The organism is Allobosea sp. CS1GBMeth4 (assembly GCF_900185715.1).
Classification (GTDB): Bacteria; Pseudomonadota; Alphaproteobacteria; order Rhizobiales; family Beijerinckiaceae; genus Allobosea.
The window spans coordinates 1-55710 of record NZ_FYAS01000028.1 but is presented as its reverse complement, the minus strand read 5'-3'; the positions used below and the strand labels follow the sequence as shown (position 1 = coordinate 55710).

53 protein-coding genes, 3 tRNA genes and 4 pseudogenes (1 of these 60 only partly in view) are annotated in these 55710 nt (G+C 68.3%); 41 read left to right on the top strand and 19 right to left on the bottom strand.

Annotation, left to right across the window (positions count from 1 at the left end; all coding sequences use genetic code 11):
- Together CS1GBM4_RS17070 and CS1GBM4_RS17065 are read left to right on the top strand one after the other, a co-directional pair.
- Positions 1–270 carry the 3' portion of a YkgJ family cysteine cluster protein gene (locus CS1GBM4_RS17070; protein ID WP_186419936.1) on the top strand. Its footprint begins 309 nt before the window's first position, so only the last 270 of its 579 coding nucleotides appear in the window; its start codon lies beyond the left edge, outside the window; its stop codon occupies positions 268–270.
- A 151-nt stretch (positions 271–421) separates the two neighbouring features.
- Positions 422–506: transfer RNA gene (locus CS1GBM4_RS17065), tRNA-Tyr, on the top strand.
- Between the two features lie 71 nt (positions 507–577).
- Here CS1GBM4_RS17065 and CS1GBM4_RS17060 read toward each other — a convergent pair.
- Positions 578–1090 (bottom strand): DUF1697 domain-containing protein, encoded by a 513-nt coding sequence (locus CS1GBM4_RS17060; protein ID WP_186419935.1) that lies wholly within the window; start codon positions 1088–1090, stop codon positions 578–580.
- Between the two features lie 158 nt (positions 1091–1248).
- On the opposite strand from CS1GBM4_RS17060, the gene CS1GBM4_RS17055 reads away from it, so the two are divergent.
- From CS1GBM4_RS17055 to argC, 13 genes are all read left to right on the top strand, one after another.
- Positions 1249–1386, top strand: coding sequence for a hypothetical protein (locus tag CS1GBM4_RS17055; RefSeq protein ID WP_186419934.1), 138 nt, complete (start codon positions 1249–1251; stop codon positions 1384–1386).
- A 96-nt stretch (positions 1387–1482) separates the two neighbouring features.
- A tRNA-Gly gene (locus CS1GBM4_RS17050) sits at positions 1483–1556 on the top strand.
- A gap of 323 nt (positions 1557–1879) precedes the next feature.
- Complete coding sequence (locus CS1GBM4_RS17045) at positions 1880–2173, top strand: hypothetical protein (protein ID WP_244607272.1); 294 nt, start codon at positions 1880–1882, stop codon at positions 2171–2173.
- Between the two features lie 265 nt (positions 2174–2438).
- Positions 2439–2645 carry a hypothetical protein gene (locus CS1GBM4_RS17040; protein ID WP_186419933.1) on the top strand — a complete coding sequence of 69 codons (207 nt, stop codon included), beginning with the start codon at positions 2439–2441 and terminating at the stop codon, positions 2643–2645.
- Positions 2646–2771: 126 nt separating this feature from the next.
- Positions 2772–2939, top strand: coding sequence for a hypothetical protein (locus tag CS1GBM4_RS17035; protein WP_186419932.1), 168 nt, complete (start codon positions 2772–2774; stop codon positions 2937–2939).
- A gap of 273 nt (positions 2940–3212) precedes the next feature.
- Positions 3213–3527, top strand: a complete 315-nt coding sequence (locus CS1GBM4_RS17030; protein ID WP_186419931.1) for an NIPSNAP family protein — start codon at positions 3213–3215, stop codon at positions 3525–3527.
- A 19-nt stretch (positions 3528–3546) separates the two neighbouring features.
- On the top strand, positions 3547–5403 hold the full coding sequence (locus tag CS1GBM4_RS17025; RefSeq protein WP_186419930.1) for a TRAP transporter large permease subunit: 1857 nt from the start codon (positions 3547–3549) through the stop codon (positions 5401–5403).
- Positions 5400–6383, top strand: a complete 984-nt coding sequence (locus CS1GBM4_RS17020; RefSeq protein WP_186419929.1) for a TRAP transporter substrate-binding protein — start codon at positions 5400–5402, stop codon at positions 6381–6383. The genes CS1GBM4_RS17025 and CS1GBM4_RS17020 overlap by 4 nt, the downstream gene beginning before the upstream one ends.
- Positions 6384–6434: 51 nt before the next feature.
- Positions 6435–7190 carry an SDR family oxidoreductase gene (locus CS1GBM4_RS17015; protein ID WP_186419928.1) on the top strand — a complete coding sequence of 252 codons (756 nt, stop codon included), beginning with the start codon at positions 6435–6437 and terminating at the stop codon, positions 7188–7190.
- Positions 7191–7302: 112 nt separating this feature from the next.
- Complete coding sequence (locus tag CS1GBM4_RS17010; protein WP_186419927.1) at positions 7303–7581, top strand: hypothetical protein; 279 nt, start codon at positions 7303–7305, stop codon at positions 7579–7581.
- Between the two features lie 22 nt (positions 7582–7603).
- Complete coding sequence (gene speB / locus CS1GBM4_RS17005; RefSeq protein ID WP_186419926.1) at positions 7604–8560, top strand: agmatinase; 957 nt, start codon at positions 7604–7606, stop codon at positions 8558–8560.
- Between the two features lie 93 nt (positions 8561–8653).
- Positions 8654–9169 carry an AAA family ATPase gene (locus CS1GBM4_RS17000; protein ID WP_186419925.1) on the top strand — a complete coding sequence of 172 codons (516 nt, stop codon included), beginning with the start codon at positions 8654–8656 and terminating at the stop codon, positions 9167–9169.
- A 202-nt stretch (positions 9170–9371) separates the two neighbouring features.
- Positions 9372–10304, top strand: a complete 933-nt coding sequence (gene argC, locus CS1GBM4_RS16995; protein ID WP_186419924.1) for an N-acetyl-gamma-glutamyl-phosphate reductase — start codon at positions 9372–9374, stop codon at positions 10302–10304.
- A gap of 410 nt (positions 10305–10714) precedes the next feature.
- On the opposite strand, the gene CS1GBM4_RS16990 is transcribed toward argC, so the two are convergent.
- Positions 10715–11563, bottom strand: a complete 849-nt coding sequence (locus tag CS1GBM4_RS16990) for a fumarylacetoacetate hydrolase family protein (protein WP_186419923.1) — start codon at positions 11561–11563, stop codon at positions 10715–10717.
- Between the two features lie 464 nt (positions 11564–12027).
- Here CS1GBM4_RS16990 and CS1GBM4_RS16985 point away from each other — a divergent pair, with 464 nt between their 5' ends.
- Positions 12028–13347 (top strand): outer membrane protein transport protein, encoded by a 1320-nt coding sequence (locus CS1GBM4_RS16985; protein WP_186419922.1) that lies wholly within the window; start codon positions 12028–12030, stop codon positions 13345–13347.
- A 126-nt stretch (positions 13348–13473) separates the two neighbouring features.
- Here the strand turns inward: CS1GBM4_RS16985 and phaC are convergent, their stop codons facing one another.
- The gene (gene phaC / locus CS1GBM4_RS16980; RefSeq protein ID WP_244607276.1) at positions 13474–15222 is read right to left on the bottom strand and encodes a class I poly(R)-hydroxyalkanoic acid synthase; all 1749 of its coding nucleotides are present in this window, start codon (positions 15220–15222) and stop codon (positions 13474–13476) included.
- A 195-nt stretch (positions 15223–15417) separates the two neighbouring features.
- Here phaC and CS1GBM4_RS16975 point away from each other — a divergent pair, with 195 nt between their 5' ends.
- The 5 genes from CS1GBM4_RS16975 to glpX all read left to right on the top strand — a co-directional run bounded on the left by CS1GBM4_RS16975 (position 15418) and on the right by glpX (position 20549).
- Entirely contained in the window at positions 15418–15768 is a 351-nt protein-coding gene (locus tag CS1GBM4_RS16975; protein ID WP_186419920.1) for a hypothetical protein, read from the top strand.
- A gap of 353 nt (positions 15769–16121) precedes the next feature.
- Positions 16122–17342 carry an LL-diaminopimelate aminotransferase gene (locus CS1GBM4_RS16970; RefSeq protein ID WP_186419919.1) on the top strand — a complete coding sequence of 407 codons (1221 nt, stop codon included), beginning with the start codon at positions 16122–16124 and terminating at the stop codon, positions 17340–17342.
- Positions 17343–17536: 194 nt separating this feature from the next.
- Positions 17537–17968 carry a hypothetical protein gene (locus CS1GBM4_RS16965; protein ID WP_186419918.1) on the top strand — a complete coding sequence of 144 codons (432 nt, stop codon included), beginning with the start codon at positions 17537–17539 and terminating at the stop codon, positions 17966–17968.
- Positions 17969–18113: 145 nt separating this feature from the next.
- Positions 18114–19454: a homoserine dehydrogenase gene (locus CS1GBM4_RS16960; RefSeq protein WP_186419944.1), complete on the top strand. Its 1341-nt coding sequence runs from the start codon at positions 18114–18116 to the stop codon at positions 19452–19454.
- A gap of 96 nt (positions 19455–19550) precedes the next feature.
- Positions 19551–20549 (top strand): class II fructose-bisphosphatase, encoded by a 999-nt coding sequence (gene glpX, locus CS1GBM4_RS16955; RefSeq protein ID WP_186419917.1) that lies wholly within the window; start codon positions 19551–19553, stop codon positions 20547–20549.
- A 27-nt stretch (positions 20550–20576) separates the two neighbouring features.
- Here glpX and CS1GBM4_RS16950 read toward each other — a convergent pair whose 3' ends face one another.
- Positions 20577–21266, bottom strand: a complete 690-nt coding sequence (locus CS1GBM4_RS16950) for a TetR/AcrR family transcriptional regulator (RefSeq protein WP_186419916.1) — start codon at positions 21264–21266, stop codon at positions 20577–20579.
- 155 nt (positions 21267–21421) lie between these two features.
- Here CS1GBM4_RS16950 and CS1GBM4_RS16945 point away from each other — a divergent pair, with 155 nt between their 5' ends.
- Genes CS1GBM4_RS16945 through CS1GBM4_RS16935 form a run of 3 tightly spaced genes read left to right on the top strand, consistent with a single transcriptional unit; the run spans position 21422 to position 24345 of the window.
- A complete protein-coding gene (locus tag CS1GBM4_RS16945) occupies positions 21422–22420 on the top strand; it encodes an efflux RND transporter periplasmic adaptor subunit (protein WP_244607271.1) in 999 nt (332 codons plus the stop codon).
- Positions 22421–22423: 3 nt separating this feature from the next.
- A complete protein-coding gene (locus CS1GBM4_RS16940) occupies positions 22424–23671 on the top strand; it encodes an ABC transporter permease (protein ID WP_186419914.1) in 1248 nt (415 codons plus the stop codon).
- Entirely contained in the window at positions 23668–24345 is a 678-nt protein-coding gene (locus tag CS1GBM4_RS16935) for an ABC transporter ATP-binding protein (RefSeq protein WP_186419913.1), read from the top strand. Before CS1GBM4_RS16940 ends, CS1GBM4_RS16935 begins: the two co-directional genes overlap by 4 nt.
- Positions 24346–24355: 10 nt before the next feature.
- Here CS1GBM4_RS16935 and CS1GBM4_RS16930 read toward each other — a convergent pair whose 3' ends face one another.
- Complete coding sequence (locus CS1GBM4_RS16930) at positions 24356–25069, bottom strand: RlmE family RNA methyltransferase (RefSeq protein ID WP_186419943.1); 714 nt, start codon at positions 25067–25069, stop codon at positions 24356–24358.
- Complete coding sequence (locus tag CS1GBM4_RS16925; protein ID WP_244607275.1) at positions 25066–26094, bottom strand: Ppx/GppA phosphatase family protein; 1029 nt, start codon at positions 26092–26094, stop codon at positions 25066–25068. The genes CS1GBM4_RS16930 and CS1GBM4_RS16925 overlap by 4 nt, the downstream gene beginning before the upstream one ends.
- Positions 26095–26395: 301 nt before the next feature.
- Here CS1GBM4_RS16925 and glpK point away from each other — a divergent pair, with 301 nt between their 5' ends.
- From glpK to CS1GBM4_RS16910, 3 genes are all read left to right on the top strand, one after another.
- Positions 26396–27898: a glycerol kinase GlpK gene (gene glpK, locus CS1GBM4_RS16920; protein ID WP_186419911.1), complete on the top strand. Its 1503-nt coding sequence runs from the start codon at positions 26396–26398 to the stop codon at positions 27896–27898.
- A gap of 169 nt (positions 27899–28067) precedes the next feature.
- Positions 28068–28141, top strand: a tRNA-Gln gene (locus CS1GBM4_RS16915).
- Between the two features lie 94 nt (positions 28142–28235).
- A complete protein-coding gene (locus tag CS1GBM4_RS16910) occupies positions 28236–28871 on the top strand; it encodes a DUF6538 domain-containing protein (protein ID WP_186419910.1) in 636 nt (211 codons plus the stop codon).
- Between the two features lie 15 nt (positions 28872–28886).
- Here CS1GBM4_RS16910 and CS1GBM4_RS16905 read toward each other — a convergent pair whose 3' ends face one another.
- Positions 28887–30068, bottom strand: coding sequence for an MFS transporter (locus tag CS1GBM4_RS16905; RefSeq protein ID WP_210201591.1), 1182 nt, complete (start codon positions 30066–30068; stop codon positions 28887–28889).
- Entirely contained in the window at positions 30065–30430 is a 366-nt protein-coding gene (locus CS1GBM4_RS16900) for a RidA family protein (protein WP_186419909.1), read from the bottom strand. Before CS1GBM4_RS16900 ends, CS1GBM4_RS16905 begins: the two co-directional genes overlap by 4 nt.
- A gap of 97 nt (positions 30431–30527) precedes the next feature.
- Here CS1GBM4_RS16900 and CS1GBM4_RS16895 point away from each other — a divergent pair, with 97 nt between their 5' ends.
- From CS1GBM4_RS16895 to CS1GBM4_RS16875, 5 genes and pseudogenes are all read left to right on the top strand, one after another.
- Positions 30528–31370 carry a helix-turn-helix domain-containing protein gene (locus CS1GBM4_RS16895; RefSeq protein ID WP_210201590.1) on the top strand — a complete coding sequence of 281 codons (843 nt, stop codon included), beginning with the start codon at positions 30528–30530 and terminating at the stop codon, positions 31368–31370.
- A 753-nt stretch (positions 31371–32123) separates the two neighbouring features.
- Positions 32124–32429, top strand: a complete 306-nt coding sequence (locus CS1GBM4_RS16890) for a hypothetical protein (protein WP_186419908.1) — start codon at positions 32124–32126, stop codon at positions 32427–32429.
- A gap of 503 nt (positions 32430–32932) precedes the next feature.
- Complete coding sequence (locus tag CS1GBM4_RS16885; RefSeq protein ID WP_186419907.1) at positions 32933–34423, top strand: multicopper oxidase domain-containing protein; 1491 nt, start codon at positions 32933–32935, stop codon at positions 34421–34423.
- A gap of 140 nt (positions 34424–34563) precedes the next feature.
- Entirely contained in the window at positions 34564–35154 is a 591-nt protein-coding gene (locus tag CS1GBM4_RS16880) for a Spy/CpxP family protein refolding chaperone (RefSeq protein WP_186419906.1), read from the top strand.
- Positions 35155–35368: 214 nt separating this feature from the next.
- A pseudogene (locus CS1GBM4_RS16875) lies at positions 35369–35702 on the top strand (DUF2933 domain-containing protein).
- Between the two features lie 16 nt (positions 35703–35718).
- On the opposite strand, the gene CS1GBM4_RS16870 reads toward CS1GBM4_RS16875, so the two are convergent.
- The 7 genes from CS1GBM4_RS16870 to CS1GBM4_RS16840 form a co-directional block, all read right to left on the bottom strand.
- Entirely contained in the window at positions 35719–36828 is a 1110-nt protein-coding gene (locus CS1GBM4_RS16870) for an SGNH/GDSL hydrolase family protein (RefSeq protein ID WP_186419904.1), read from the bottom strand.
- Positions 36829–37063: 235 nt separating this feature from the next.
- The gene (locus CS1GBM4_RS16865; RefSeq protein ID WP_186419903.1) at positions 37064–37606 is read right to left on the bottom strand and encodes a flavin reductase family protein; all 543 of its coding nucleotides are present in this window, start codon (positions 37604–37606) and stop codon (positions 37064–37066) included.
- A gap of 144 nt (positions 37607–37750) precedes the next feature.
- The gene (locus CS1GBM4_RS16860) at positions 37751–39013 is read right to left on the bottom strand and encodes an LLM class flavin-dependent oxidoreductase (protein ID WP_186419902.1); all 1263 of its coding nucleotides are present in this window, start codon (positions 39011–39013) and stop codon (positions 37751–37753) included.
- Positions 39014–39043: 30 nt separating this feature from the next.
- Complete coding sequence (locus CS1GBM4_RS16855; protein ID WP_186419901.1) at positions 39044–40015, bottom strand: LLM class flavin-dependent oxidoreductase; 972 nt, start codon at positions 40013–40015, stop codon at positions 39044–39046.
- Positions 40016–40034: 19 nt separating this feature from the next.
- Positions 40035–40661 carry a GNAT family N-acetyltransferase gene (locus CS1GBM4_RS16850; RefSeq protein WP_186419900.1) on the bottom strand — a complete coding sequence of 209 codons (627 nt, stop codon included), beginning with the start codon at positions 40659–40661 and terminating at the stop codon, positions 40035–40037.
- A gap of 384 nt (positions 40662–41045) precedes the next feature.
- Entirely contained in the window at positions 41046–41396 is a 351-nt protein-coding gene (locus CS1GBM4_RS16845) for a DUF3088 domain-containing protein (protein ID WP_186419899.1), read from the bottom strand.
- Between the two features lie 65 nt (positions 41397–41461).
- Positions 41462–42595 (bottom strand): LysR substrate-binding domain-containing protein, encoded by a 1134-nt coding sequence (locus CS1GBM4_RS16840; protein ID WP_348522331.1) that lies wholly within the window; start codon positions 42593–42595, stop codon positions 41462–41464.
- A 218-nt stretch (positions 42596–42813) separates the two neighbouring features.
- On the opposite strand from CS1GBM4_RS16840, the gene CS1GBM4_RS16835 reads away from it, so the two are divergent.
- From CS1GBM4_RS16835 to solA, 9 genes are all read left to right on the top strand, one after another.
- Positions 42814–43785: an MsnO8 family LLM class oxidoreductase gene (locus CS1GBM4_RS16835; RefSeq protein WP_186419898.1), complete on the top strand. Its 972-nt coding sequence runs from the start codon at positions 42814–42816 to the stop codon at positions 43783–43785.
- Between the two features lie 31 nt (positions 43786–43816).
- A complete protein-coding gene (locus CS1GBM4_RS16830; protein ID WP_186419897.1) occupies positions 43817–45169 on the top strand; it encodes an LLM class flavin-dependent oxidoreductase in 1353 nt (450 codons plus the stop codon).
- Positions 45166–46344, top strand: coding sequence for an amidohydrolase (locus CS1GBM4_RS16825; RefSeq protein WP_186419896.1), 1179 nt, complete (start codon positions 45166–45168; stop codon positions 46342–46344). Before CS1GBM4_RS16830 ends, CS1GBM4_RS16825 begins: the two co-directional genes overlap by 4 nt.
- Positions 46345–46359: 15 nt before the next feature.
- Positions 46360–46887: a GNAT family N-acetyltransferase gene (locus CS1GBM4_RS16820; RefSeq protein ID WP_186419895.1), complete on the top strand. Its 528-nt coding sequence runs from the start codon at positions 46360–46362 to the stop codon at positions 46885–46887.
- A gap of 28 nt (positions 46888–46915) precedes the next feature.
- Positions 46916–48685: an amino acid ABC transporter permease/ATP-binding protein gene (locus CS1GBM4_RS24790; RefSeq protein ID WP_186419894.1), complete on the top strand. Its 1770-nt coding sequence runs from the start codon at positions 46916–46918 to the stop codon at positions 48683–48685.
- A 43-nt stretch (positions 48686–48728) separates the two neighbouring features.
- On the top strand, positions 48729–49670 hold the full coding sequence (locus CS1GBM4_RS16810) for an ABC transporter substrate-binding protein (protein ID WP_186419893.1): 942 nt from the start codon (positions 48729–48731) through the stop codon (positions 49668–49670).
- A 103-nt stretch (positions 49671–49773) separates the two neighbouring features.
- On the top strand, positions 49774–50697 hold the full coding sequence (locus CS1GBM4_RS16805; RefSeq protein ID WP_186419892.1) for an ABC transporter substrate-binding protein: 924 nt from the start codon (positions 49774–49776) through the stop codon (positions 50695–50697).
- Between the two features lie 7 nt (positions 50698–50704).
- Positions 50705–51724, top strand: coding sequence for an LLM class flavin-dependent oxidoreductase (locus CS1GBM4_RS16800; protein ID WP_244607270.1), 1020 nt, complete (start codon positions 50705–50707; stop codon positions 51722–51724).
- 39 nt (positions 51725–51763) lie between these two features.
- Positions 51764–52957, top strand: a complete 1194-nt coding sequence (gene solA, locus CS1GBM4_RS16795) for an N-methyl-L-tryptophan oxidase (protein WP_186419890.1) — start codon at positions 51764–51766, stop codon at positions 52955–52957.
- Here solA and CS1GBM4_RS16790 read toward each other — a convergent pair.
- The 4 genes and pseudogenes from CS1GBM4_RS16790 to CS1GBM4_RS16770 form a co-directional block, all read right to left on the bottom strand.
- A complete protein-coding gene (locus tag CS1GBM4_RS16790; RefSeq protein WP_244607269.1) occupies positions 52954–53550 on the bottom strand; it encodes a pyridoxal-phosphate dependent enzyme in 597 nt (198 codons plus the stop codon). The genes solA and CS1GBM4_RS16790 overlap by 4 nt on opposite strands.
- A gap of 112 nt (positions 53551–53662) precedes the next feature.
- Positions 53663–54064, bottom strand: a pseudogene (locus CS1GBM4_RS24645) (ABC transporter permease subunit); the annotation flags it as partial.
- Between the two features lie 760 nt (positions 54065–54824).
- A pseudogene (locus tag CS1GBM4_RS16775) lies at positions 54825–55052 on the bottom strand (integrase core domain-containing protein); the annotation flags it as partial.
- An 88-nt stretch (positions 55053–55140) separates the two neighbouring features.
- Positions 55141–55710 (bottom strand): annotated as a pseudogene (locus tag CS1GBM4_RS16770) (hypothetical protein); the annotation flags it as partial.

The window sequence follows — 55710 nt, the reverse complement described above, 5'->3', positions numbered from 1 at the left end:
AATCCGTTCGCGCGTTTCTGCGTCGTCGCCCGCCCCGTCGCCGGCACGCGGGCGCTGCGCAGCCCGCTGGTCAAGCAGGCCGTCGCCATGTTCGCCCGCCAGGGCATGCTTCCGGTCTGGACGCATCGCCACGGCGTGCGCACCCTGGTCTATCCCCCGCCGGATCTCGCCGACGCGATCCAGCGGCCGGGCACCACGCCGTTCCGGGGGCTCGTTCCGGCCGCATTGGCCTGGCGCCGGCGCCAGGGCGCTGCCTGGCCGGGCGAGTGAAGCGGCGCCCCGTTGCGATTGCTCGTCGCCGGCCGGTTTTAGGCGTTGACAGGCGGCTGCCCTCTCCCCATAAGTCCGCCCGCGCCTGCCGCCCTTCACAAAAGTGAAACAGGCGGCTGCGGCCGGCCTTCGGGCCAGCCTGCGGCAAGGCGGGGGAATGTCCCGAGCGGCAAAGGGGGCGGACTGTAAATCCGCTGGCTATGCCTTCGTAGGTTCGAGTCCTACTTCCCCCACCACCTTGCTCCTCCCGGCGCGGAGGTCACGTGATCGGCCGGCTTTGGTGCCGCGGCGCGCGAAAACGGGCCGCTCAGAGCGCCGCCACCATCTCCGTCAGCCTGGCGACCGTGTTGATGTTCCGCCCGGTACCCTGCGCGGCGGCCGGGATCCTGAGCTTCGACCGGCCCATGCCCGCGCCGTAGGCGACATAGATTTCGCGCGTGCCGAGGCGCAGCTCCTCGTCGTCGCGGCCACGGACATGGTCGAGCGCATCGGCCGGCGGCGGCACATCGAGGAAGATGGCGAGCGTCCGGTTCGGCGGATGGTCCGGGAAGGGATTGTGCCGCAGCACCGCGGCCATCTCGCCGGCGGTCCGCACGATCACGCCGACCGGCTTGCCGGCATAGTCGCGCAGCCGGCTTTCCAGCGCCGCCTTCACCTGCTCGGCGCCGGCCTGCGTGCCGAACACGACATTGCCGCTCGCAATGTAGGTTTCGACGCGCTCGAAGCCCTCGGCCTCGCACATCGCCTTCAGATCCGACATTGCGAGCTTGCCGGTACCACCGACATTCACCGCTCGCAGCAGGGCGACATAGCCGGGCATCTCGTCCTCGCTCCTCGATCGGCGGAGGCTATTCCGGAAAGCGCGGCCGGAACAGAGCCCGCCCGTGGGGCAGGTGGGGGCTCGAATTTCCCTCTCGCGCCCCCAAATGGGGGCAGCCGGCCGGCGCCGCTTCGCTAGGCTTGCCTCGGGGAAGGATCATGGGGATCGCGCTTTTCAGCACTGCCGTGGCTGCGGCCGGCGCCCTCGCCTTCGGGACGCTGGCGGGCGGGGCGGCACTCGGCCTGTTCACCGGCGCGGCCATCTGGCTCGGCAAGCTGGCCTTGAGCGACGGTTGAGGCCGCCTCTCGGGCGCCACCTCACTAGGCGCGCTCGCTTTCCGCGCCATGACGGGTTGACACCTGCCGGCCGGATGCGGAATTTGGCGGCCCGGCGCGGGTGTAGCTCAATGGTAGAGCAGCAGCCTTCCAAGCTGAATACGAGGGTTCGATTCCCTTCACCCGCTCCAGTCATCTCGAACAGCTGACGTTTCCGCTCCGGCTTTCCCGGGCCCGATCGGCTTGGAACGCCGGCCTTCATCCTGATCCGGATCCTGTCGCGCCCGCCGGCTTGTAGCGCCGCCGGCCGCGGCCCCCTGCCCGCCGGCTCCTTGATTCGCCCGTGCGCCGCGGGGCAGGGCGGGCCCGCTCCCCTCGCCGGCGTCCCGGCATGCGGCGGCGGAGCCAGGCTGCCGGGATTATGACCATTTCGGGGTTTTCGGCGGTGACGCGGAACCCTGCTGTCTCCCTCCGGGTTTTGTTGCCGAGCCGGCAAATCAATCAGGAGAACACCATGAAGACGCTCGCCTTGGCAGCTCTGCTCGCCGCGCTGCCCGCTTTCGCCATGGCGCAGACCCCGCAGCCCTCGCCGCGCAGCGGCACGGGCGGCACCATCACGACCGACACCGGGCGCGCCGCCGCCCCGAACGCACCCGGGCAGCAGATGCAATCGAAGGGCAGCGTATCCGGGGAGCCGGGCGCTTCCGGCTATGCGCCGGGCCACAAGATGCAGGCCCGCGGCAGCATGAAGGGCAAGCCCGGAGCCTCCGGCTACGCGCCGGGACAGAAGAAGACCACGCAGCGCTGAAAGCCCGACGGAGCGCGAACCGGCCCGGTCTGCCGAAAGGCGATCGGGCCGCTTTCGTTGCAGCCGCCTCGTGCGCGGCGCCGCTGGGGCCGGGCCGCGGTCCTTGCGAGGGCATGCTGCGAAAAAGTGGCAACGGCTTTTCGCAGCGAGCATGCTTTAAACTCTTAGAATCGATCACGTTATCTGCATCGGGACGATTCCGTCCAAAGGCAGCGTGATCTAGGCTCGCGGGCATGAATCGGCTCGGATCGCCCGGAGACATCACATGCCCAAGCTCTGCAAATTCACCTCGCCCAGCGACGGCAAGCCGGTCTACGTCAATCCCGAGCAGGTCTGCGTCGTCTACACCTTCAAGGGCCAGCCGCCCGATACCATCATCGCCTTCCGCAAGGACTTCCAGCTCGGCGTCCGGGAAAGCCTGGAGGAGACCGTCCGCATCCTAGAGGACGCGGCGGGCGACGAAGCGCGCTGACGATTCGGGCCGGGCGCCTCCCCATCGCGGCCGGATTGTCGCCCCAAAGCAGCCATCCGGCGCTTTCATCCTCGCCCTATGAGGATCATCGCCGCATCTGCTCTCACCCTGGCTCTCGGTGCTTGCGTGAGCACGCCGGACCCGATCGTCGAGGATCGCTCGCGCTGCGACGCCTATGGCTTCCAGCGTGGCACCGACGCCTACGCCAACTGCGTGATGACGCAGGACCGCGACCGCGAGCGCCGCTATGAGCGGCGGGTCGAGCGGCGATCGTATCAGGCCGAAGAGGAATAGCCGGTCACCGCCGGCGGCTGGCTGCCGGCCTCCGCAAAAAACAAAATGCTGCGCCTGCTCGCCAGGATTGCGGCGCGTCCTTCGACGCGCACCGCGCCAGGGAGATCGTTCCTGTCGTCGCGCGTCGCCGGATCGGCGCGAAACCTGCCGCCATGCGCGGCTTGCAGCCCGTGCCGGAGCCGCACCGGTTGGGCTTTGCCGCGAACCCCGCTATCTCATCGCTCGGCCGCAGCCCGGCCTCGCCGTTTCGCCGACAAGGGGACTGGCAGAGCGATGATCCTCGACGAGCGCACCTACGCCATCAAGCCCGCGCATGTGCGCGACTATCTCGATCTCTACGTCGCCGAGGGGATGGACCTGCAGATCTCCCATCTCGGCCATCTGATCGGCTGGTTCACCACCGATACGGGCGTGGTCAACGAGGTCGTCCACATGTGGCGCTTCGAGGATGCCGGCGATCGCGAGCGCCGGCGCGCCGCGATGGAGGCTGACCCGCGCTGGCAGGCCTTTCGCGCCAAGGCGGCGCCCTATGTGCTCGAGATGCGCAGCCGGATTCTCAGGCCGACGCATTTCTCGCCGCTGCGCTAGACCGGTGCGGGGCGCCGCCATGGCCGCTGCGCCGACCCGGCCCTCCGTCCGGCCGCGAGGCGAGCGCGGATTCGCGCTGCTCGTCACCGGCCTCGAATGGTTCGGCGCGGCGATCCTCGCCCTGCTCTTCCTCGTGGTCATCGCCGCCGTCATCCGCCGCTATCTCGCCGGTGGCGGCCTCGTCTGGTCGGACGAGCTCGCGATCTGGCTCAATGTCGCGCTGGTCGCCGTCGGCGCGCCGCTCGCGGCGACGAGCACGCTCGCCATGCGGCTCGATGTCGTTGTCAACCTGCTGCCGGGGCCGGGCCGGCGGGTCGCCGCGGTGCTGGCCGAGGCGATCGCCGTTCATGGCGCGCTGGTGCTGGCCCTCGGCGGCGCCGGCGTCGCGGCGCTGGTCGGCGGCACCTCGACCGTGCTCGGCCTGCCGGAGAGCCTGCGCTTCGCCATGTTCGCGCTCGGCGGCGGGCTGACGCTCGTCGTCGTGCTCTGGCGCGCCGCACTCGCGCAGTCCTGGCCTACGGCGCTCGCCGCGCTCGTGCTCGGCGCCGGACTCTATGCCCTTGCCCAGAGCGCGACGGGGCTCTTCGTCGAAACGCCCAGCCTGGTCGCCGGGCTCGCCGCCGGGGCAGGGCTCCTGCTCGGCGCGCCGCTGCCTTTCGCGCTCATCGCCGGCGTCTCGCTCTCCGGCGCCTTCGGCGGCCTCTTGCCGGAGCCGGCCATCGTCCAGAACACGGTGGCCGGCGTCTCGAAATTCCTGCTGCTGGCGATCCCCTTCTTCCTGCTCGCCGGCGAACTCCTGACCGCGGGCGGTCTCGCCGAGCGGCTGGTGCGCTTCGCCGCGGCCCTGGTCGGGCATCTGCGGGCCGGGCTGGCGCAGACCGCGCTGGTCGCCAGCGTGCTGTTCTCGGGCGCCTCCGGCTCCTCGGTCGCCAATGCTGCCTTCGGCGCCAAGGTGATGGCGCCGGCCCTTGTCGCGCGCGGCTATCCGCCGGCCAATGCCGCAGCGATCGTCGCCGGCGTCGCCATGCTCGACAACATCATCCCGCCCTCGATCGCCTTCCTGATCCTGGCGGCGGCGACGAATCTCTCGGTCGGCTCGCTCCTGGTCGGCGGCTTCGTCGCGGGGGCGGTGCTGACGGCGGCGCTCGCCATCGGCATCCATCTCAGCGTCCGCGAGGTCGTCGAATCCGCGCCGCGCGCCAGCAATGCCGAGCGGGCGCGGGCCTTCCTCGGGGCGCTGCCGGCGATCGGGCTCGGCATCGTCGTCGTGGTCGGGATCCGCTTCGGCGTCGTCACGGTGACGGAGGCTTCCGCGCTCGCCGTCGCCTATGCGCTCGTCGCCTGCCTGCTGCTGCGCAGCCTGAATGCCGGCACCGTGCTGGCCTCGCTGCGCAAGGCGGCGGGGGAGGCGGCCGCCGTCGGCCTCCTGATCGGCGCCTCGGCCCCTTTCGCCTTCCTGCTCGCGGTCGACCGCGTCTCGGAGCAGACCGCCTCGCTGGTGACGGCGCTGGGCGGCGGGCCGCTGGCGGTGATGCTGCTCTCCAATCTCGTCCTGCTGGTCGCCGGCCTCGTCCTCGACATCGGCGCGGCGATCCTGCTGCTCGCGCCCCTGCTGCTCCCGGCCGCCATCGCCGCCGGGCTCGACCCGGTCCAGTTCGGCGTCGTCCTCGTGGTCAACCTGATGATCCATGGGCTGACGCCGCCGCTCGGCATCCTCGTCTATGTCGCCAGCGGCATCATGCAGCTGCCGCCGGCTTCCGTGTTCCGGGCGGTGCTGCCGCTGCTGGCGAGCCTGCTCGCCGCGCTCTTCCTCCTCTGTCTTGCGGTGGCGGCCTGGCCGTCGCTACCTCTCTCCTTCAAGGAGCTGTTCCGATGATGTTGACCCGCCGCGCCTTCGCCGCCGCCACGCTCGCCGCGCCGGCCCTTCTCCCGGCGCGCGCCTTCGCCGCCGGCCGGCCGGTCACGGTCGCCTCGCTGCTCGGCGAGGACAAGCCGGAGACGAGGATCTGGCGCCGCGTCGCCGAGCAGCTCTCGCGGAGCGCGCCCGGCCGCTTCGACCTGCGCGTCGTGCCCAATGCCGCGCTCGGCGGCGAGAAGGAGGTCGCCGAGGGGTTGCGGCTCGGCTCGGTCCAGGCCTCGCTGTTCACGATCTCGGCCCTGTCGAGCTGGGTGCCGGACGGGCAGCTCCTCGATCTGCCCTTCCTGTTCCGCGGCCGCGAGCACCTCAAGCGGGTCCTCACCGGGCCGCTCGGCGAGGAGCTCAAGCGCAAATACGAGGCGCAGGGCTTCGTCGTGCTCGGCTTCATCAATTACGGGGCCCGCCATCTGCTCGCCAAGGAGCCGATCGCGACGCCGGCCAGAATCAAGGGCAAGCGCATCCGCGTGATCCAGAGCCCGCTGCATACCGAGCTCTGGTCCGGCTTCGGCGCCCATCCGACGCCGATCCCGATCCCCGAGACCTACAATGCGCTGAAGACCGGCGTGGTCGACTGCATGGACCTCACCAAGTCGGCCTATGTCGGCTTCAGGCTGCACGAGGTCGTGCCCTATCTGATCGAGACCGGCCATATCTGGGCCTCGGGCGTGGTGGCCGTCTCTGCGGGCTTCTGGAACGGCCTTCCGGCCGAGGACAGGGCGGCCCTCGCGGCCGCGGCCGCGGAAGCGGCGGGCTATTTCGACGAGCTCATCGTCGCCGACGAGGACGCCTCGATGGCGAAGGCCAGGGCCGAGGGCGGCAAGGTGGTGCAGGTCGAGGACCGCCCCGGCTGGGAGGCCGGCGCGCGCAAGGTCTGGGCCTCCTTCGCGCCGAAGCTCGGCGGGATCGAGAAGATCGAGGCGATCGCCAGCAGCGCATGAGGCTCGGCCTCCATCCAAACCTCGCACTGACTCCACAGGAGCGCCGTCCGCATGTCCGACCGTCCCGTCCTTCTCGTCACCGGCGGCAGCCGCGGCATCGGCGCCGCGATCTGCCGTCTCGCCGCCGCGCGCGGCTATGACGTCGCCGTCAACTACCAGGGCAATGCGCAGGCGGCGGCCGATGTCGTCGCCGCCTGCGGCCGGGCCGGGGCGAGGGCGGTCGCGATCCAGGGCGACATGGCGAACCTCGCCGATATCGCCCGCGTCTTCGCCGAGGCGAAGGCGGCGCTCGGGCCGCTGACCGCCGTCGTCAACAACGCCGCCATCACCGGCAGGAGCAGTCCGCTCGCCAAGGCCGATCCCCAGGTCATCCGCGCCTGCATCGACCTCAACGTCACCGGCGCCATCCTGGTGGCGCGCGAGGCGGCGCAGGCCCTGCTCGCCAACGAAGGCGCGAGGAACCGCGCCATCGTCAACATCTCCTCGATCGCCGCCGGGCTCGGTTCGCCGGGCGAATATGTCTGGTACGCGGCCTCGAAGGCTGCGGTCGATTCGATGACGATCGGCCTCGCGATCGAGCTCGCCCCGGCGGGCATCCGCGTCAACGCGGTGGCGCCGGGCATGACGCAGACGGACATCCATGAGCACTCGACCGGCGATGCCGGCCGCGTCGCCCGCATCGCGCCGACGATCCCGCTGAAGCGCGTCGCCGAGCCGGAGGAGATCGCCGAAGCGGTGCTGTTCGCGCTGTCCGAGGCCGCCTCCTACATGGTCGGCTCGATCGTCCGGGTCGGTGGCGGGCGATAGGTCGCTCCGGACGCTCAAACGACAGAATCGGCTGCGGGAACAGCCGCGGACGGCTGGAGCCGCGTCCCGTCCGTGCTAAATCGGCTGCCGCCCTGTTCAACCGGAAGCCGCCATGCGCGTCCTCTTCGTCCTGATCGCCTTCGGCATGGTCGCGGTGCCGGCGCTGCTCGCCCTGGCCCGCGGCGATCGGCCGCGCGGCCGGCGCATCCTCGATGCGCTCGTCGTCTTCCTGGCGCCGGCCTTCGCGCTCGGACTGATCCATGGCGTGCCGGAGCTCGACGGCAGGGCGCTGCAGCACCCGGTCGCCTGGACGACGCTCCGGCTCGTCCTGACCGGGCTCGCCCTGATCCTGCCCTGGTGCCTCTATGTCTGGCTGAACGGCCGGCGCTGATCTCCCGACGGACTTTTCCAAGATGACCGAACCCGCCCAGACCCCGCCGATCGACCATGCCTTCACCGGCGACCGCAAGGGTCCCGCCCATGACCCGACCTATGCCGGCGCGCTCTCCTTCATGCGCCGGCGCTACAGCAAGGACGTCGCCGGCTGCGACGCGGTGGTCTGGGGCGTGCCTTTCGACCTCGCCGTCTCGAACCGGCCCGGCACCCGCTTCGGGCCGCAGGCGATCCGCCGCGTCAGCGCGATCTTCGACGGCGACGCGCAATACCCTTCGCGCATCGACCCGTTCGAGACGCTCGCGGTGGTCGATTACGGCGACTGCCTGCTGCCGCGCAGCGACCTGCAGGGCTGCGCCCGGGCGATCGAGAGCGAGGCCGCGGCGATCATCGCCGGCGGCGCCCAGCTCGTCACGCTCGGCGGCGACCATTTCATCACCCTGCCGCTGCTGCGCGCCCATGTCGCCCGCCATGGCAGGCTCGCCATCGTCCAGTTCGACGCGCATCAGGACACCTGGGACGACGGCGTCGGCGCGGTCAGCCACGGCACCTTCGTGCTCGAGGCGGCGCGCGAGGGGCTGATCGACACCGAGCGCTCGATCCAGGTCGGCATCCGCACCGTCGCGCCGCGCGATTGCGGGATTGCGGTGCTCGACGCCTATGAGGCGCATCGCCTCGGCGTCGACGGCGTCGCGGCGCGGATCCGCGACAGGGTCGGGCAGGGGCCGGCCTATCTGACCTTCGACATCGACGCACTCGATCCCGCCTTCGCCCCCGGCACCGGCACTCCGGTCGCGGGCGGCTTCTCCTCGGCCGAAGCCTTGCGCCTGGTCTGGGCGATCCGCGAGCTCGACTTCCGCGGCATGGACGTGGTCGAGGTGTCGCCGCCTTACGACCATGCCGACGCGACGGCGATCGCCGGCGCCGCAGTGGCGCAGCATTATCTGCAGGCGCTGGCGCTGAAGAAGGCGGGTTGAATCGAATTCCGATGCGCTTGAATCATCCTGACAGGGATTGGCATCAAGCACTTCGAAACTCTGGACAAACCTGCTCGCCAACCGGAGACATCCATGCTGATCGTCTTCAGCGGACTTCCCGGAACCGGCAAGACGACGCTTGCCCGCCAACTCGCGGCGAGGCGATCGGCGGCCTATCTGCGTATCGACAGCATCGAGCATGCGCTTCGCACCGTGTCTCCCGACGGCGATGTCGGGCCGGCGGGCTATGTCGTCGCTCTCGCCGTCGCGGGCGGAAACCTTTCGCTCGGCATCGCCGTCGTGGCCGATTGCGTGAACCCGGTCGCCGAGAGCAGGGCGGCCTGGCGCGAGCTCGCTCGAAGCTCGGCCACGCCGCATCTCGATATCGAGGTCGTCTGTTCCGACAAGGCGGAGCATCGCCGCCGGGTCGAGCAGCGAAGCTCCGATATCCCGGGATTTGCCGTCCCGGACTGGGCTGCCGTGGAGACACATGACTATCAGCCCTGGACGAGCGACCGGCTGATCGTCGACACGGCCGTGCTTTCGGTCGAGGATGCCCTGTCCCTGATCGAGGGGCGGCTGGAGTCGCTGGTGGGCAGCGCCGATTGACAGGCGGCGAGGCAGGGAACATATAGCGCCCATGAGCATGAACCCGACCCGACGTCGCAACGAACAGGCCGCCCCGGCGCGCCCGCGATGACGCTCGGTTGACGTCCGAACGCCCGCGACCGCGCCCCGAGCGCGGTTTTTTTATGCCCGAAGCCGGCCAAGCAGTTTCGCCCGCCTCCACCAGCCATCTCGCGAGGGTCCGATGAGCCAGAACCTGAAATCCATCTTCATCGACGGCGAAGCCGGCACCACCGGGCTCGGCATCCGCGAGCGCCTCGCCGGCGTGCCGGAGGTGGTGGTGAAGAGCATCGACCCGGACAAGCGCAAGGATCCCGGCGCCCGCAAGGCGATGATGGCCGGCGTCGACCTCGTCGTGCTCTGCCTGCCCGACGATGCGGCGAAGGAGTCGGTCGCACTCGCCGACGAGCTCGGCACCGACGCGCCCAAGATCGTCGACGCCTCGACCGCGCACCGAGTCGCGCCGGGCTGGACCTATGGCTTCGCCGAGCTCGAGCCGGGCTTTGCCGCGAAGGTCGCCAACGCCAACCGCGTCGCCAATCCCGGCTGCTATCCGACCGGCGGCATCGCGCTGCTGCGTCCGCTCGTCGACGCCGGGCTGCTGCCGGCCGATTATCCCGTCACCGTCAACGCCGTCTCCGGCTATTCGGGCGGCGGCAAGAGCATGATCGAGGCCTATGAAGCGGGCACCGCGCCCGACTTCGAGCTCTACGGCCTCGGGCTCAAGCACAAGCACCTGCCGGAGCTGCAGGTCTACTCGCGGCTGGAGCGGCGGCCGATCTTCGTGCCCTCGGTCGGCAATTTCCGGCAGGGCATGCTGGTCTCGGTGCCGCTGCATCTCGACACGCTGCCCGGCAAGCCCAAGCCGGCCGATCTCGAGGCGGCGCTGGCGGAGCGCTATGCCGGCTCGCGCTATGTCGGCGTCCTGCCGGCGGAGGCGAGCGGAAAGCTCGAGCCGCAGGCGCTCAACGACACCAACAGGCTGGAGCTGCGCGTCTTCGGCAATGCCGATCTCGGCCAGGCCGTGCTCGTCGCCCGGCTCGACAATCTCGGTAAGGGCGCCTCCGGCGCCGCCGTCCAGAACATCCGCCTGATGCTCGGCCTGCCCGAGGCCTGACGCCGCTTCGCCGGCCGCCGCCTTCTGCCGCCTCGCCGGCGAAACGAGCGCTGCACCCCCCAAATGGGGGATGTCGCCGCTCGCGCTCGCGCTCATAGCTTGTGACAGCGGCTAGGGTAGGGGGCGATTCGATGCCGGGTTTCGATACGTTGGGCGCGCGTCTGGCGCGGAGCCGGCGCAGGCTGGAGCGCGAGCGCGCCGCTGCTGCGACGGCGGAGCGGCCGGGCGCGGCGGAGCAGGGGATCCCGGAGTGGAGCGCCACCGCTCCCGGCGTGCAGCCGGTCGCTTCCGCGAAGGTGATTGCGTTCAGGCGGCCGGACAGGCGCATCTGAGACTGACGCGGCCGCGCCAGGGCGTGGCCGCGGGCGCTGCCGGGGTTCGGGGTCGAACGGCCCCGGCAGCGTCTTTTCTCAGGCCGCGTAGGGCTTGAAGTGCTGCTTCTGCGTGCCGAGCCCTTCGATGCCGAGGGTCACGGTCTCGCCGCCCTTGAGGAAGCGCGGCGGCTTGAAGCCCAGCCCGACGCCGGGCGGGGTGCCGGTTGTGATGACGTCGCCCGGATCGAGCCGCATGAACTGGCTGATGTAGTGGACGAGATAGGCGGCGCCGAAGATCATCGTTTTGGTCGAGCCGTTCTGCACCCGCTCGCCATCGACCTCGAGCCACATCGACAGGTTCTGCACGTCCGCGATCTCGTCCGGAGTCACCAGCCAGGGGCCGAGCGGGCCGAAGGTCGGGCAGCCCTTGCCCTTGGCCCATTGTCCGCCGCGCTCGGTCTGGAATTCGCGCTCGGAGACGTCGTTGCAGACGCAGAAGCCGGCGATCGCCGCCATCGCGTCCTTCTCTTCGATGTAGGAGCCGCCATCGCCGATCACGATGGCGAGCTCGACTTCCCAGTCGGTCTTCTTCGAATTCCGGGGAATGATCACGTCGTCATTGGGGCCGACGATGCAGTTCGGCGCCTTGTTGAAGAGGATCGGTTCGGCCGGGATCGCCGCGCCGGTCTCGGCGGCATGGTCGGCGAAGTTGAGGCCGACGGCGATGAAGTTGCGGACGTCGCCGACGCAGGCGCCGATTCGCGGCGAGCCTTCGACCAGCGGCAGCGCCTCGGGCGACAGGGCCTTGAGCTTGGCGAGCGAGGCCTTCCTCAGCGCCGCCCCCGCGATGTCCGGCACATGCGCCGACAGGTCGCGCAGCTTGCCGGCAGCGTCGATCAGCCCGGGCTTTTCTTGGCCGAACGCGCCATAGCGAACCAGTTTCACGTCGTTTCCCCCTTTTCAATCGTTTCAAAGATGGATTCAGGCGAGCCCGAAGATGGCCGCGATCCTGTGCGGAGCGCCCGGTGGATGCAAGCCCGTCTGTACGCATGCCATGTCTGCGGGCAAGCCTGGAGTTGTGGCGCTTATGCAACGGTGCGCCTCAAACCGCGCTCCCTTCCCCAAGTCATCGCCGGGGCTATGCTGCGGCGCACAATGGCGAATTTTGCGATAGTTCTTATATAAACCATCCATTCCGTCGCCGGCTTGCGATCCGATCGCGCGAAACGGGTCGTTTTTGCGCGTTTCCGGCCATGTGCCCCCGGCGTGGACGCGGGGCGTGGCGATTTCGGGCGGATCGCGGCGGGATTGCGGCGGAAACCGGCTGACGGCATGGTTGCGGCAGATTCCACGCGGTCGCTTCGCCGCGACCGCCACAACAAGAACCTCAGCCTGGGGAAGACGCCGCGATGAAGAGCCTTCTGAAATTCACCGCCGCCGCCACGGTTTCGCTCTCGGCGCTGCTGGCGGCCGGCGCGGCGTCCGCGAGCTCCTTCGCGATCCGTTCGGGGCAGAGCGCCGAAGGTCTCGGCATGTCCTATGCCGGCGCCGCCTCGGGCGGCATCGGCATGGGGTCGATGGCCTGGAACCCGGCGACCATCACCATGTTCCCCGGCCGCAACAGCCAGTGGAACTTCACCTACATCTATGCGAATGCGAGCTATGATCCGACCTCGGTGAGCCGGCTCGGCTCGCCTTTCGGCCCGGCGAACCCGCTGCAGAACGGCACCGGCGACATCGGCGGCAATGGCGGCTTCGTGCCGGCGTCCTACTCGGCCTGGCAGCTCACCGACCGCTTCTGGATCGGCCTCACCACCGGCGCGCCCTATGGTCTGCGCTCGAAGGCCGACAATCAGGCGCATGCCGCTCAGGTCTATGGCCGCTCCGCCAAGGTCCAGACGATCAATGTCGCGCCGACGGTCGGCTACCAGGTCACCGACTGGCTCTCGATCGGCGCCGCGGTGCAGGTCCAGTGGCTGAACGCGTCGCTCAAGACCGCGTCCGGTATCGCTCCGACCGCCGCGCCCGTCATCATCGAGGGCGACACCATCGATCTCGGCTATCGTTTCGGTATCAACCTGACGCCGTTCAAGGGCACCAATATCGGCATCGCCTACCGCTCGCCGGTGCGCCAGACGCTCGACGGCACCTTCCGGACCCCGCTCGGCGTCGTTCCGGTCAAGGCCAACCTCAACCTGCCGGATTCGGTCGTGTTCGGCGTCTCGCAGGAGATCAACGAGCAATGGCAGGTCCATGCCGGTGTCGAATGGACCAACTGGAGCAAGTTCCGCAACATCCCCGTCGTCAGCAAGCTCAGCGGCCTGCCGGTGACCAGCCTGAACTTCCAGTATGACGACGCCTGGTTCTTCTCGGCCGGCGCGGAGTACAAGTACAGCCGCGACCTGACCCTGCGCGCCGGCGTCGGCTACGAGCTCTCGGCGGTCAATGACCGCAACCGGACGATCTTCATCTCCGACAACGACCGGCTCTGGCTGTCGGCGGGCGGCAGCTACCAGGTCACCGACAAGCTCAAGCTGGATCTCGGCTACACCTATATCCACGTCAAGCAGGCTGCGGTGAACTACACCGGCGCGCATCCGCAGCAGCAGGCGGTGTTCTACACGGCCGAGGCCAAGCCCTACATCCACATCGTCTCGGCCGGCCTGACCTATCGCTGGGACAATCCGGCGGAGACGATCCCGGTCCGTCCGGTCGTCCGCAAGAACTGAGCGGCTCCGTTCGCGAGCTGGAAGGCCGGCCTTCGGGCCGGCTTTCTGCTGAAGCGGGCCGGGCCGCATTCCGCCGGGCGCTGGCCACGCCCCGGAATGGCGGCGAGACGGCGAGACGCCGCTGACCTACGCCTTGATCTTCACATAGCTGCCCGGCGCGTCCTCCAGCGCGGGCAGGGGGCCGTCGCCCGGAATGCGCGGCTTCACCCGCTTGGGCGCCTGCTTTTCCAGCCAGGCGAACCAATGCGGCCACCAGGAGCCCGGATGCTCCTGCGTCTTCGGCAGCCAGTCCTCGAAGGCGCCTTCCGGCTCGGGACCGGTCCAGAACTGATACTTCACCTTGTTCGGCGGGTTGACCACGCCGGCGATATGGCCGGAGCCGGCCATGACGTACTCGACGGGGCCGCCGAAGGTCTGCGAGCCGATGAACACCGATTTGGCCGGGGCGATATGATCCTCGCGCGTCGCCAGATTGTAGACCGGGATCCTCACCTTCTTGAGATCGAGCAGCTTGCCGCCGATCCGCATCTCGCCCTTGCTCAGCTTGTTCTCGAGATAGCAGTTGCGCAGGTAGAAGGAGTGGTTCGCCGCCGGCATCCGGGTCGAATCCGAATTCCAGTAGAGCAGGTCGAAAGGCGTCGGCGCCTTGCCCTTCAGGTAGTTGTTGACGGCATAGGACCAGATCAGGTCGTTCGGCCTGAGCATGTTGAAGGCGCCCGACATCCGCGCCCCGTCGAGATAGCCGCGCTCGGCCATCTGCTCCTCGACCGCGCGGATCTGGTCCTCGTCGACGAAGACCGAGAGTTCGCCGGCATGGCTGAAGTCGACCTGCGTCGTGAAGAACGTCGCGCTCGCGATGCGCTTGTCCCGGGTCGCGGCCATATAGGCCAGCGTCACGCCCAGCAGCGTGCCGCCGACGCAATAGCCGATGGCGGAGACCTGCTTCTCGCCGGTGACCGTCTCGATCGCGTCCAGGGCCGCGAAGATGCCCTCGCGCATATAGCTCTCGAAATCCTTCGCCGCGTGGCGATGGTCGGGGTTGACCCAGGAGATGCAGAACACGGTCAATCCCTGGGCGACGCACCAGCGGATGAAGCTCTTCTCCGGGTTGAGGTCGAGAATGTAGAACTTGTTGATCCAGGGCGGCACGATCAGCAGCGGCCGCTTCAGCACCGTCTCGGTCGCCGGGGCATACTGGATCAGCTCGATGATGTCGTTGCGGTAGATGACCTTGCCGGGCGTCGTCGCGATGTTGACGCCGATCTGGAAGGCGCCGGGGTCGGACTGCCGGATCTTCAGCTCGCCGCCGCCGGCCTCGATGTCCTCGGCCAGCATCCTCATGCCGCGCACCAGATTCTCGCCGCTCTGCGCCATGGTCTCGCGCAGCAGCTCGGGATTGGTGGCGACGAAGTTCGACGGCGCCAGCGCCCCTGCGATCTGCTTGACGTAGAAGCGGGCCTTGTTGCGCGTGTGGGGGTCGAGGTCCTCGGCCTGCTCGACCATGCCTTCGGCCCAGCGCGTGGTCAGGAGATAGGCCTGCTTGACGAAATCGAAGACCGGATGGCTGCTCCATTCGGGATCGGCGAAGCGGGCGTCGCGCTTGTCGGGGGTGATCACGGGCGCGACCTCCTCGCCGCCGAGGCGCTTCAGCGTCGCGCTCCACAGGCTGAGGAAATCGCTGGTGATCGCGCCCTGGGCCTCGATGATCTTCTGCGGGTCGTTGATCCAGCGCTCGGCGACGCGGCCGAGCACCTTGACCATCTCGCTCGCCTCGTCGGCCTGCCCGGTCTTGGCCTCGCCGCGCTCGATCGGCTTCAGATAGGCCGCGGTCACCTTGCCGGCCTGCTCGACCAGCTTGCCCATGTTCTGCGCCATGGCGTCGAAATCGGGGATCGAGGGCAGATCCGCCAACGACGCGTCGACCGGCTTGTTGCCGGTTTTGTCCTTGTCGTCGCCAGGCGGACACATGATGACGCTCCCTCGTCGCCTCGGGGAGTTGCATTCCCCATTTTGGACCCATTAAGGACCTAGCCGATATGGGTGACAAAGGAAATTTGCGAAAGCAGGGCGATGGCTGACGGGCGCTCCCAATTTCCGCCGAAAGCGGCGGGCCTCCTCCTGCTCGCCGGGCTCGCGCTCGGCGGCTGCGAGGCCACGCGCGGCGTTGCCGAGATCACCGACCTCGCCACGAAGCCCGGCGAGCCCAAGCCCTTCGTGGTCGAGACCCGGCCGCAGGATCCGAAATACATTCCGATCGGCACCACCGTCTCGCGCGAGGCCAAGCGCAAGACCGTCGACGAATTCAAGAAGCTCGAAGCCGAACTCGAGGCCAAGCGGATCTCGAACGAGGCCGCCGGCTCGCAGGCCCAGGCACTCGGCAAGACGCCGCCGCCGGCGCCCCCGCCGCTACCGAAGGAGTGACGTGGCGGCCGGCCGCTGCAGCTTCGGCTCCGTCCCGGCGCTCATGGTCCTGCTCCGCAGGGGCGATTCGCCCCGCGCCCTTCGCTTTGCCATCCCGATCTCTCCCTGCCGCACGACCGCCCGGCGCCGGAGGCGCAGCCCGCGCATCGCGGCACGCTCGTCCTCTTCCGCGCGGTCAGCCAGCCCTCCCAGCCTCCATCCTGGGACGCCTTCTGACGAGGCTTTCGCGACTTTCGACGAATCTTGCGTTTTTTGCGCTGTCGGGACGAAAGTTGCGGTGCTAAGGCATCGCAGCGCAAGAATGTGATTTGTCGCGCCGGCGGCGCGGCGATCAGCAGGGACCTGTTCTCGACATGACCGATTTTCACCGCATCAAACGCCTGCCGCCTTACGTTTTCGAACAGGTCAACAAGATCAAGGCCGCCGAGCGGGCCAAGGGCGTCGACATCGTCGATCTCGGCATGGGCAATCCCGACCTGCCGGCGCCGAAGCATGTCATCGAGAAGCTGGTCGAGACCGCCGGCAAGCCGCGGACCGACCGCTATTCCGCCTCGAAGGGCATCGCCGGCCTGCGCCGCGCCCAGGCGAATTATTACGGGCGCCGCTTCGGCGTGACGCTCAATCCCGAGACGCAGGTCGTCGCCACGCTCGGCTCGAAGGAGGGCTTCGCCAACATGGCGCAGGCCATCACCGGCCCGGGCGACGTCGTGCTCGTGCCCAATCCGAGCTATCCGATCCACGCCTTCGGCTTCCTGATGGCGGGCGGCGTCATCCGCTCCGTCCCGGCCGAGCCAACGCCGGCCTTCTTCCCGGCCCTGGAGCGGGCGATGGCGCATTCGGTGCCGAAGCCGATCGCGCTCGTCACCTGCTATCCGGCGAACCCGACCGCCTACACCGCCTCGCTCGACTTCTATCGCGACCTCGTCGCCTTCGCGAAGCGGCACGAGCTGATCCTGCTCTCCGATCTCGCCTATGCCGAGGTCTATTTCGACGAGAACGGCCCGCCGCCCTCGATGCTGCAGGTGCCGGGTGCGATCGACGTCGCCGTCGAGTTCACCTCGATGTCGAAGACCTTCTCCATGGCCGGCTGGCGCATGGGCTTCGCCGTCGGGAATGAGCGGCTGCTGGCGGCGCTGGCGCGGGTGAAGTCCTATCTCGACTACGGCGCCTATACGCCGATTCAGGTCGCTGCGGCGGCGGCGCTGAACGGCCCGGACGACTGCATCCGCGAGATGCGCGAGACCTACCGCCGGCGCCGCGACGCGCTGGTCGAGAGTTTCGGCAAGGCCGGCTGGGACTTCCCGGCGCCGCAGGCCTCGATGTTCGCCTGGGTGCCGATTCCCGAGAAGTTCCGCCATCTCGGCTCGCTGGAGTTCTCCAAGCTGCTGATCGAGAAGGCCGAGGTCGCGGTCGCGCCGGGCATCGGCTTCGGCGAGCACGGCGACGATTTCGTCCGGATCGCCATCGTCGAGAACGAGCAGCGCATCCGCCAGGCGGCGCGCAATGTCGGCCGCTTCCTGAAGAGCGCCGACGCGACCCTGCACAACGTCATCCAGATGCCGAAGGCGGGGTAGGGGCGGAAGCTCCCCTCTGTCGTCATTGCGAGCGTAGCGAAGCAACCCGGAAGATTCCGCTCTGCGGCTCCTGGATTGCTTCGTCGCTGTGCTCCTCGCAATGACGCTGGGCGGTGTTGCGCGCCGGCACTGGACCGGATCGCCGAAACATGGGAACCCAGGCGGCGGGCGGATAGCAGGGGCGAAGGCGCATCATGGGCTCGAAGGGCCGGTGGATCGGGATCGTATTCGGCCTGTTCGCGCTGGTCTGCCTGTTCGCGACCTATGATTTCTCGCGCGGCCGCACCACCGACACCGACTCGGCCCTGATCGCCGAGGTGCTGACCGCCTCTCGCGCCAAGGAATGCGGCCGCGACGCCACCGAGATCGCCGCCAGGTATTTCCCGGTCGGCATGGGCCGTGCCGAGGCCGAGCAGCTGCTGGCGCAGACCGTGATCCGGGCGCCGAAGCCCTGGTTCTGGACCCCGATCGACGAGAATTCGACGGCGGCCGACGGGGACAGCATCGAGGCGCTGCGCACCATCAAGATCACGGCCTTCGGCAACCAGTTGCTGCGGCTCTATCTCGGCTTCGAGGGCGGCAAGCTCAACAAGCTCGCCGCCGAGGTCGTCTGTCGGTTCGAGTGAGGCCTGCGACTCGGGCGAGGGCGGTCGCAGCGGCTCATGGGCGGGCACCTCCGCATTGCCTCAATCGGGCCTTTCCGGACAGGTTCCCTCCACCCCTTCGCCGTTGACTCCCTGCGCGCCTCATGCGACCCCGCCGCTCATGACCATGCACGCTGCTCCCTCCGAGATCAGGCCCCTGCGCGTCGGCATCGCCGGCCTGGGGACAGTCGGCGCGTCCGTCGCGGGCATTCTCAAACGCCAGGAGAACGTGCTCGCCGCCCGCTGCGGCCGGCCGATCCGGGTGACGGCGGTCTCGGCGCGCGACCGCAACCGCGACCGCGGCATCGACCTGTCCGGCCTCGCCTGGTTCGACGATCCGGTGGCGCTCGCCGCGTCCCCCGAGATCGATTGCCTGGTCGAGCTGATCGGCGGCTCCGAGGGGCCGGCCAGGCGGGCCGTCGAGGCGGCGCTCTCCGCCGGCAAGCCCGTGGTGACCGCCAACAAGGCCCTGCTCGCCGCCCACGGCCTGGCGCTTGCCGAGCTCGCCGAGGCCAAGGGCGCGGCGCTCGCCTTCGAGGCGTCCTCCGCCGGCGGCATCCCGGTGGTGAAGACGCTGCGCGAGGCGCTGTCCGGCAACAACGTCACCCGGCTCTACGGCATCCTCAACGGCACCTGCAATTACATCCTCTCGCGCATGGAGCTGGAGGGGCTGACCTTCGAGGCCTGCCTGAAGGACGCGCAGCGTCTCGGCTATGCCGAGGCGGACCCGACCTTCGACGTCGAGGGCTACGACACCGCCCACAAGCTCGCCATCCTGACCAGCCTCGCATTCGGGACGAAGATCGACGCCGAAGCGATTCATGTCGAAGGCATTTCCTCGATCGCGCCGCTCGACCTGAAGATGGCGGACGAGCTCGGCTACCGGATCAAGCTGCTCGGCGTCGCCGAACGCACCAAGACCGGCATCGAGCAGCGCGTGCACCCGACCATGGTGCCGAAATCCTCCGCGATCGCGCAGGTGATGGGCGTCACCAACGCGGTGACGATCGACGCCGACGCGGTGCGCGAGATCACCCTCGTCGGCCCCGGCGCCGGCGGCGGGCCGACCGCCTCGGCCGTGATCGCCGACATCGCCGACATCGCCCGCGGCACCGCCGGGCTGCCCTTCGGCATGCCGGTCGCCCGCCTGGAGCAGCCGGCGCGGGCGCCGATGCAGCGCCATGAGGGCGGCTATTACATCCGCCTCGCCGTCGCCGACCGTCCCGGCGCGGCAGCGGCCATCGCGACCCGCATGGCCGAGGCCGACATCTCGCTCGAGAGCATCGTCCAGCGCCGCTCCGAGATCGCCGCCCAGCGCGATCCCGGCGGGCGCTCCGGCGCGCCGGTTCCGGTCGTGCTGATCACCTATGCCACCAGCGAGCAGGCGATCCGCGGCGCTCTGGAGAAGGTCGGCGCCGACGGGCACATCTCCGAAGCGCCGCAAGTCATCCGCATCGAGAGGGAATGAGCATGGCAGGCGCGGTCTTCCCCGGCTTCGCCATGTCTTCGCCTGTCGGCTCGTCATTTGCCTCGGCCATCCGCTAATCGCGTTCAGGGAGTCCCCATGTCCGAAGATCTCCGCATCTCGCCCGATCAGATCATCGAGCGCTATCTCTCGATGGAGCTGGTCCGCGTCACCGAGCGCGCCGCCGTCTCCGCCGCGCGCTGGCGCGGCCACGGCAACGAGAAGGCGGCCGACCAGGCGGCGGTCGACGCGATGCGGCGCGAGCTCAACCGTCTGCCGATCGACGGCGAGATCGTCATCGGCGAGGGCGAGCGCGACGAGGCGCCGATGCTCTTCATCGGCGAGAAGGTCGGCCTCGGAACCGGCCCCAAGGTCCATATCGCCGTCGATCCGCTCGAGGGCACGACGCTCTGCGCCAAGGACATGCCCGGCTCGATCGCGGTGATGGCGATGGCTGGCGCCGGCCAGCTGCTCTACGCGCCTGACGTCTACATGGACAAGATCGCGATCGGCCCGGGCTATCCGCAGGGCGTCATCGATCTCGACGCCAGCCCGGCCGACAACGTCAACGCGCTCGCCCGCGCCAAGGGCGTCAAGCCGCATGAGATCTCGACGCTGATCATGGACCGGCCCCGCCATGCCAAGCTGATCGAGGAGGTCCGCAAGACCGGCGCCTCGATCCGCCTGATCACCGATGGCGACGTCGCCGGCGTGATCTTCTGCACCGAGCCGGAGAAGACCGGCATCGACCTCTATCTCGGCATCGGCGGCGCGCCGGAGGGCGTGCTCGCGGCGGCGGCGCTGCGCTGCGTCGGCGGCCAGATGCAGGGCCGCCTGATCCTCGACACCGAGGAGAAGCGCAAGCGCGCCGCGACCATGGGCGTCAAGGATCCCAACCACAAATACGACATGGCCGAGATGGCCTCGGGCGATGTCATCGTCAGCGCCACCGGCGTCACCGATGGCGGCATGCTTTCGGGCGTGCGCTTCGGGCCCGAGGTGATCGAGACCGAGACGATCGTCTATCGCTCGATCACCGGCACGGTGCGCCGCATCTATGGCGAGCACCGCGAATTCGCCAAGTTCAAGCTCGACTGACAGCGGCGCCGCCTGCCGGCGGCGCGTTCAGCGCGCCGTCATCACCGCGCGGGTGAAGCCCGGCTCGACGAAGGTCAGGCTGCCATCGGGCAGGCCGAGGATGCGGTCGATGGCGATGCCCTGGAACTGCAGGCGCCGGTCGAGCGCCTCGATCGCGGCGTCCTCCTCGGCGGTGCCGAGGGCGGCGAAGGTGCGCGCGACGGCGTCATAGGTGCTCGCGCCGAGATGCAGCACGATCTCGGCGGCGGCCTCGGGATCGGGCACGGAGAAGGTCCCTTCCGCCTTGCCCTGGGCGATGATCCTGGTGAGGACGGGCCGCATCACCGTGATCGAGGCGGCGTTGATCCGGTGGTAGAGCAGCAGGTTCTCCGGCCGGAAGACGACGTCGAAGGCCGCCCGGAACCTGGGTGCATCGGCCAGCTTCATGCTGCGTGAGCGCGCCAGGAAGCCGTTCAGCCGCTCCAGCGCGCCGAGCGCGGGATCGTCCAGGACGTCGCGGACGCGGGCGACGGCATCCTGCGCCAGCCGCGCGGTGATCGCCTCGAGCAGATCCTCCTTCGCCGTGAAATGGTGGTAGAAGCCGCCCTTGGAGATGCCGACCCTGGCGATCACGTCGTTGATGGTCGTGCGCTCGTAGCCACGCTCGAAGAACAGCGCCTGGGCGCCGTCGATGATCTCGGTCCTGCGATCCTGCGGGGGCTTCACGATGCGGGGCATGCACTTGCTCTGCTTGACGACCGACCGTCGGTCTGTAAAATGACCGACCGTCGGTCTCTGGCAATTCTGCGCGAGAGACCCTGCCGGCGCAACGTCTTCCGATCGGGATCGTCCCGGGTCGGGCCGCCGGCGCGACGCCTCCGATGGGGGATGCCGTGAAATTCGCCCGCCTTCTCCTCGCCGCCGCGGCCGTGCTCGTCGCCGGCGGCGCCTTCTGGTTCCTGACGAAGCCGGCGGCGGTCGTCACCGTCTCTCCCGGGCGCGGCGATGCGGCCGAGGTGGTCTATGCCACGGGCACGACCGAGCCGCGCAACTGGGCCAAGGTGACGGCGCTGGTGCGCGAGCGCATCGTCGAGCGCTGCGATTGCGAGGGCCGGCGGGTCGAGCAAGGCCAGATCCTGGCCCGGCTCGACAGCGCCCAGGCCGAGGCGACGCTCGCCGAGCTCAGGGCGCGCCAGAAGCTCGCCACCGCGGAGCACGACCGGCTCGCGGTCCTGGTCGAGCGCAATGTGATGAGCCAGCAGGCGCTCGACCGGGCCCGCAGCGAGATGGGGCAGGCCTCGGCGCTGATCGCCGGCCAGACCGCGCGTCTCGAGAACCATGTCCTCCGCGCCCCGATGCGCGGCACGGTGCTGCGCCGCGACGGCGAGATCGGCGAGATCGCCGAGCCCGGCGCCGTGTTGTTCTGGATCGGCGAGGCCAGGCCGCTGCGCATCGTCGCCGAGGTCAACGAGGAGGACATCCCGCAGGTCGAGCCCGGGCAGCGCGCCCTGATCCGGGCCGATGCCTTCCCGGGAAGGCCACTGGAGGGAACCGTCGAGAGCATCACCCCGAAAGGCGATCCGGTCGCCAAGACCTATCGCGTCTATGTCGCCCTGCCGGACGACACGCCGCTGCTGATCGGCATGACCGTCGAGCTCAACATCATCACGCGCGTGGCCCGCAACGCCTTGCTGCTGCCGGTCGCAGCCGTGCAGGGCAATGCCGTCTATGTCGCCGAGGGCGATCGCGCCCGCCGCCGCGAGCTCGCGATCGGCATTCGCGGCACCGGCGACATCGAGGTCCTGTCGGGCCTGCCGGAGCAGGCTCGCGTCATCGTGCCCTTTCCGGACAAGCTCGCCGACGGCGCCCGGATCAAGGTGCAGGGAGGCTGAGCCTTGCGGCTGATCCTCGCTCTGGCCCTGACGCATATCCGCGGACGCGGCCGGCAGACGCTGGTCGCGATCGCCGGCGTCGCGCTCGGCGTCGGCTTCTCCATCGCCATGGCGTCGCTGATGCAGGGCGGCGAGGATGATTTCGTGGCGCGGCTCGTCGACACCATGCCGCATGTCGACATCACCGACGACTATCGCACGGCGCGGCGCCAGCCGGCGCAGGACGCCTTCGCCGCGGTGCGGATCGCCGGGCTGCGGCCGAAGGAGGACCGGCGCGGCATCCTCAACCCGACGGAGGCGACCGCCATGCTCAGGGCCTGGGTGCCCGGCCGGCTCGCGGTCAGCCTGAAGACGCAAGGGGTGGTGCGCTATTCCGGGCGCGATGTCGGCATCGCCGTCATCGGCATCGAGCCACAGGCGGAGATGGGCGTCTCCTCGCTCGCCAAGGACTTCCGCCATGGCAGCTTCACCTCGCTGATCGCCGGCGGCAACAACATCGTGGTCGGCGACCGGCTGGCGCAGCGCCTCGGCGCCGAGCTCGGCACCACCGTCACCATGGTCTCCGCCACCGGCCAGAACCGCGCCTTCAAGATCGTCGGCCTGTTCCACACCGGCACGACGGCGCGCGACGAGGGCGAGGGCTATGTCCTGCTCAAGAACGCGCAGATCCTGAGCGAGCGCCCGAACGCGATCAACGAGATCAGGCTGAAGCTCGGTGATCCCGGCGCCGCGCCGCAGGTGGCGCGCCGGGCCGAGGCGCAGCTCGGCTACAAGGCGACGGCCTGGCAGGAGGCGAACGAGTCGCTGCTCGAGGCGCTCGTGATCCGCAACGTCATCATGTACACCGTCGTCGGCGCGATCCTGCTCGTCGCCGGCTTCGGCATCTTCAACATCATCTCGACCATCACCCACGAAAAGGCGCGCGACATCGCCATCCTGAAGTCGCTCGGCTTCACCGGGGCCGACATGCGCCGCCTCTTCCTCCTGGAAGGGCTGGCGCTCGGCGCCGGCGGCTCGCTGGTCGGCTGGGCGATCGGCTTCGGCCTGTGCCTCGCCCTGTCCCTGGTCCGGTTCGAATTGTCGGGCGCCGGCGTCGCCCAGGAGATCACCCGCCTGCCGCTGGCCTGGAGCATCTGGCACTATCTCGTCGCCGCCGGCTTCGCGCTGGTCTCGGCCGGCGTCGCCGGCTACCTGCCGGCGCGGCAGGCGGCGCGGCTCAACCCGGTCGACATCATCCGGGGCGCGACATGAGCGCGCTGCTCGAAACGAAGGGGCTGACCCGCGTCCTCCCGGCCGCCGTGCCGGTGACGCTGGTCGAGGACGTCACGCTGGCGATCGGCGCGGGCGAGTTCGTCGCGATCACCGGCCCCTCCGGCTCGGGCAAGTCCTCGCTGCTCTATCTGCTCGGCCTGCTCGACGAGCCGACCGGCGGCAGGCTCGCCATCGCCGGCCGGGACACGGCCGGGCTCGGCGAGCGCGAGCGCGCGGCGATCCGGCTGGCGACGCTCGGCTTCGTCTTCCAGTTCCATTTCCTGCTGCCGGAGTTCACGGTGCGCGAGAATGTCGAGATCCCGATGCGCCGCCTCGGCCGCCTCGACGGCGCCGCCAGGCGCGAGCGCTCCACCGAACTTCTCAGCGCCCTCGGCCTCGCCGACCATCTCGACAAGCGGCCTGACCAGCTCTCGGGCGGCCAGCGCCAGCGCGTCGCCGTCGCCCGCGCGCTCGCCAACGATCCGCCGCTGATCCTCGCCGACGAGCCGACCGGCAGCCTCGACAGCCGGAATTCCGAGCAGGTCTTTTCCATCCTCGACGCGCTGGTGCGCGAGCGCGGCAAGACGGTCGTCGCCGTCACCCACGACACCGACATGGCCGCCAGGGCGAGCCGCCGCATCCATCTGGTCGACGGCCGCCTGGCCGAGCCTTGAGCGCCTCCGGTCAGTCCTGCGCTTCCGGCTCGCTTCTGCGCCGGAAGCCCGTCGCCAGCACGTAGAGCTCGGAGGAATCGGCCCGGCTCGCCGCAGGCTTGATGTTGCGGACCTGCGTGAAGTCACGCTTGAGCTGCGCCAGCAGCCCGGCGGTGTCGCCGCCCTGGAACAGCTTGGCCAGGAAGAAGCCGCCCGGCGCCAATACGTCGTTGGCGAACTCCACCGCGGCTTCCGCGAGGCCGATGATCCGCAGATGGTCGGTCTTCTTGTGGCCGGTGGTGTTGGCGGCCATGTCGGACATCACGCCGTCGGCCTTGCCGCCGAGCTTCTCCATCAGCAGGGCAGGGGCTTCCTCGGCCATGAAATCGAGCTGGATCAGCTCGACATGCGGGATCGGGTCCACCGGCAGGAGATCGATGCCGACGATCCGGCCCTTGCCCTTGTCGAGCCCGATCTTGGCCCCCGCGACCTGGCACCAGCCGCCCGGCGCGCAGCCGAGATCGACGAGTTTCTGGCCCGGCTTCAGGAATTTGTAGCGCTCGTCCATCTCGGCGAGCTTGAAGGCGGCGCGCGAGCGATAGCCCATCTCGCGCGCCCGCTTGACATAGGGATCGTTGAGCTGGCGCTCGAGCCAGAGCTGCGAGGAGTGGCTGCGCTTGGCGGGCTTCTTGACCTTGACGCGCAGGTCGCGCGCGCCGCCGCCGCCGGATTTCGTCGTCGTCATTGTCGCCGGCGCCACCAGGCGCGATCCTCGTGCATCATCTTGAGCAGAATGCCTTCGCGCAGCCCGCGATCGGCGATGCGCACCTTCGGGCTCGGGAAGGCGCGCCTGATCGCCTCGAAGATGGCGCAGCCGGCGAGCACCAGATCGGCCCGCTCGCGGCCGATGCAGGCATTGGCCTGGCGCTGGGCATAGTCCATCGCGACGAGTTCGTCGATGACGCTGCAGATGTCGCGCTCGTGCATCCACAGCCCGTCGACCTGGCGCCGGTCATAGCGCGGCAGGCGCAGATGGATGCCGGCGACGGTGGTCACCGTGCCGGAGGTGCCGAGCAGGTGGAAATTGGGAGCGGCCCGCGCCGCCGCCGCCCTCTGCGCAAAAGGCCGCAACGCCTCGCCGCAATCGGCGACCATGCGTTCGAACTTCTCGCGCCCGACCTCGACGCCGCCATAGCGTTCCGCCACCGAGACCACGCCGATCGGCAGCGAGGCCCATTCGCGGATGCGCTGGGCCGGGTCGCGCCCGGCCTCGCGCCCGGCGAGCCAGACGATCTCGGTCGAGCCGCCGCCGATGTCGAAGACGATCACCGCGCCGGCCTCCGGCGCCGCCAGGGCGGCGCAGCCGGTCACCGCGAGCGAGGCCTCGGTCCTCTGGTCGACGATCTCGAGCGCGAGCCTCGCCTCCTCGCCGACGCGGCGGACGAAGTCGAGCCCGTTGGTCGCGGCCCGGCAGGCCTCGGTGGTGATCAGGCGCGCACGGGTCACGCCGCGATGGTCCATCTTGCTCTTGCAGACCTTCAGCGCCTCGACGGCGCGGTCCATCGCGTCCTCGCAGAGTCGGCCGCTGCTGCCGAGCCCTTCGCCGAGCCGCACGATGCGGGAGAAGGCGTCGACGACGCGAAAGCCGTGCTGCGCCGGCCGCGCGATCAGCAGGCGGCAATTGTTGGTGCCGAGATCGAGCGCGGCATAGGTGGCGGGAGGTTGCCGCTGCTGCGGCGCCGGAGCGAACCGAACCGCTGCCGGCGGCACGGACCGCTCGCCCGGTAGGGGGACCGCCGCCACGACGGGGCGGTCGGATTCCTGGCGGTCTTCGACCGTCACTTGCCAACCCTTCGCCGGCCGTGCCGCCGTGGCGACCGCCGGAGTCCAGCACGAGGCTGGAACGTTTCCATTCGAAGGGCAGCGTAACAACAGCATGGCGCGCCTGCCAAGCGGAACCTGTGGCGGAAACGCGGCGACGTGCGCCCGCGCTTGCCTGCGCCCGGCCTTCGCGGCAAAGCTCGGCGCCGGCCGGCCACGAAGCCGGGCAGCGAGCAAGGGGAGAAACGGCATGGCGGCGCGGCGCATGATCCTGGCGATCGACCAGGGCACCACATCCTCGCGCGCCATCCTGTTCGACGAGAACCTGCAGCCGGTCGCCACTGCCCAGCAGGAATTCCCGCAGCACTATCCCGCCTCCGGCTGGGTCGAGCACGAGGCGGAGGATCTCTGGGACAGCACGCTCTCGGTCTGCCGGCAGGCGCTGGCGCGGGCAGAGGCGCGGGCGGGGGAGGTCGCCGCGATCGGCATCACCAACCAGCGCGAGACCACCCTGGTCTGGGATCGCCGCACCGGGCAGGCGATCCACCGCGCCATCGTCTGGCAGGACCGGCGCACCGCTGAGCGCTGCACCGCGCTGGAGGCCGAGGGCCATGGCAGATTGGTGACCGAACGCACCGGCCTGCGCATCGATCCCTATTTCTCCGGCACCAAGATCGCCTGGATCCTCGACCATGTTCCCGGCGCGCGCGAGCGGGCCCGGCGCGGCGAGCTCGCCTTCGGCACTGTCGACAGCTTCCTGCTCTGGCGTCTGACCGGCGGGCGCGTCCACGCCACCGACGCGACCAATGCCTCGCGCACCCTGCTGTTCGACATCCACAAGGGGCAATGGGACGAGGACCTGCTGGCGCTGCTCGACATTCCCGCCGCGATGCTGCCGCAGGTGCGCGACTGCGCCGCCCATTTCGGCGACAGCGAGCCGGGGCTGCTCGGCGGCGCGATCGCGATTCGCGGCATCGCCGGCGACCAGCAGGCGGCGACCGTCGGCCAGGCCTGCTTCGAGCCCGGCATGCTGAAATCGACCTATGGCACCGGCTGCTTCGCCCTGCTCAACACCGGCACCCGGGCGGTCGCCTCGCGGAGCCGCCTGCTCTCGACCATCGCCTACCAGCTCGGGGGCGTGCGCCATTACGCGCTGGAAGGCTCGATCTTCATCGCCGGCGCCGCGGTGCAATGGCTGCGCGACGGCCTCGGCATCATCGAGAAGGCCTCCGACAGCGGCCCGCTCGCCGCCAATGCCGATCCGGGCCAGCAGGTCTATCTGGTGCCGGCCTTCACCGGCCTCGGCGCGCCGCATTGGGACGCCAAGGCCCGCGGCGCCATGTTCGGGCTCACCCGCAACACCGGCCCGCGCGAATTCGCCCGCGCCGCGCTCGATTCGGTCTGCTTCCAGACGCTCGACCTGCTCGAGGCGATGCGCTCCGACTGGCCGGAGGCGGAGGGGGCGCAGACGGTGCTGCGCGTCGATGGCGGCATGGTCGCCTCCGACTGGACGATGCAGCGCCTCGCCGACATCCTCGCCGCCCCGGTCGACCGGCCGCAGGTGCTGGAGACTACCGCCCTGGGAGCCGCCTATCTCGCCGGCCTCGATGCCGGGCTCCTGCCCGAGCCGGCCCGCTTCGCCGATCGCTGGCGGCTGGAGCGGCGATTCTCGCCCCGACTCGCCGAGGAGGCCCGCCGCAGCCTCGTCGCCGGCTGGCGCGACGCGGTCAGGCGCACGCTCAGCGGCGGCTGACGGTTTGCCGCGCCGACGCCCGCGCCGCATCGCGTCGGCGCTCATGCCGGAGCGTCCCGCGAGGCGCCGCGAACGCCTTGCATGTCGAAATCGTCACAGAAGGCTTGCAACCGGGCGCGAGGTTGTTTAGATCGCGCCCATCCGACGCGTCGCACCACAACGCGCCCGTTGGGGGATCGTCTAACGGTAGGACCCCAGACTCTGACTCTGGTTGTCTAGGTTCGAATCCTAGTCCCCCAGCCACTTTTCCTGAAGTAGCTGATTTCAAAGCGCTTCTTCTGCCCTCTCCGGGCCGGCAAAGCGATTTGCCCGCCCGGTTGCTACAAAGGGCACCGCTTTGGCGCGTCATCTCCGCAACCTCGTCCAGCGCAATCGGATCTTCCACTTCCGCCGTGTGATCCCGCTCGACCTCCGCCCGCGCTTCCGGCGCCGCGAGGTCACCTGCTCGCTGCGGACTTCCGAATTGCATCTCGCCGGGATCAGGGCGCGGGAGTTATATCTGGCGGCAGAATCGCTCCTCGAGGAAAGCCGCCGCGATCCCATGCTCTCGGACGACCAGCTCGCGGCAATCGTGCAGGACTATTACAATTACGTCCTCGAAGGAGAGGGGCGGTTTCGGCTTCAGACTGGCCCAATGCCGCCCGAGACGCGCGCGATGCGCGCAAAGTTCTTTCACGAGCTCGCCGCAGATACCAGGAATGCTCTCGGTGCCAACGACCTCTTCAGCGTTGGCCTTACGACTGAGGCGATGTTGCGGAAACATGGGCTCGCCGGCAAGGTCGATAAGGCCGAGCGTGCGCAAGTGGCCCAAGCTCTGATGAGAGGCGGGATTGATCTCGCGGAGGCGGTTCGGGCTCGCTATGAGGGCGATTTCAGTTTCGAGCCGCGCGACAAGCTGCTCACCCGCAAGATCGAGGCTTTGTTCACACAGCCGGCCGCAGGTGACGCTGCCCCCAGTTTTGTTCAGCGCTGAGTTCGTTTCTGGCGGTTATGAAGTGCTCCGCGTGGCAGACGCTAAGATTGCGCCAATGATGGCAATGATGGCAGAGCCGCCGAGAAGAGCCCATCCGCCTGCCGCCACAAGCGGTCCAGCCGCCGCCGTGCCGACGGCTCCGGCCACATAGTAGAGCAGCAGATAGACGTAATTCAGCACGCCCGAGCGGCCGGGATCGAGTCGGATGATATCGGCTTGGTTCGCGACCTGCGCGGCGAAGCACCCGGCATCAAAGACCGCGAGCGCCGGCGCGAAAAAGAGCGGCTGGCCGAGCGTCATGAGGAGTACGAGTGCTGATGCGGCGGCGGCCGCAAGGCCGGCAATCTTGATCCGCCGCGCGCCGAACCTGTCCGCCAGCTGTCCGGCTGCGGGTGTGACGAAAAGGCCCAAGAGTCCTGCAATGCTGTAGAGCCCGATCGCATCGGCGCTCAGAGACCATGGCGGCTGCGCCAATGAGAGCGCGAGCCCCACCCATATAGCGTTGAAGGCAAAGAACCAGAGCATACCGGCTGCCGCCGACAAGCGGAGCTGCGGATACTGGGCCAAAAGTCCCGGCATCGTACGTAAGGTGAAGAAATAGTTCCAAGCCGCATGTGGCTGGCGGTCCGGCAATCGCCGCGCCATTGTCAGAGCGGCGATGCAACAGGCACCGGCGAAGCACAGCAGCATGGCCCGCCACCCGACCCATGTCGTCAGCAGGCCGCCTACGAACCTGGACAAGAGAATTCCCGCCGATATACCCGCGGAGACAAGACCCATCTGCCTCCCTCGATCGGCCGCTCCTGCGAACTTGCCGACAATGGCATTCGCCTGCGCCGCGACCGTGGTCGTTGCGCCGACGAGAACGAGACAGACAAGCAGAAGCCCCGCGCTCGGCACCGCCGAGGCGGCCGTGAGCGCTGCGGCCAATGCGATGAGTTGGCCCGGGATCAGTCGATGCGGGTTCACGTGGTCGGCCAGCGGCACGAGCAGCGCCAGACCCACGAGATATCCGAGCATCACGCCGGCAACCGTCAGGCTGATCGCACTTGGCGTGGCGCCCAGGTCCTGCGCGATCGCGCCGAGGCTCGGCTGGATCGCATAGTTGTTTGCGATCGCTCCGCCGGCTGTGATCGCCAGCAGGACGACCACGCCGGCCGAAAGCGGCTTCTCGCAACGGTCGGATGCATTCGTCACGCCGCCCTCCGCACAGCGATGGCCTCGACCTCCACGAGGATCGTGTCCTCCACGAACGGTAGCGCATGCACCAGCGAAAACGCCGGACGAATCGCGTTGTATGCTTCACCATGGGCGCGCGCCGCGTCCTGCCAATGCTCGAAATCGGCGACCACAAGCCGGCTCTGCACGACGTCGGCCATGGCGAAACCATTGTCCGTCAAAACCTTTTCGATCGTGGCGAGAGCGTCCTTGGTCTGCGCGTAGACGTCGGGACCCTGGCCTGCCGTCCCCGAGATGTAGATCGTGTCGTCCACGATGACGGCCCGCGAATAGCCGACTTTCGGCTCCCACGCGGAGCCAGTGCTGATGAGGGTGCGCATGAATGATCTCTTATACTACTGCGGTAGTTGTTGTCATTCGTGCCGCCTACCACCATAGTAGTCAATAACGTCAAGCCCCCTTTTCAGAGAGGCCGCCGTGCGTATCGATGCGGTCGGTCTGAGTGCCATGGCCGTCGATCCTGAACTGATCAACACCCTCACCCGCCTTGGGTTTTCGCAATATGAGGCGCAGGCATATATTGCGCTGGTCGGTCAGGGTGCGCTGACCGGCGCCGAGGTCAGCCGTGGTGCGGGCGTGCCTCCGTCGAAGATTTACGAGACGCTTGCCCGGCTGGAGACCAAGGGCGCGGTTCTGGTCAACCGTTCCGAACCGGTGCGCTACAGCGCGGTGCCGCATGCCGACCTGCTGGCCGTGGCGCGTTCACGCTTCGAGGCCGATGTCTTTACCGCCAAGGAGAAGCTCGACCGCCTGCCCGTCCAGGAGGAGCCAGGCCTCGTCTGGTCGCTGCGCAGCCGACAGGCGATCGTGCAGGCCTTCGCACGCGTCACAACCGAAGCCAAGCGCGGCATCTTTGCCGGCGTCTGGGACGAGGAAATGGACGACATCGGTCCGCTGCTTGAGCAAGCGGCGGCGCGGGGCGTCGATACCCACGTGGCAATCTATGGCAAACGGGCCCTTATCGGACCGCAAACATACGATCTCTCCGAATGCGGTGCCAGCGCGCGCCTGCGCCTTTCCGGACGCCGGCTCGCCGTGGTCGTGGCAGATGACAGCGAGACTGTCGTCGCCGAATTCGGCTACCGCACGCCCGATCAGGCTGTTCTGACGACCAATCCTGTGACGAGCCTCCTCGCGGTCGAATACATCAAAGCCGATGTTAGCGGCCGCCTGCTCATCAACGCGATGTCGAGGAGCGAGTATCAGCGGCTTCTGGCGACGCCGGAAATGCGGGCAATTTTGAGCCCAGCCGCAGGCTGACGGCGCCTCTTCGCGCGCCGAGGCCGTTAGGTTGAACTGCCCCTGTAAGGACGCGAGGGGAACAGCCGCCTATCCCGAAACGTCCATTTCAGCTCAGCCTCCAAGACGCAATCCACCCTGGCTGACAATTAATCTGCCAACCATAGAGCTGTTCGTGGTGCCTGTCGGCATGGTGGCATACATACTAGGCACTGCCGCGAGCGGACCGAGATCTCGGGATCGTCGGTCGAGGCCTTTCCGCACATCGGACTCGCTCCGGAATAGTGCAAGATCATCGAGCACAGGAACTCGGCATTGCCTACGCCTGGCTACACATCCCGGCAAAGCTGCCGAGGAAGACGATCACAGCGCCGATCCCGATGATCTGGCTCAGCCGTCGGGACGGAAACATCGTGCGTCGCGATCATACTGTACATGACCAGGTACGTGGCGACGAAATCGCATGCCAGCTCGGCGCCCAACCGGAGATAGCTGCTGCCGTTCGCCTGCATTTTGATCATGGTTCATCGGGAGCCCATCCACGCCGATACCGGATGTGGAAGGGACGTGGCCGCGTCCGGGTTCTTCCTGGCTGAAACAATTTGTAACAAAGCGACAAATAGCAGGATTTATAAGCAATAACAATGTCTTAACGGACATAAACCGCGCCGGCCGGCCTCGTGGCAATTGATCCTGGTCAAAGTGAACCCGCGTCTTAGGACTACCGTTCTGGATGCCGGTCCTGGAGCTCGGCAACGGAGGAGGAGCATGGCCATGGCCAACATCACCTTCCAGACCGCGCAAGCCGCCCTGCCGGCACCGTCGCCGCACCTGTCCGTTCGAGCATCTGGGGCGACCCTCGCCGCCTTCGCGGTGATCTCGTTCCTGCTCTGCATGCTGCTCGGCCTGGCGGCCCCGGATTGGGGACTGCATCGGCCATGGTTGCAGTTCTATCTCGGGCTGACCGGGTTCGACCTGCGCAGCCTCGCGCTCGGCATCGTTCAGAGCATTGCCTTCGGAAGCTATGCGGGAACGGCGATCGCCCTCCTGTTCAATTTCTTCAATCGCCGGTTTGGCTGAGAGCGGGCGGAGAGCGGCAGGGGACAATGCGCGGGATTCGGCATAGGGCTCCGTGGTCAAGGGCAGTGCTGGGTCTGCTGGCTGCGCTGGCCTTGCTCTTCGGGCCGATGGCCGGGGCGCAGGCCTTACCGTGCCATGATCCAGTTGGACATCGGCGCGCCGCCGCTGTGCTGGAACTGTCCTTCCCGATCGTGGACCATCGGGATCAGAAGGAGGCAGGCGCCATCGTCGATCACGAGCGCTGCTGCGATGCATCCTGCGCCGTCTGCCCTGCCGTGACGGCGAGGGAGGGCACTGCCATCCTCCAGCGCGCCCCGGTTGGCTCGCGCTTTGGATGGAGCGATCAGACCGGCAGCGACATCGTCCTCCCGCCCAAGCTCGATCCTCCCCGTCTCCCGGCCTGAAGGCGCCGAAGCGGCGCCACCGGTTGCGCCCGCCCCGCAGGGGGGCGGGCCCTGAGCGATTTGTCGGCAGCGCCGACAGGGAAACGAGGAACGATATCTATGGATCGTCGTGATTTTCTTCACGGCCTGATGGCCGGCGCCGCGGCGTATGGCGCATCCGCCTTGCACTCCGCCGCGGCGCTCGCCGGGTCGGGCCCGGCGGCATCATCGGGCGCGGCCGCCACGGCGCCGCTGCGTCTGGCCGCCCATCATCGCAGCATCGAGGTGAAGGGCAGGTCCGCGCGCGTCTTCGGGCTCGGACCATCCACCGGCGCGCCGGGGCTGACGCTCGATGCCGGCGGCCGTCTCGACGTGGTGCTCGCGAACGAGCTCGATGCGCCGACCCTCATCCACTGGCACGGCCTGACACCGCCCTGGGCGCAGGACGGCGTGCCCGGCAAACCGGCGGCGCTGCTCCAGCCGGGCGAGACCCGCCGCTACGGCTTTCCCGCAGGGGTCGGCGGCACCCATTGGATGCACGCCCACACGCTTCAGGAGCAGAACCTGCTGGCCGCTCCCCTGATCGTCCGGACAGCGGCGGACCGGCAGCGGGACGAGCAGGAGGTGGTGATCCTGCTGCACGACTTCTCCTTCACGCCGGCCGAGGAGATCCTCGCCCGGCTCCAGCGGAGTCATTCCGGCGGGCACGGGCCGGCCACGACCTCCACCGCCCATGAGTCGGCTCATGGCGCGACGGCGGGAAGGGCAGCCGGCGCGGCGGGACATGCCATGCACGGCACTCCGGCTCAGGCCGCCATGGACCTCAACGACATCGACTATGACGCCTATCTCGCCAACGACCGGACGCTCGACGACCCGCAGGTGGTCCCGGTCGAGAAGGGCGCCCGGGTACGCCTGCGTATCATCAACGGCGCGACAGCGACGGCCTTCACGATCGATTGCGGCGCGCTGTCCGGAGAACTGATCGCCGTCGACGGCCGGGAGGTCCAGCCGGTCTCCGGCCATTCCTTCCCGCTCTCGATGGGGCAGCGCCTGGATATCCGGCTGACTCTGCCGAAGGCGGGCGGGAGCCATCCGATCCTGGCGCTGAGGGAGGGGGCGCTCGAACGGACCGGCATCATCCTGGCGAGCGCCGGCGCGCCGGTCCGCCGGATTGCCGCCGAGGGCGAGATCAAGGGGCCGGTCGTCGGGCTCGATCTGGAGCAGCGCCTGCGTGCGCTGGCGCCGCCGCCGCCGCGCTCGGCCGATCGCCGCTTCACGCTGACGCTGACCGGGACCATGGCCGGGTATCACTGGGGCATCGAGGGCGGCGACGCGATGAAGGTCGGGCGCGGCGAACGGGTCGAGATCGCGCTGATCAACATGTCGATGATGGCGCATCCGATGCACCTGCACGGGCATCATTTCCAGGTGACCGCCGTCAACGACGCGCCGATCGCCGGGGCCGTTCGGGACACCGTGCTGGTGCCGCCGATGGCCCGCGTGAGAATTGCCTTCGATGCGGACAATCCCGGACGCTGGCCGCTCCACTGCCATCATCTCTACCACATGGCGGCCGGCATGATGGCGTTCGTCGATTATGTCTCGTGATGGAGCGGCCGATGAGGCTCCGGCCAGATCTCGCGAAGGGCGGCACCCCGGCGCTCCACCTTCGCCCTGGCGATTTGCTCGACATTCGAACCGAGGGCGGGCGGCATGGGCCGTCTCGCCGAAACCGGAGGACGCCGACCATGACGATGTTCCGCAGACTGACGAGAGCGGGCGCCGCGAGCCTGATCCTGCTCGCGGCCGCTCCGGCATTCGCCGAGGACGCGCATCACCCGCCTGGGACGCAGCCGGCGGCTCCGCAGGCCTCCGCGCCGTCGGCGCAACCGCAGGCGGCCGCCCCAGCCCGCGAAGCGCAGCAGGACGGGGCTGGAGCGGGCGGGATGGGGATGATGGGAGCCGGCTCCGGCGGCATGATGGGCCCGGCGATGGCTCAGATGATGAGCCCGGAGCGGATCGAGGGAAGGATCGCCTTCCTCAAGACCGAACTGCGGATCACCGATGCCCAGCAGCCGCTGTGGAACGCCTTCGCCGACGCGCTGCGCGCCGATGCCCGCACCATGAAGGGCGGCATGCAGGGCATGATGTCGGCCCGTGACGGCATGAAGCGCCCTCTGCCGCAGCGGATCGAGCACCACGAGCGGACGCTGACAGGCCATCTCGACGCCCTGCGCCGGCTGAAGACGGCGCTCGAGCCGCTCTACGCGGCCCTGGACGACACGCAGAAGCGCAGCGCCGACCAGTTGCTCATGCCGGGGATGATGGGCACGATGTGATCGAGGGATCGGACCCACTGCCGTCGGCCTGGACTTCGAGCGCCGTCGGCGGGGGGAGCGGCAGCGCCGGCCTCGTGCGCCCCGCAGGGGCTGATCACGGTGGGGAGTGACGCCGTCGTCTGGAAATCGATGGCGCGCGCTTAGATCACGTTACCTGCCTTTGGACAGAATCGTCCAAAGGCAGGTAACGTGATCGATTCCAATGGTTTAGAGCATGCTTGATGCGAAAAACCGTTGCCACTTGTTCGCAGCATGCTCTAGCGTCCTCGTCGCCATCGGCTTCTTCCTCGTCGCGGCCTTCGTGCTGTTCTGGGAGTATTAGGGGCCATGTGCTCGGCTACCTGCCGCTCCTGCTGCTGCTGGCCTGCCCCCTGATGCACCTTTTCATGCACCATGGGGCAGGCCGCCCTATGGCCATGAAGGGACGTCGGGCGCGGCGACTCGCTCATCCCGGCCGGAGGGAGGCGCGCGATGACCGAAATTTCCACCTACGACCTCTGGGGCCTCGTGATGATCAGGAAAGAGTACATGGGTGTTGGCAAAGGTGATTGATGGATGGGATGTTCATGAAGCGGTAACGAAACGTTCCACCTCTTTGTCGCTGATTGGTGTTAACGGCAGGCCGAAGGCTTCACTCAGTCGCGCAACAAGAGACTGCGCCCACAGTGCGTTCCACACCACACCAGCATGATGATCAGCCAGTTCCGCATTGCTGGGTTCATCGCCCACGGTGTTGGTGACCTGGAGATTCTCGCCGATCGGGACGGCCTTGAACGCTGGAGCCCCATCAGGGCCGCGCGTTCCCCAGTGGTTCCGGAACCAGATATCGAGATCGAAAAAGGCAACGCGCGCGTCGGAGCCAGCAAGCTCGCGCAGTTGCGCGTTGAAGTCATCGAAGGCGGTATGAATGTTGGCGAGGGCACCGGCGGAGCGATATCTCTCATGCGCTGTCGGATCATTCGCCCCGTTGTCCGTCCCCACCACGAGGATGCGGGTGCCTGGGTGGGCGGTATGGATCAAGCGGATCACGGCGGCGATCTGTTGCACGCAATACGTCGCCGCCGCGCGTACCGTCGTCGCCCTTGGATCGCGCGCCTGCTCGTCGAGCACCGCCGACCAGTCATTGTTGCCGATCCGGATCACGACGACGCCGTTGCGCCAGCGTCCGGGATCGTGGTCCATCAGCGCGACGAGCCGCGGGGCCTGCGAATAACGCCGGAACCGACCGCCCATCAAACTCTGGCAAGTAGCGCCCGACACCGCGAAATTATAGAGATAATCCTCCTTTCTCGGCGTGCGGCCGACATGCAGACCGATTGCGTGGCGCAACCAGGCCACTTGGTTCGACTGTCCCCATCGCACCCACGGTCCCAAGTTGAGTTCATTGCCGCGCAGGCGCGCCAACACTTCGGTCCATTGGAAAGTGCGGGTGCGAAATGCTCCACCGCGGTCCGGAGAACCAGGCGGGAAGCTCAGGCTGTCTTGGTAGGAATGGCTCCCGGAATCGCCCAGAACCGCCAGCGCGATCGAGGTCCGCGGCGAATTGTCGGGAGGGGTGCCGCTGTCCCAGAAGGCCAGGCCGGCCAGGACCAAGGCAGCAAGCGCCAGCGCAGCGCCAAGCACCCGCCTCGGCGTCCAGATTTTGGCCGGAAGCAGATCGATCTTCATCGCCATAAACGCCTCCGGCACACGCCTATCGACATCGGAGCGACCGGCGCTCGATGCTCCGGCCGGCCAACTTCAGGCTGTCAGACCATACGCTCGATTTCGGCGTAGGCGCCGCTCGTCTTCAGCCGGCTCTCGACGCCGTTGCCGTGGCGATACGCGCGCAAGCCGACAATGCTCCCGAGCCGCACCGGGCCGTCAACGATAGACGAAGGTGCGCAGGACCCGCGAGATGAGACGGCGGTCAGATGCCGGCTCCGGCCTGGAGCTCGTCCTCGATCTGCCCGTAGACGCCGCGCCAGTAGAGCAGGGCTCCCTCGGCCGTGGCGTGGCGGATCGCCTTGATGCGCCCGATCAGGATCGTGTGGGAGTGCCGCTCCAGCGCTTCCTCCGTCTCGCAATCGATGACCGCCAGGGCGCCGTCGAGCGTCGGAGCGCCGGTGACGAGGGGGCCCCAGCTCGCACCAGCGAACCGGGCCTCGCCCTTGATGCCGCCGCGACCGGCGAAGCGATCGGCGATCGGCCGGTGCCGGGCGGCGAGCACGTTGATGCCGAAATGCCCGGCGGCCTCGATGGTCGGCCAGGCGGAGGCCGCACGGTTGACGCAGACGATCACCGTCGGCGGTTCGGCGGAGAGTGCTGTGACGGAGGTCGCCGTCAGGCCCGCCCTGACGCCGCCATGGCTCGCCGTAACGATGCTGACCGCCCCGGCCAGGTTGCGCATGACCGCCTTGAAGGCGTCCGTCGCGATGTCTTTCGCCGCGAGACGGGTGGGCAGGTCGTTCATGTCATTCCTCGGTCGAACTGGGTGCGCTGACACCCCGCCTCGGCGACATTCGGGATGTACCAGAGAAAATCTATCTCAGCGCTCATGAGGCCGATCTATTCGCCTGCCGAGTGAATGGGTGTGGTCACGCGGCGCTGGAAACCGTTAGGCGGCGAGCCCGAGATGGCCGCGCAGCGACGCCTCCTCGTATTCGCGGCGGAAGATGCCACGATCCTGCAGCTCGGGAACGACCTTCGCGACGAACTCGTCGAAGCCGCCCGGCGTCAGATGCGGGGCGAAGACGAAACCATCGGCCGCGTCCTCCTGCACATGCCGGTCGATCTCCTCGGCGATCTGCTGCGGTGTTCCGATGAACTGCTTGCGCTCGGTCACTCGGATGATGAGATCGCGGATGCTCAGTCCTTCGCTCTCGGCCAGGGCGCGCCAGGCCTTGGCGGTTTCGAGCCGGTCGTCATAGCGGTTGGCGTGGCCCTGGGAGAGGTTTGCGCTGACGTCCGGCTCGACCTCCGGCAACGGACCGTCCGGGTCGTAGGCGGAGAGATCGCGGTTCCAGACCTGCTCCAGGAAGGCGATCGCGCCTTTGGGGCTGACCTGCTGGAGCCGGATGGCGCGGTAGCGCGCCTTCGCCTCCTCCGGCGTGTCGCCGAGAACGAAATGGGCGCCCGGCAGGATCTTCAGCGCATCGCGGCTGCGGCCGTAGCGGGTCAGGCGGCCTTTGACGTCGGCATAGAAGGCCTGCCCCTCTTCGAGCGTGCCGTGGCGTGAATAGATCAGATCGGCATGGCTGGCCGCGAGTTCGCGCCCTTCGTCGGAGTCGCCGGCCTGGGCGATCACCGGAGCGCCCTGCGGAAGCGGCGCGGCGTCGGTTGCGCCGGCGATGTCGAAGTGCCGTCCATGAGCCGCGAAGGACCCGCCGGCCCACAGCCTGCGCGCAGCCTCGATGAAGTCCCGGGCGCGCTCGTAGCGCTGGGCGTATGGCAGGTGGTCGCCGCGCCGGAAATTGGCGCCGGTGAAGGCGCCGGGCGACGTCACGACGTTCCAGCCCGCCCGGCCTTCGGAGAGGATGTCGAGCGTGGCGAGCTGGCGCGCGAGCGGATAGGGCTCGTTGAAGGTGGTGGTCAGCGTGCCGATCAGCCCGACATGGCGGGTGACCGAGGCCAGTGCGCTCAGGATCGCCAGGGTGTTGGGACGCCCGGCGACGTCAAGCTCGTGGAAGCGGCCCTTCTGCTCGCGAATCCGCAGGCCCTCGGCGAGAAAGATGAAGTCGAACCGGCCACGCTCCACCGTCTCGGCGAAGCGCCGGAAGGACGAGAAGGCGATCTGGCTGCCGGCCTGCGGGTCGCTCCACACGGTGAAGTTGTTCACGCCCGGAAACTGCGCCCCGAGGATGACCTGTTTCCTGCTCATGGCTTCGCTCTCATGACGTCGACCTCGTCTTCAGGCCGCGGCGGCGTAACGGTTGGGCGCTGCGGGCAGCCCGAGCCGCCGGCGCAACGGCCCTTCGGCGGCGGGCCGCACCAGCCCGGCCGCGCGCAGCGCCGGCACGGTACGGTTCGCGAAGACCTGCGCCTCCTCCGGTGTTCCGGACAGGGCGACGCTGACCGCCCGCGCGCCAGCCTCGGCAGCTTGGCGCAAGGCCGCGAACAGGATGTCGCTCTCGGCGATTTCGGCCACGATCAGCGCCCGCTCCGCGTCGGGTCGCGCCTTGAAGGCGGCGATATGCGCGACGTCCAGCAGGGCGAGATCGGCGCTGGCGGCGGCCCCGTCGCCGGCGCCTGGCGCCCAGCGCGCTGCGACGATCGGCTGACCTTGCGGCGGGCGCGGGGTGATCGACGGGCCGAGAAGCCGGAAGACCTCACCGGCGAAATCGACGTAATGCAGCTTGCCGCCGTCGAGATAGCGCTGTGTGCCGGCGTCGCGGATGACCGCGTCGTCCTCCCAGCTGTCCCAGAGGCGCCGGATGGCATCGATGGCATCGGTGATATCGCGGTCGAGCGCAGCCTCGTTGCCGGCCTCGGCGAAACCATTGAGACGGCCGATCGCCGCAAACGCCGCCGCGTTGCGCGGCCCGCGTAGGCGCTGCGCCAAGAGCCCGGCCCGGCCCTCGCTGACATGGTCGAGCGTCGCAATCGCGGTCGAAACGTGGAAGGGCTCGACGAGGTTGAGCGCCGCGCCGGCGATGAGGCCGATCCGGGGCGCCCGCGGCGCCAGCCAGTTGGCCAGCAGCGCAGCGTCGGGCCCGTCGCCGTCGGGGCGGGCGAAGCCGTCCTCCAGCACGGCGAATTCGGCGACGCCGTCGAGTGCGCCGATCAGGCTCGTCCAGCGCTCGCGCCAGCCGCCGGCGAGGCCGTGGGCGGGGCCGCCCGCGTGGAGTGTCACACCGAGGATGAGCGGTTCGATCGAGGTCATGTCGTCGGTCCGGTATGGGTCAGGCCGCCAGCACGCCATGACGGGCGAGGCGCGTCAGGATACGTGCCTCCTGCTCCTGCTTGATCACGCCGACGCGGGCTGTCGCCGCCTCCAGCGACTCCGCCGGCGGCCTGACGGGCGAGCCGCCGGGCCGGCCGGTGGCGCGGCCGATCTGCTTCTCGAAGGGCAGGGAGCGATACAGCACCGGGTCGGCCGAGACGTCGAAGAGCGGGCGATAACCGAGCTTGAGGTAGAGCGCCGTCGCTTCGGGCTGGCGGAAGCCGGTCGTCAGATAGGCGCGCGTGTAGCCGAGCGCCGCGGCTCGCCTCTCGAGCTCGGCGACGACGCGCTCGGCCAGGCCCTGACGGCGGAGGTCGTCATGCGTCCAGATGCGCTTGAGCTCGGCCGTCTCGTCGTCATGGCTCATGAAGGCGCCGCCGGCGATGGTGCGGCCGTACCGCTGCAGCAGGATGAAATCGCCGAGCGGCGGCTGGAAGGCTTCGGCCGGATAGCGGAAGAGCTCCGAACGGGCTCCACCCGGGCGGCCGTGGGCGCCGTACCGCTCGTCATATTCCCGGATCAGCCCCTCGACCAGGGGGGCTGCTGCGACGTCGTGATGTGACGACCGGATGAAGACGTCAGTCATGGCGGGTTCTCCGTAAACGGGCCTCTTCGCGATGCCCGGTGTCGCCGGCGAGGCAAGGCAGGCTTTCCGCTACCGGGGGCACCCGAGCGTGAACGCGGCCAGTCGGATGTTGCTACGGGTCAAGCCCGCCTCGCGAGCAGCAATTTCGAGAAATTGAATGTTGTAGAATGAGACAATGTCAAATTCTATGACCGAATATGCTTCTCAATATCGGTGATAACGATCAATGTTGAGAACTTATTTCTATTTAAATGCTCACATGCAACATCATTTTTCTACAAGTTCGAGATTTCAATCGGCATTCCATATCTTCATCATCAAAAGATGGATTTGCCTGGAATGCGCCCCGTATGATCGGACTGTCCGCTTGGCGTGCCGCCGCCCTCAATGCGGCCAGGCTGTGCCGTGGCGTTCGGCCAGCACTTCCAGGATGCGGCGCGTATCGTTGAGGAAGCGGCGGCCGTCGATCTCATCGGCGTCGGACGGAGCCGTGGCCGGATCGGCGAAGACGAGGACGGGCAGCGCCTGATGGGCTTCGCCCAAAGCGGCGATCACCGCCTCGCGCGGGCGGGCGAAGGGCACGCGCCGGACCTCGACGGCGTCGCTCAGGGCGGGGAAGCGCGCCAGCACGCCCTCGATCTGGTTGCAGAACGGGCAGAACCAGAGCTTCCCCGGCTGTTTGGGGTCGGCGAAGCCGGGTTCGATCAGGAAAATGGTGTCGCGTACGGCGTTCATGGTCGTCGGCTCCGCTGCGGGGTTTGGATCGGCCTGGCGCTGCCGGAAAGTGCGAGACGGCGTGCTCATCGCGGCTCAGGGCCGATCGCGGCACGCAGGGCCGCAGCGGTCAGCTCAGGCTGGCAAAGCTGGATGAAGCGCTGGGCATAACCGGGAAGAAAGCGCCCTCGCGGCACGGCGAGATAGGAGGTCGCGGACGGAAACAGACCATCCGCGACAACGACGAGATCGCTGTCGCGCCCCGGGTCAAAAGCAATCTCCGTGACGATGCCCAGCCCGAGTCCGAGCGACACATAGGACTTGATCACGTCGGCATCGATCGCAGCGACGACGATGTCAGGCGTCAACCCATGATCCCGGAAGGCCGCGTCGATCAGCGGCCGGCCCGTGAAGCCTTGGCCATAGGTCACGATGGGCCGCTCGGCGATTGCGGCGAGGTCAAGCCCTGCGCGGCCGACGAATGGGTCGGTGCGGTTGGCGATCACGATGTGGCGCCAGCTGTAATAGGGGAAGGCGGCGAGGCCGGCCGCTTCGGACAGCTTCTCGGTCGCGATGCCGATATGGGCCGAGCCCTCGCGCAGGCTGGCGACGATGTCGCCCGGGTCGCCCTGGCTGATCGACAGCCTGACTTGCGGAAATTCCTCCCGGAAGCGCCTGACGACATCGGGCAGGGCGTAGCGGGCCTGGGTATGCGTCGTCGCCAGCACGAGCTCGCCCGCCGACGGGTTACGCAGATGGCCGGTCACACGCTTGATGGTCGTGGCATCGGCAAGAATGCGCTCGACATAGCCGATGACGGCGCGCCCGGCCTCTGTCAGCCCGAGCATTCGCTTGCCGCGCCGTTCGAACAGTTCGACGCCGAGTTCGAGCTCGAGATCCTTGATGCGCTTGGATACGCCCGATTGCGAGGTATTCAGCACCGCCGCCGCTTCGGTGAAATTGAAGCCGCTGCGGACGGCCTCCTGAACAATGCGGAACTGTTGCAGGTTCATGCGGTGGTGGTCGGGCGGCGAGCGATCGGGGGGCGAAAGACGAATGCCGAGATCATAGGGGCAGAGCGCGGGTGGTTCTTTTCGAAGTCGCGACCGTCCGGAGCAGGAATGCCGCGCCGGCGAGGCGCACGCGAATGAGCTCTTCTGCCGGCCATCGATGCGTGAGATCCCGGCCCACCGGCCGGCCAAGTGGCGGCGATCGCGCATCGTCGGACATCACTCGGAACCGCGACAGACTTATCGCGATTTTTCGCCGAGACAGAGAAGAAATCCTATCCTTCAGGCTCCTGTAGGAGAAGCGGGCATATGCATCCGGGTTCTTATCGGTTGAAGCGATAAGAAAATTCTCATTCCTTATTTCGCTGAACTGCTGCGCGACCCGAAAATCCCTCCCTCTCGCCCCAAGGGCGCCTGCGGAGCAGAACATGACCTACGCGCTGAGTCTTCTCGACAAGAGCCCGATCGCGGACGGCTCGAACCCCGAGCAGGCGCTCGCCGATTCCGTCGCCTATGCGCGTCATGCCGAGCGGCTGGGCTATCATCGCTTCTGGCTCGCCGAGCACCACGGCAGCTGCGAGGTGGCGGGCGTCGCCCCCGAGGTCCTGGCAGCCTGGATCCTGGCTTCGACCGACCGGATCCGCGTCGGTTCGGGCGGGGTGATGCTGCAGCATTACAGCCCCTTCAAAGTCGCCGAGAGCTTCAAGCTGCTTGCCGCCCTCGCGCCCGATCGCGTCGATCTCGGCATAGGCCGGGCGCCGGGCGGGCTGCCCCTGGCGACGCAGGCGCTTCAGTCGCGTCTCGACCGGTCGGTGCCGCCGGACTTCACCGCGCTCGTCGAGGCGCTCGACGGCTATCTCAGCGACGATCTCGCCCGGCCGCTGGCCCGCGTCGCGCCGCGGCGCATTCTGCTCGGCGGCTCGCCGGAGAGTGGGGCGCTCGCCGCGCGGCTGGGCTGGGAATTCGTCTTCGCCGGTCATTTCAACGGCGACGCCGCGCTGATCGATGCGAGCTTGGGCGCCTATCGCGCAGGGGGCGGGACAAGGGCGGCACTGGCGGTGCACGCCTTCGCGGCCTCGTCTTCGGCCGCCGCGCGGGAGGCTGTGCGCGAGACGCGCATCTTTCGTGTCACCCTGTCGGACGGCCGCGCGGTGAACGTACGCAGCCGCGAGCAGGCGGAGAGCTTCGCCCATCAGGCGGGCGACACGAATTTCACCGTCCGCGAGACCCATCCCCACGTCATCGCCGGTACGGGCGAGGATGTGCGCGCCGAGCTCGATGCTCTGGCCGTTCGCTTCGGCGTGAACGAGTTCGTGCTGGACAACCCTGTCGCCGACGCCGCCGCGCGGCGGAACTCCATCGAGCTGATCGCCGCCGGCGCCCGCCGCGCCGCCGCCTGACACAATCATCTCCCAACCGACGAGGCTCCCCATGAGCGCGAATCCCGCGAAACCCGTCTCCTTCGGCATCATGCTGCACGGCGCCGGCGGGCATATGAACTCCTGGCGCCATCCTTCCGGCCCTGCCGACGCCAGCGTCAATCTCGACTTCTACGTCGACACGGCCCGCAAGGCCGAAGCCGCAGGCATCGCCTTCGCCTTCGTCGCCGATGGGCTCTACATCAACGAGAAGTCGATCCCGCATTTCCTCAACCGCTTCGAGCCGCTGACGATCCTCTCGGCGCTCGCGGTGGCGACGACGAAGATCGGGCTCGCCGGCACGGTCTCGACCTCCTATTCGGACCCGTTCACCGTCGCCCGGCAATTCGCCTCGCTCGATCTGATCTCGCAGGGCCGCGCCGGCTGGAACGTCGTCACCACGCCGCTCGAAGGCACGGCGAAGAACTACAGCCGCCAGCATCCCGAGCATGGTCTGCGTTACGAGATCGCCGACGAATATCTCGAGGTCACGCAGGGGCTCTGGGATTCGTGGGATGAGGACGCGCTTCAGCGCGACCGCGAGAGCGGTCGGTTCTTCGATCCCACGAAGCTGCATCGGCTCGACCACAAGGGGCGCTTCTTCCAGGTCGAGGGGCCGCTGAACATCCAGCGTTCGAAGCAGGGGCAGCCGGTGATCTTCCAGGCCGGCTCCTCGGATGCCGGCATCAAGCTCGCCGGCAAATATGCCGACGCGGTCTTCACCCATTCGCCTTCGATCGACGAGACGAAGACCTTTCGCGACCAGGTGCGCGCCGCCGCCGTCGCCCATGGCCGCAGCGCCGACGACGTCAAGATCTTCCCCGGCATCGGCCCCATCGTGGCCCGCACGGCGGAAGCGGCGCAGGCGAAATACGAGACGATCCGCAACCTTCTATCGATCGACGAGGCGCTGGCCTATCTCGGCCGCTATTTCGATCATCACGACTTCACGCAATATCCGCTCGACGCGCCGTTCCCCGAACTCGGCGATATCGGCAAGAACAGCTTCCGCTCGACCACCGACCGCATCAAGAAGACGGCGCGGGAGAAGGACCAGACGCTTCGCGAGGTCGCGCTCGAAGTCGCGACGCCGAAGCCCAATTTCATCGGCACCGGTCCGCATGTGGCCGACGAGATCATTCGCTGGATCGATGCGGGCGCTGCGGACGGCTTCATCCTCGGCTTCTCCGTGACGGCCGAGGGGCTGAACGACTTCGTCGAGTTGGTGATCCCCGAACTCGAGGCGCGCGGCCGCTACAGCCGCGCGCTCTCAGGCGAGACCTTGCGTGACCATCTCGGCCTTCCCTTCAAGGCGAGCCGCTATGCGTTGGCCGAGGCTCCCGCCCCGCGAGCCGTGGCGCGATGAACGTATCGGTGCGCATCCCATTGCCGGTCCTGCCGGAGGTTGACGAGGAACTGGACCGATTCATCGCCCTGCGGCGGCATTTCCACCAGAACCCCGAGCTCTCGACACAGGAGCGGGACACCGCCCGGCGTATCGCCGAGCTGCTGGGCGGGTGGGGCTACGAGGTGGAGACCGGGGTCGGCGGCGAGGGTGTCGTCGGCACGCTGCGCCTCGGAACAGGCGCGAAGGCTATCGGCATCCGCGCCGATTTCGACGCGCTGCCAATTAGCGAGGCGACGGCGTTGCCCCATGCTAGCCGGAATGCCGGCGTGATGCATGCCTGCGGCCATGACGGTCACACCGCGATCCTGCTCGCCGCCGCCCGCGCGCTCGCCCTCCGCAAGCGCTTCGACGGTACATTGCGACTGATCTTCCAGCCGGCCGAGGAGATTGCCGTCGGCGCGAAGGGGATGATCCGCGACCACCTGTTCGAGCGCTTTCCGGTCGATGCGATCTTCGCCCTGCACAACTGGCCGGGCGTGCCTGAGGGCATCTTCGGCTTCGTCGACGGCCCGGCGATGGCGGCGGTCGATAAGGCCGTCATCGAGATCGTCGGCCGAGGCGGGCATGGCGCCGCGCCGCACGAGACGGTCGATCCCGTGCTCGCCGCCGCGCATGTGGTGACGGCGCTGCAGAGCCTGGTCTCGCGCAACGTTCCACCGCTCGAGGCGGCCGTCGTCACGGTCGGCTCGATCCATGGCGGCACGGCCTCCAACGTCATTCCGGATTCGGTCGAGCTTCAGGCGACGATCCGCAGCTTCTCCCCGGCGGTGCGCCGGCTGCTCTCCGAGCGCCTGCCGGCCCTCGTAAAGGCGCAGGCCGAGGCGTTCGGCGCGACGGCGGAAGTCGAGTACCGGCTCGGAATGCCGGCCGTGGTCAACCATGCCGGCCCGTCGCAGTTCGCGCGCGAGACGGCATTGTCCGTCTTCGGCGCCGCCGGGGTGGAGCCGCATCTGGCGCCGCGCACGGCGAGCGAGGATTTCGCCTATTTCCTGGAGGAGCGTCCCGGCGCTTTTCTGTTCGTCGGAGCGGGCGAGGGCGCGCCGCTGCATTCCCCCCACTACGATTTCAACGACGCGCTGATCGCGCCGGCCGCGACCTATTGGACGCGGCTCGCCGAGCGCTTTCTCGCCTGAAGACGGGAAAAGCCAATGTCAGACATCTTCTTCTCCACCAGCCCGACCGACCCTGCGGCCCAGCCCCTCATCCAGGATCTGATCCGCGAATATGACGGGCGCTATGGCGACATTCCCGGGCGCGATCCAGCGATCGTCGAGCTGCATCGCTATGCGCCGGAGCTCTTCTTGCCGCCGCGCGGGCATTTCCTGCTGCTGTTGCGCGGCGGGGAGCCGATCGCCGGCGGCGCCTTCATGCCCCATGCCGAGCCCGAGACGGCCGAGGTCAAGCGCGTCTGGGCGCGCTCCGACCTGCGCCGCCAGGGGCTGGCCGCCCGCGTCGTGCGCGAACTCGAGCGCCTGGCCTGGGACCAGGGCTACCGCCGCTTCTACCTGACCACCGGCAGCCGCCAGCCTGAGGCGGTCGGGCTCTATCGATCGCTCGGCTACGAACCGCATTTCGACCTGAACGTCGATGCCACCCAGTTCAGCCATCTGCCCTTCCGCAAGCGTCTCGTCGCGCCGGCCGGCCGCGTCGCCGAGGCGCTCGCCTTTTCGGCCTGAGCCCTCCACCCCGTCACAGGATCCAGCCATGACCCTTGCCCTCGACGGCCGCGCCCCGACCGTTCCCCCGACATCCGTCCACGCGGGAGGTGCCGGGCTCCGGATTGTTCCGGCCCGCAATCCGTGGCGCATCCTCGGCGGCGCCTTCGCTCTGCTCGTCGTCTTCGCGGTGCTGAACTCGGTGCTGGGCAATCCGCGCTGGGGCTGGGACGTGTTCGCGGAATGGTTCCTCGCCGAGCCGGTTCTGGTCGGTCTCGGCCGGACGCTGCTGCTGACGCTGCTGGGCGCGCTGCTCGGCTTCACCTTCGGCGCGCTGCTGGCCCTGGCGCGGCTCTCGGGGTCGGCGCCGCTGGCGGCGGTGTCCTGGACCTTCGTCTGGATCTTCCGCTCGATCCCGCTGATCGTCCTGCTGCTGATCCTCAACAATCTCGGCTATCTCTACGAGACCGTCTCGTTCGGGGTGCCCTTCACCGGCTGGACGATCCTCTCCTATCCGACCACCCAGCTCATCAGCCCTTTCATGGCGGCGGTGCTCGGGTTGACGCTGAACCAGGCAGCCTTCTCGGCCGAGTTCATCCGCGGCGGCCTGCTCTCTGTCGATCAGGGCCAGCATGAGGCCGCGGCCGCGCTCGGCCTGCCGAAGCGGCGCCAGTTCTTCCGCATCGTGCTGCCGCAGGCCATGCGCTCGATCACTCCGACGGCGTTCAACGACATCATCGGTCTCGCGAAGGGCACGTCCAACGTCTACATCCTGGCGCTGCCGGAGCTGTTCTACACCGTCCAGGTGATCTACCGCCGGAATCTGGAGGTAATCCCGCTGCTGATGGTGGCGACGGTCTGGTATCTCGTCATCCTGACCGCGCTGTCGGTGGTCCAGTCCCAGATCGAGCGCTATTACGCCCGCGGCGCGCTCCGCCAGCAGAAGCCCTCGGTCTTCGATCCGCTGCTGCGGCGTTTGGCCCGCGGCAACGCGCCCGCTGCCACGGCATCGGCCGCTGCGCCGGCTTCGGCTCCCGTGGCCCCGCTCGCCCATCGCCGCGGCGGCGAGATCGCCATCCGCAGCGTCTCCAAGAGCTTCGGCGAGCTCAAGGTGCTGGACGACGTCTCGCTGACCTTGCCGTCGGGCTCGGTCACCGCGATCATCGGCCCGTCCGGCTCGGGCAAGTCGACACTGCTGCGTTCGATCAACCATCTCGAACGGCTCGATCGCGGTGCGATCACGCTCGACGGCCAGCTCATCGGCTATCGGCAGGAGGGCGAGCTTCTCTACGAACTGAAGGAGCGCGAGGTCCTGCGCCGGCGAGTCGATGTCGGCATGGTATTCCAGAACTTCAACCTGTTCCCGCATCTGACCGCGCTGGAGAACGTCGTCGAGGCGCCGATCCATGTCCGCGGCGCGAGCCCTGCCGAAGCCGAGCTGGCGGCCCGCGACCTTCTCGCCCGCGTCGGCCTCTCCGACAAGGCCAACGCCTATCCGCGTCAGCTCTCCGGCGGCCAGCAGCAGCGCGTCGCAATCGCCCGCGCGTTGGCGCTCAAGCCCAAGGCGTTGCTCTTCGACGAGCCGACATCGGCGCTCGATCCCGAGCTGGTCGGCGAGGTACTGGCCGCCATCAAGGAGCTCGCCCGCTCCGGCGCGACCCTCGTCATCGTCACCCACGAGATCGGCTTCGCCCGCGAGGTCGCGGACCAGGTCGTATTCATGGACAGCGGCCGCATTGTCGAAGCCGGCCCACCTGAGCAGGTGCTCGACGCGCCCGAACAGCGGCGCACCGCGGAATTCCTCGCCCGGGTGCTGTGAACGCCCCTCAACCCTTGCCCCCATCCGACCGGAAGGCCTGCTCATGACCGCCTGGAATGCTCCCAATCGCCGCACCGTGCTCAGCCTGCTCGCAGGAGCCGCGCTATACCCTTCGCTCGCCTCGGCGCAGCAGAGTTTCGACCTGACCTCCGCCCAGAAGGGCCAGCCGCGCGCCGAGGCCGTGCCGGAGGCGATCAAGCTGCTGAAGGACGTCAAGCTCACCAAGCCCGGCACCTTCACCGTCGCCACCACGGGCACCCGGCTGCCCTTCGGCATCAACGCCACCGACGACCAGAAGGTCATCGTCGGCTCGGAGCCCGATATCGCACGGCTGGTGGCGGACGCGCTCGGCCTGCAGCTCGAGCTGGTCCAGGTGGCCTGGGCCGATTGGCCGCTCGGCGTGATCTCCGGCAAGTACGACGCCGTCATCTCCAACGTCACCGTGACCGAGCAACGCAAGGAGAAGTTCGACTTCTCGACCTATCGCAAGGACCAGCTCGGCTTCTACGCCGGTGTCAAGAGCGGCATCAAGGAGATCTCCAAACCGGAAGACGTCGCCGGCTTCAAGGTCATCGTCTCGTCGGGCACCAACCAGGAGCAGATCCTGCTACGCTGGATCAAGGCCAACGAGGCGAAGGGCCTCAAGACCACCGAAGTGCAGTATTACGACGACGACGTGGTGCTCTATCTGGCGCTCGATTCCGGCCGGGCCGACGTCTATTTCGGCCCCAACGGCATTCTCGGATTCAAGGCGGCGCAGACCGGCACCACCCGCCTGGTCGGCTCCTTCTCCGGCGGCTGGCCCGAAACCGCCGAGATCGCGGTGACGACGAAGAAGGGCGCCGGCTTCGCGGACGCGATCACGGCCGCGCTCAACGCCCAGATCAAGAACGGCAACTATCAGAAGTCGCTCGCGCGCTGGGGCCTGTCGGCCGAGGCGATCGAGTTGTCTCGCACCAATCCGGCCGGTCTGCCCAAGAGCTGATCGCCGAGCGCTGGTTGCCCGATTGCCGACCCGCGCCGTCGCGGGCTTTTTTCCCATTGATCTGCACAGCGCCGCCGGGCGCTCGCCCATTCGGAGCTTCGTCATGATCACCCGCAGGGCGGCCATCGTCGCCGCCGTCGCCTTGACCCTCGCGGCCCCCGCCTTCGCCCAGTCGGCCTACGACCTCGGTCCCGAACAGCCGGGCCGGCCGCGCACGAAGCCCAACCCGGCCGCGATCGCGGCGATCTCGAAGGACTACCAATTCGTCGAGCCGGGCGTCTTCACCGTCGCGACTAATGCCGGCACCCCGCCGCTGGCGACCTATGCGACCGATTCCAAGACGCTGGTCGGCGCCGATCCGGATGTCGCCCAGCTCGTCGCCGACGGCCTCGGCCTCAAGCTCAAGCTCGTGCCGACCCCCTGGGCCGACTGGCCGCTCGGCGTGATCTCCGGCAAGTACGACGCGGCGATCTCGAACATCGGCGTGACGGAGCAGCGCAAGGAGAAGTTCGACTTTTCCACCTATCGCCTCGGGCTGCACGGCTTCTTCGTCAAGGCCGACAGCAAGGTCGAGACGATCGCCGAGCCCAAGGACGCGGCGGGCCTGCGCATCGTGCTCGGCGCCGGCACCAATCAGGAGCGCATCCTGCTCGAATGGAGCAGGCGGAACGTCGCCGCCGGACGCCAGCCGATCGAGCTCATCACCTTCGACGACGAGGCCAATCGCCTGCTCGCGCTCTCCTCGGGCCGCGCTGACGTGATCGTGCAGCCGCATGCGCAGCTTCTCTTCATCCAGCAGCGCGACAAGAACATCAAGCGCGTGGGCGTGCTCAGCGCCGGATGGCCCGAGCGATCGGACGTCGCGGTCGCCACTCGCAAGGGCGCAGGCTTGGCCCAGGCCGTCACGCTTGCGCTGGAAGGCGCCTATCGGGACGGCTCGTTCGATGCAGTGCTCAAGCGCTGGGGCGTCGAGGAGGAGCGTCTCGACAAACCCGAGACGAACCCCCACGGCCTGCCGAAATATTGAGAGTGCCGTGGCCATCGCTTCGCTTGGATTCCTGACGCCCGGGAACTTCCGGGAGGGGGACCCCGCGACCGGGCTTCAGCGCGGTCTCGAACTTTTCGAGGCCGGCGAGCGCCTGGGTTACGACTCAGCCTGGGTACGCCAGCGTCATCTCGAGCGCGGCGTCTCCTCGGCCGCGACCTTTCTCGCCGCGGCGAGCCAGCGCACGCGCCACATCGGGCTGGGCACGGCGGTGATCCAGCTCGGCTACGAGAACCCGTTCCGCCTCGCGGAGGATCTCGCCACGGCCGATGCACTCGCGCGCGGGCGGCTCCAGATCGGCGTCAGCGTCGGGCCTCCGGCCCATGCCGAGTTCCTGGGCGCGCATTTCTTCGACGGCGATCCGGGCGCGAGCGACTACGGCTATGACCGCGCGCTGCGCCTGCGCGAGAATCTGCGCAGCCCGCTGCTGGGCGGGGAAGGGGCCGTCGTCAATTCGCCGGCAGGCCCACAGCGTCCGCGCCTGCATCCCGTCGCGCCGGGCCTCGCCGACCGCCTCTGGTACGGTGGCGGCTCGCTGCGTTCGGCCGGTTGGGCCGGGCGCAGCGGCTTTCACCTGCTGACCGGCAACATCGTGCAGGGCGAGACCACAGACCGCTTCTTCGAGGCGCAACGACAGATCGTCGGGAGCTTTCTCGGCGCCTGGTCGGGCGCGCAGCCGCCGCAGATCGCGCTGGGGCGCGTCATCGTGCCGACCGACGGCGCGAACGCGGCCACGCGGCGCCGTTACGCCGACTACGCCGAGAGCCGCAAGGCCCGCACGCTCGCGCCGCAAGGGCCGAAGCGCACGCTCTTCGCTTCCGATCTGGTGGGTAGCGCGGGCGCCATTCTCGCGCTGCTGCGCGCCGATCCCATCCTGCCCTATGCGACGGCCTTCCGGCTCGAGCTTCCCTACGATTTCGAGCAGTCGGACTATGAGCAGATTCTCGATGACTTCCTGCGCCTCGTCGCCCCGGAGCTGGGCTGGCGCCGATCGGCCGCAGCAGCTTAGCGACCTTCGCCTCATGCTCGAACGGAGACTGCGGCAGTCATGAGCCGCCAAACGGTGGACATCGTCGTTCTCGGCCTCGGGGCCATGGGGTCGGCCACGCTGTTCCAGCTTGCGTCGCGCGGGGGCGACGTCCTCGGCATCGATCAGTTCCGCCCTCCGCACGAGTTCGGCTCGAGCCATGGCGAGACGCGCATTACGCGCCTGGCTGTGGCTGAGGGGACGGCGCTGGCCCCGCTTGTGAGCCGCTCGCACGAGATCTGGAAGGAGCTGGAGGGCCGGACGGGCGAGATTCTGTTCGGGCAGGTCGGTTTCCTGGCCGTATCGAGCGAGCCTTCGAAGGCTGGCGCGGCCGATTATGTCGAGCGCACGCTTGCCGTCGCCCGCCGCAGCGGCACGCGGCATGAGCTGCTGGAGCCGGCCGAGGCGCGCCGACGCTATCCCTGGCTGAACGTCACGGACGCAGACCGAATCTATTTCGAGCCCGAGGGCGGCTATCTGAATCCCGAGCGCTGTGTCGCGACACAGCTTCACATCGCCGCCGCGGCTGGCGCGCGGCTCGCGCTCGACACGCGCGTCGAGGCAATCGTCGCTCACGCCGATCACGTCGAGATCACGACGCGAGCGGGCACGATCTTGGCGAACCGGGTCGTGGTCAGCGCCGGCGCCTGGGCCGGCCGGCTTCTCGGGCCCCATGTCTCCGCACTGCTGCGCCCTACGCGCGAGATCCTGCACTGGTTCGATCTTGAGCCTTCCGCTCCAGCCGCATGGCGAGAGGCGCCGGTCTATATCTGGTCCTATGGACACGGCGCGGAGGAGGGCTTCTACGGCTTCCCCGCTTTCGACGGCGCGGTGAAGATGGCCCATGGCGAGAAGACGCGCGGCATCGATCCCGACGACTACGACAGGTCGAGCGAGGAGGCCGAGTCGCGCGATTTTCATGCGCGCTCGATCGCTGGGCGGCTGAAGGGGCTGCGCGCCGATCGATCGCGCCGCAAGACCTGCCTCTACACCGTTTCGCCGGATAACGGCTTCGTCATCGATCAACGGCCGGAGAGTGAACGCGTGCTTGTGGTCTCGCCATGCTCGGGGCACGGCTTCAAGCATTCGGCCGCAATCGGCGAAGCTGTCAGCCAGCAGCTTCTGGATGGCGTAAGCCGCCTCGATCTGTCGTCCTTCGGACTGGCCCGGTTCGGCCGTGCTCCGGTCCCCGATGCCGTCGCGCAAGGAGCCTAGTCGACGTAGGAGAGATAGCGTTCGCCGCTGTCCGGGAAGATGACGACGATCGTCTTTCCAGCGTTCCCGGGCTGGGCGGCGAGTGTCAGCGCGACGTTGAGTGAAGCGCCGGAGGACATGCCGGCGAGGATGCCTTCCTCTCGCGCGATGGCGCGCGCCGTGCCCAGGGCGGTCTCGGTGGTGACGGCAAGCGCTTCGTCCACCACGCCGGCGTGGAAATTGGCCGGCAAGTGCGAGGGATCGACATTGGTGACCTTGTGCACGCCCTCGATGCCCGGTGCGTAAGGACGTTCGGGAGAGGGAAGCGACTCGTCGGCTGGCTCGGATATCACCACGCGCAGGCGCGGATTCCTCTCCTTCAGATAGCGCCCCGTGCCGGAGACCGATCCCCCTGTCCCGACGGCGCTGATGAGGATGTCGACCTCTCCGCCGGAATCCTGCCAGATTTCCGGCCCGGTCGTTACGTAATGGGCATCTGGATTGGTGGGATTCGCGCGCTGGTCTGTGAAGTAAGCGTCGGGGTTTTCGCGCTGGATGCGCTCCAGGATTGCCTCGATGGCGTTTTCCCGAAGGAATTCCTTGTTGTCGACCAAGACCACTTCGGCTCCGTAGAGCTTGAGCAGGTTGATCTTGTCCTTGCCGATCGTGGCCGATGCCGGCGCGCCCGAACACCGTCTCGGTCAGGATCGAGCCGCTGAGGACGCCGGCGAAGAGAGTTCCGGTGAGGGTCGAGACGGCGAGCGCGGCATGGCGCAGCGCATGACGCAGCCGCAGCGCCGTCTCGCTGACGCCGCGCGTGCGGACTGTCAGGGCGAAGGGCTGCGAGAGTGCGTCTTCCATCCCGTCCCGCAACACCTGGGACAGCAGCGCCGCCAGCGGCAGGCTAAGCGCGACGGCCGGCAGGATCAGCGCCCGGACGCCTTCGCCCCCGATGATCGGGAACCAGCCGAGCTGAAAGCTGAACACCGTCAGCAGCAACAGGCCGATCCAGTAGACCGGCGTGCTCAGCACGGCGAGCTCGAGGCCGGAGAGGGCGCTGCGCAGGCCCTGGCGTCGTCCGGCCGTGGCCTGCGCATTGGCGAATGCCAGAACCAGCGCCAGGACCATCGCCGTTCCGGCAAGTTGCAGGGTCGGGCCGGCGGCCTCGCCGACGACTTCGATGACGGGCTGCCGGTACTGATAGCTCTGGCCGAAATCGCCGAGCATCGCCTGGCCGATATAGCGCGCATACTGCACTGCCAGCGGCTGATCGAGGCCGAACTGCCGGATCAAGGCTTCCCGCTCGGCGGCGTCGACGACGTCTTCGCCGCCTGTGAGCACCGAGACGGGGTCGCCTGGAATCGCCTTGACCGCGATGAATGTAATCGTGGCCGCGCCCCAGAGCACGGCCAGGATGACACCAAGGCGTCGCAGCGCAACGAGGAGAGGGCTATGGAGCGAGCCAGGCATCGTAGAAGTTCGGCTTGGAGTTCGTCGCCCAGCTGAGGCCCTTGAGTTTCTTGGACGCGCCGAGCTGATAGGCGGCGACATAGAGCGGCACGGCATAGGCCTGACCGATGATCTCGGCCTGAGCCTGTCCATAGAGCTGCCTGCACTGCTCGCCCGATGCGCCGATCGCCTTTGTCAGCACGTCGTCGAGGCTCTTTACCCGCGCGATATTGGCGCCGTTCGGCGGGATATAGGCCGAACGGAAGACGGTCCGCAGGATGTCGGGCTCGGCGCGGACATAATAGAGCGAGGCGATGTCGTAGTCGTTGGCGCCGGTGCGGGCCGTGTAGCCGCCCGCATCGACGGGATCGAGCTGCAGGTCGAAGCCGGCCTTCTTCACTGAGAACTGGACGGCCTTGGGGGCTGGTTCGCCCAGCATCGCGTAATAGCATTCCTCGGCTTCGGTCGGCGGAATGTTGCCTATGGGCTCCAGCAGCTGGCGATTGTTGAACCAGTCGACCCAGGTCAGCGTCGCGAACTCCACGGCTTCGAAGGATCGCCAGGGCCCGCGCCGATGGATCAGCTCGGCTTTGTAGAGTCCGTTGATCGTCTCAGCGAGGGCGTTGTCATAGTTATCGCCAACACTGCCGACGGAGGGCTCCACGCCACCATGGTTGCCGCGATCACCTCGATTGCTCTGGCGGCGATCGACCGGCGCTCTGGGATCTGCGAGTCCGCAAGGCCGCGTCTTGCTCCTAATATCGATTGCGCTGCGTGATATCCCGGATCGCCGTCAGGCCGGACATCGCCTGCGGCGAGCCATTGGCCCGGTAGAGCGCCTGGAACACCTGCGCGGCGTCGTCATAGCGGCCGAGATTGAAATAGGACCAGCCGCGCATCAGCATCAGGTCGGTGCTTTCGGAGGCGAAGCGCCCCCGCTCGCCCAGCGTGATCAACGCGCCATTATAGTCCTTGGCGTCGTATTGGGCGTAGAATCGCTCGGAGAGCAGCAGGGTCTGCAGTTCTTTGCGGCGCGCCGGAGGCAGGTTGGCGCCGGCGGCGGCGGCGCTGGCTTCGCCCGTCAGACCCTGCTGAATCTTCGCATAGGCCTTGCCGGCGGCGGCGTCGGCGGCGAGCTGGGCGTTACCGCTGCGCTGCGCCGCGTCGAAGGCTTCGGCCGCGGCGGCCGGCCGTTTCAGGTTGAGCAGGCACCAGCCGCGCTGCAGCGCCGCCGCCCCGCTCGTACCCGCGCCGCAGGAACCGCCGCGCGGCTGGGCCGGAGCTGCGCGCCGCGCCACCGTCTCGGCGGGCCGCTCGTCCTCGTA

Coding starts and splice junctions, on each gene's coding strand:
- CS1GBM4_RS16850 (WP_186419900.1), bottom strand. CDS start 40,661: ATGACTGACGTCTTCATCCGGTCGTCACATCACGACGTCGCAGCAGCC.
- solA (WP_186419890.1), top strand. CDS start 51,764: ATGAGCCGCCAAACGGTGGACATCGTCGTTCTCGGCCTCGGGGCCATG.
- speB (WP_186419926.1), top strand. CDS start 7,604: ATGACCGAACCCGCCCAGACCCCGCCGATCGACCATGCCTTCACCGGC.
- CS1GBM4_RS16900 (WP_186419909.1), bottom strand. CDS start 30,430: ATGCGCACCCTCATCAGCACTGGCTCCGCGTGGGAGCCGAAAGTCGGC.
- CS1GBM4_RS16840 (WP_348522331.1), bottom strand. CDS start 42,595: ATGCGCGATCGCCGCCACTTGGCCGGCCGGTGGGCCGGGATCTCACGC.
- CS1GBM4_RS16890 (WP_186419908.1), top strand. CDS start 32,124: ATGGCCAACATCACCTTCCAGACCGCGCAAGCCGCCCTGCCGGCACCG.
- CS1GBM4_RS16970 (WP_186419919.1), top strand. CDS start 16,122: ATGACCGATTTTCACCGCATCAAACGCCTGCCGCCTTACGTTTTCGAA.
- CS1GBM4_RS16960 (WP_186419944.1), top strand. CDS start 18,114: ATGCACGCTGCTCCCTCCGAGATCAGGCCCCTGCGCGTCGGCATCGCC.
- CS1GBM4_RS16985 (WP_186419922.1), top strand. CDS start 12,028: ATGAAGAGCCTTCTGAAATTCACCGCCGCCGCCACGGTTTCGCTCTCG.
- CS1GBM4_RS24790 (WP_186419894.1), top strand. CDS start 46,916: ATGACCCTTGCCCTCGACGGCCGCGCCCCGACCGTTCCCCCGACATCC.
- CS1GBM4_RS16965 (WP_186419918.1), top strand. CDS start 17,537: ATGGGCTCGAAGGGCCGGTGGATCGGGATCGTATTCGGCCTGTTCGCG.
- CS1GBM4_RS16880 (WP_186419906.1), top strand. CDS start 34,564: ATGACGATGTTCCGCAGACTGACGAGAGCGGGCGCCGCGAGCCTGATC.
- CS1GBM4_RS16820 (WP_186419895.1), top strand. CDS start 46,360: ATGTCAGACATCTTCTTCTCCACCAGCCCGACCGACCCTGCGGCCCAG.
- CS1GBM4_RS17010 (WP_186419927.1), top strand. CDS start 7,303: ATGCGCGTCCTCTTCGTCCTGATCGCCTTCGGCATGGTCGCGGTGCCG.
- CS1GBM4_RS16845 (WP_186419899.1), bottom strand. CDS start 41,396: ATGAACGCCGTACGCGACACCATTTTCCTGATCGAACCCGGCTTCGCC.
- CS1GBM4_RS17060 (WP_186419935.1), bottom strand. CDS start 1,090: ATGCCCGGCTATGTCGCCCTGCTGCGAGCGGTGAATGTCGGTGGTACC.
- CS1GBM4_RS17045 (WP_244607272.1), top strand. CDS start 1,880: ATGAAGACGCTCGCCTTGGCAGCTCTGCTCGCCGCGCTGCCCGCTTTC.
- CS1GBM4_RS17030 (WP_186419931.1), top strand. CDS start 3,213: ATGATCCTCGACGAGCGCACCTACGCCATCAAGCCCGCGCATGTGCGC.
- phaC (WP_244607276.1), bottom strand. CDS start 15,222: ATGGCGCAGAACATGGGCAAGCTGGTCGAGCAGGCCGGCAAGGTGACC.
- CS1GBM4_RS16830 (WP_186419897.1), top strand. CDS start 43,817: ATGAGCGCGAATCCCGCGAAACCCGTCTCCTTCGGCATCATGCTGCAC.
- CS1GBM4_RS16805 (WP_186419892.1), top strand. CDS start 49,774: ATGATCACCCGCAGGGCGGCCATCGTCGCCGCCGTCGCCTTGACCCTC.
- CS1GBM4_RS16855 (WP_186419901.1), bottom strand. CDS start 40,015: ATGACCTCGATCGAACCGCTCATCCTCGGTGTGACACTCCACGCGGGC.
- CS1GBM4_RS17020 (WP_186419929.1), top strand. CDS start 5,400: ATGATGTTGACCCGCCGCGCCTTCGCCGCCGCCACGCTCGCCGCGCCG.
- argC (WP_186419924.1), top strand. CDS start 9,372: ATGAGCCAGAACCTGAAATCCATCTTCATCGACGGCGAAGCCGGCACC.
- CS1GBM4_RS16975 (WP_186419920.1), top strand. CDS start 15,418: ATGGCTGACGGGCGCTCCCAATTTCCGCCGAAAGCGGCGGGCCTCCTC.
- glpX (WP_186419917.1), top strand. CDS start 19,551: ATGTCCGAAGATCTCCGCATCTCGCCCGATCAGATCATCGAGCGCTAT.
- CS1GBM4_RS16935 (WP_186419913.1), top strand. CDS start 23,668: ATGAGCGCGCTGCTCGAAACGAAGGGGCTGACCCGCGTCCTCCCGGCC.
- CS1GBM4_RS16930 (WP_186419943.1), bottom strand. CDS start 25,069: ATGACGACGACGAAATCCGGCGGCGGCGGCGCGCGCGACCTGCGCGTC.
- CS1GBM4_RS17055 (WP_186419934.1), top strand. CDS start 1,249: ATGGGGATCGCGCTTTTCAGCACTGCCGTGGCTGCGGCCGGCGCCCTC.
- CS1GBM4_RS16865 (WP_186419903.1), bottom strand. CDS start 37,606: ATGAACGACCTGCCCACCCGTCTCGCGGCGAAAGACATCGCGACGGAC.
- CS1GBM4_RS16825 (WP_186419896.1), top strand. CDS start 45,166: ATGAACGTATCGGTGCGCATCCCATTGCCGGTCCTGCCGGAGGTTGAC.
- CS1GBM4_RS16870 (WP_186419904.1), bottom strand. CDS start 36,828: ATGGCGATGAAGATCGATCTGCTTCCGGCCAAAATCTGGACGCCGAGG.
- CS1GBM4_RS17025 (WP_186419930.1), top strand. CDS start 3,547: ATGGCCGCTGCGCCGACCCGGCCCTCCGTCCGGCCGCGAGGCGAGCGC.
- CS1GBM4_RS16860 (WP_186419902.1), bottom strand. CDS start 39,013: ATGAGCAGGAAACAGGTCATCCTCGGGGCGCAGTTTCCGGGCGTGAAC.
- CS1GBM4_RS16835 (WP_186419898.1), top strand. CDS start 42,814: ATGACCTACGCGCTGAGTCTTCTCGACAAGAGCCCGATCGCGGACGGC.
- CS1GBM4_RS17040 (WP_186419933.1), top strand. CDS start 2,439: ATGCCCAAGCTCTGCAAATTCACCTCGCCCAGCGACGGCAAGCCGGTC.
- CS1GBM4_RS16810 (WP_186419893.1), top strand. CDS start 48,729: ATGACCGCCTGGAATGCTCCCAATCGCCGCACCGTGCTCAGCCTGCTC.
- CS1GBM4_RS17000 (WP_186419925.1), top strand. CDS start 8,654: ATGCTGATCGTCTTCAGCGGACTTCCCGGAACCGGCAAGACGACGCTT.
- CS1GBM4_RS17015 (WP_186419928.1), top strand. CDS start 6,435: ATGTCCGACCGTCCCGTCCTTCTCGTCACCGGCGGCAGCCGCGGCATC.
- CS1GBM4_RS16885 (WP_186419907.1), top strand. CDS start 32,933: ATGGATCGTCGTGATTTTCTTCACGGCCTGATGGCCGGCGCCGCGGCG.
- glpK (WP_186419911.1), top strand. CDS start 26,396: ATGGCGGCGCGGCGCATGATCCTGGCGATCGACCAGGGCACCACATCC.
- CS1GBM4_RS16950 (WP_186419916.1), bottom strand. CDS start 21,266: ATGCCCCGCATCGTGAAGCCCCCGCAGGATCGCAGGACCGAGATCATC.